Here is a 57,671-nt window from a genome sequence, read left to right as displayed (position 1 = left end):
AGGCATGAATCTGTGCCAGCTTCGCTGCAAACGATCCACCCTGCAGCGGAGTTTCCTTCGAAGCCGTCAACAGCACGATATCCGCATATTGCGTAATGGGGGAACGAGCATGACTGGTCAGACACACCGTTCCAGCTCCATTGCTCTTAGCCAGTCGGAATGCATCGACCAAATCTCTCGTACTCCCGGTTGTGGATATGCCCATTACGACATCACCCTTACCAACCAATGACGCAACCATGCGCATCGTATGGGTGTCGGTTTCCGCACTAACATGAAAGCCAAGTCGGAAGAACCTGTACTTCGCATCCAATGCCGTAATCCCGGATGAGCCTACCCCCATGAACGTGATTTTGCTAGCTTGACGGAACAGATTGATCGTATCCTGGAGCGCACGTTCACTGAGCAGCGCGGAGCTGTTGTGAATGTTCTGTGCGTTAAGAGCCGTCAGCTTATGGATTAAAGTCGCCATGCTGTCCGTTTCTTCGATGTCGCCTACCATCTGCTCTTCCGGAGTGGTCAAGTGTTGGGCAACCGACAGCTTGAACTCCTGATAGCCTTGGAAGCCGAGCTTACGGCAAAATCGGATTACAGACGTCTCTCCCACGCCAGCCTTCTCCGCCAAATCCGTGATCGAGGAGTAGACGGCAGCTTCGGGATCTTGAAGCACGGTCTCTGCTACTCGCTTCTCGGACTTCGTTAACGATGGAAGTAAGCTGGTAATAGACAATAAGGTGTGATTCAGTTCATGATTTCTCGGATTGACCGTCACGCTTCATCCCACAACCGTCGAATGTTGTTCAGACCGGTAGCGATCCCCCACTTGCACTCCTCTTTCCCTTCGAACTCCAGAGACAAGTATCCATCGTAACCGGAAGCCTTCACAACGCGGATCACTTCGACCATATCAATGTCCCCTTGACCGACAATGGCTCCTCGCAAGTAATTGCCGCTCGACGATTGGAACCATCCATCACCTGGATTGCGATACGAAGGGCGAACGTAGAAATCTTTGAAATGAACCATCGAAGCTTGGGAAATGCTCTTCTTCACGGCAGTTACGGAATTCTCATCCACGCATAAGAAATTGCCGATATCCATCGTTGTTCGGAAATTCGGCCGATCCACAGCATGCACGAGACGAAGCACGCGTTCGCTGGCTTGCACATAGAAGCCATGATTCTCGATACTAGTAACAATTCCGTACTGAGCGGCGTAGTCGGCGATCACACTGCATGCTTCCACCATGAGTGGGAAGTCCTGCTCGAAGTTGGCTGTTGTCGTCTCTGGAATCGGCCGGAATGCGATGTCATGACGCATGCGCTTGACACCAAGACCGTTTGCAACATCGACATGTTGCTTGACGCGAGCGATCTCAGCATCGAATTTGTCCCGACTGTCGGTGATGAAATTCGCTCCAATGGCGTAGTTCGATACTTCAATTCCGACGGAAGCCGCCTTCTCGCGAATCGCCTGAATCAACTCCGGGTTATCGATTAATGAGAACTCGATCGGAACGATCTCAATATGCTCCCCGCCATTACTCGCCACCCACTCGATAGCTCCGAGGATATCCATTTCCTTATTTCTCATTGCATTCAATAAGCTGTATGAGCTAACTCCCAATTTCATCGCATTCGTTTCCCCTTCTAAGTAAAGTTTGTCGCACAAGTTGTGTATGAATTACAACGAACGCTCGATCGCCGAGATGAGGGATTCATCCTCCGGGACAACCTTAGGACTGAATCGTTCTACAATTCGGCCTTCGCGATCAATCAGGAATTTCTCGAAATTCCACTGCACTTCTTCATCAGGACGGTCGGAGTTCGTAGTCAACCAAGTGTAGAGCGGATGACGCTCAGCTCCAATGGCATGTACTTTCTGAAACAATTCGAAGGTAACCCCATAGTTCAGCGAGCAGAACTGTTGAATTTCTTCCATCGTACCTGGCTCCTGCCCGGCAAAATCGTTCKAAGGAAAGCCTAAGATACGCAATCCTTGATCCTTGTACTTCTGATGGAGCTCCTCCAGGCCGGCATACTGCGGGGTCAGTCCGCACTGGGACGCGACATTCACAATCAAGAGCACGTCCCCTTTGTAGTCGGACATATTGCGGGATTGTCCACTTGCGGTTGCTACGTTGACTTCATATAAAGAACTCATAGCCTGTATCCCTCCAATCGGTTTAGCCTAAGTATAGCACCCGTCGGTTCGCAGGAAAAGGCAGAGCTCTCGTGGATATGAGACACACTTTGCTCAATAGCATACAGATAACATACAGGTTGCTGAGCAGTCACATTAATGGTATAATTATAATCTTTTCAAGCGGAAAGTACCTTCGAATGGATGGTGACGAATGAACGCGGAAACCGAGCTGCAGGACGCTTTTCAGGAAGAGCTGGAGAAGCTGGAACGAACTTCGAACTGGATCGATACGAAACTCAAACAATTGAGCGTCATCCCGCGTTATTATGGGCACGATTACACCGAACAGGCGCTTGACGCGATACGCGAGCAGGCCCAGCACCAGCTGAATAAGGCAACCGAGGAGCCTTATTTCGGACGCCTGGACTTCGAGGAAAGCGGGATGACACGGATTCAACCGCTGTATATCGGTAAGTTCGGTGTCGAGAATGACGAAACGAATGAACCTCTGGTCATCGATTGGCGGGCTCCGATTGCCAGTCTGTTCTACTCCTTCACAGGTGGAAATGAGCTGGCCGCCTACGACTCTCCGGACGGTGTCATCGACGGTCTCGTCTATTTGAAGCGGAACTTGGTCGTGCGGAAGCAAATGTTGCAGCGAGTCGTAGATACATATACTCGAGGCGGCGATCAGTTATCGGTCAACGATGAGTTTCTGCTCTACCGATTGGGCGAGAACAAGGATAACAAGCTGCGGGATATCGTCTCGACAATTCAGGCGGAACAGGACCGCATCATCCGGTCGGCACGCCATACGGCGATGGTCATTCAAGGTGTTGCCGGAAGCGGTAAAACTACTGTAGCTCTACATCGATTGGCCTTCCTGCTATATCAGTACCGCGATCAAGTGAAGGCCGAGCGAATGATCATTTTTGCGCCAAACCAAATGTTCCTCGACTACATCTCATCCGTACTGCCTGAGCTCGGTGTCGGGAGCATTCAGCAAACGACGTTCACCGACTGGGCGTTCGACATATTGGACGATAAGCTGAAACTAGCGAATCCCACTGAGCGACTTGCTCATTGGTTCGCACCTGGACCTGACCGTCCGGAGATCGATGAGTATGCACCCGGTCGCTGGAAAGGCTGGATCGGATTTATGAGCATACTGGACGAAGCACTGAACCGATATGAAGCGAATTTCTTGCCGGAACAAGACTTTGAACCTTGGGATATCGCCAAGTTGGATGCCAAGACGATTCATAATTGGTTTAATGTCGAATATCAACATTATCCTGTATATAAGCGCAAAGAGCGCGTGAACGCTCGGATCAAACGCTGGATTGAGATGCAGCTTGATCTCGTACGCGACCCGGGGCGTCGCAAAGACTTCAAGAGCAAGGCGACACAGAAGCTTCGCTCCTATATGAAGTTATGGCCTGACCATTCCCCATTCGGCTTCTACTCCGAATGGCTTACCGGCAAGCTTGGCATACACGGCACTTCGGAGGGTGCGATGCCTTCGCCGCTCCCTCCTGCTCTTGCTGCCGCCTCCCAACGTGGACTGGCGAAGCGCGAAGTACAACCGGAGGATTTGGCCCCAATCCTGCACATCCATGATCGCTTCTTCGGCATCGACAGTGACCGGGTATTCGATCATATCGTGATCGATGAAGCGCAGGACTTCTCGCCATTCCAGGTAGCCTTGCTGAACCGCCATGTGAAGGGCGGCTCCTTCACCATCCTGGGTGACTTGTCCCAAGGAATACATGCCTATCAAGGCATACTCGACTGGAACGAGATGCTCGGGCTGTTCCCGGAAGGCACAACGGCCTTCCATCAGCTGGAGCGGAGCTACCGCTCGACGATGGAGATCATCCACTTCGCGAACGTCGTGCTGGCGCGCAGCGTCCCTTCGGCCGTGCCGGCCATCCCGGTGTTCCGCAGCGGCGACAAGGTCAAGCTGCTCGCGGCTCCCGCCGCGAAGCGCGTCGCGATGATCGCGACCGCGATCGCTCGCAGCCACGAGGGCGGCGCGACTACGGTCGCGGTCATCGGCCGCACCGAACGCGAATGCGCGGCGCTGCACCGCGAGCTCGGCCGCGCCGGTGTCGAGGCCACGCTGATCGACGCGGCGCAGCGCCGGTATGCCGGCGGCGTGTCCGTCCTGCCGGTGTATCTCGCCAAGGGGTTGGAGTTCGACTCGGTGATTCTCACCGATGTAGACGACACCCGCTATGGCGAGAATGCGCAGGACGGCAAGCTGCTGTATGTGGGTTGCACGCGCGCGCTGCATCAGCTGTGGATTCACTACGACAGCGCAGGGCGCTTGTCCCCGCTCATCGAGACGAGTGACGACGAGATCGTCACGATCGTGAACGAGTGACTAGCGGAACCAGGAGTCAAGAAGTCAAGGAGGTTGGAACTGCAATGACCTATTCGCTTCGAGAAGAAATTGCCAATGCAATCAGCCACGGCATTGGAGCACTGCTCAGTATCGCTGCGCTCGTCCTGCTCGTCGTCTATTCCAGCTTGTTCGGAGATGTATGGCATATCGTCAGCTTTACGATATTCGGGACCACGATGGTGCTGTTATATACATTCTCCACCCTGCTGCACGCCTTCCCACAGCATTGGAAGGCCAAGCGTGTATTCGAAATTCTCGATCACTCCGCGATATATTTGCTAATAGCCGGAACTTACACCCCGTTCCTACTCGTAGCCATTCGTGGGACGCTCGGATGGACGTTATTCGGCATCGTATGGGGATTGGCCCTATTCGGGATTGCCTTCAAAGCGTTCTTCGTGGATCGCTTCATCCTTTTGTCCACCTTGTTCTATCTCGCAATGGGGTGGCTGATCGTGATAGCGATCAAACCCTTAACTGCCAGCCTGCCATCAGGCGGCATGTTCTGGCTAGTGTTCGGTGGCGTGCTGTACTCATTAGGGACGGTGTTCTATGTGTGGCGTCGCGTTCCTTATCACCATGCGATCTGGCACACTTTCGTCATTGGCGGAACTGCCTCTCACTTTGTTGCTGTTCTGTTCTACTTGCTCCCGATTAGCCATACGGTTTAGTGCTCGGATTGCCTTCTCATGAGCTTGAGTTGAATACAACGACCAGAAACCTAGCCGATATACGATCGGTTAGGTTTTTCTTAATGAACTCTTATGAATATAGGATGCTCTCCTTTTTTTGAACGCGCCTAATGAAACACTTGCGTCGGACAGACGATCCTCTGGGACCGGACGGTTTAACTTTACTTAGGGAACGAGAGTCCGCTATATTAGCTAATTTGTGCAAGAATGTGGACAAGAGGAAACGTCATTCCACTATTTCGGCTTTTCACCCGCAATTCGACTGGAAACCAAGCACTTAGCGGAATCTCGTTCCTTCTCGGGGTTGAAATCGAATGAAATCGGGAGGATAACGGAACGACGTTCCCTACTGCTTGTGGAAAAAGAACAAAAAGCTGCTCAAAGACAAAGAACCACTGGTTATTTACCTCCAGTGGTCCTTTGATCCCTTTCATAGCTGTTCAACCGGCGTCCGATAATAGTCGACCAAATCTTGTGCAATCTCCGCCATACGATCCTTCAGGGACGAAGGTTCCAGCACTTGGATCGACTTGCCGAAGCTAATGAGCATGTAAGGCACAATATTCCTAATCGCATGAGCATCCAGCATAAGTGTCAAGTTCGCTGTGGAGCGTTCCACAACGGCTTGTCCGAATAGCCAGTGGTGGCCAAGATCTTGAATGGCCTGCGGTTTGCCTTGGAGTCGGATGCAAGTGAGCAGTTCATTATCCGACTTCTCCCCGACGAGGTTATTCAGAAAGTAACTTTTCGCTGAAAACTCCGCAGGTCTCTCGAAGCTGCGATCTGTGCGCGATAAAGCTTGAATCCGATCCACGCGGAAGCTACGAATTGCGTCTCGTAGATGACAGTGGCCGATGATGTACCACTTGCCCTTCCAATACACAAGACCGTATGGATTCAGAAAACGGGTTTCTGCTGTATTTTCATAACCTTTGGCATATTCCATGCACAGCGTGACTCCATCCGCCACCGACTGCTCCAACTGCTGCAGGAATGTAATCAATGGAGCGTTCGACGGAGGACTAATAACCTCGAAGCCTTTCAGATGGCGATTAATATCATCCAATTGCTCCTCATTCGTATACATCTTCAGCTTGGATACCGCACGATTCAGATCATCGCCGAACGGATATCCTGCCTCCTGAGCGAACAGTGCAGCGTGGATAAGCGCCTTCTGCTCATGCAAGTCGAATATCAACGGTGCATCGGTGAACGACTGGAGTAAGCTGTAACCGCCATTATGGCCAGAGTCGGATATGATCGGCACCCCACTTGCACATAAGGCGTCGATGTACCGATAGACGGTACGAATGTTCATTTCTAACGCTTCTGCAAGCTCTTTGGCCGTTCTCCGTCTGCTCGATTTCAGCATCCAAAGCACAGACAGCATATTGTCCGCTTTTGCCATCTTAGTCTTCGGACAAGCTGCTTTCTCTCAGAATGACGTCGTGCGCCCCACCCTCTACAAGACTGGTTGCGGATACGAGCGAAATTCTGGCTTTGCGCTGCAACTCCTCAATCGATTTCGCTCCGCAATTACACAAGGTAGATTTGATTTTGCTGATCGTCTTGTCCAGGTTTTCGCGCAATCCGCCTGCATACGGCACGTAGGAGTCTACGCCTTCTTCGAATATGAGGCCCTGCTTGCCTCCCATGTCATACCGCTCCCAGTTGCGGGCCCGATTAGACCCTTCAGCCCAATATTCCTTCACAAAGTTGTTGCCTACCTTCAGCTTCTTCGTCGGACTTTCATCGAATCGGGCGAAATAACGACCCATCATGATGAAATCCGCACCCATAGCCAACGCTAGCGTCATATGGTAATCGTGCACAATGCCTCCGTCGGAGCAGATCGGCACGTACACGCCCGTTTCCTTGAAGTATTGATCTCTTGCTTCCGCTACCTCGATGATTGAAGAAGCTTGACCACGACCAATCCCCTTTTGTTCCCTCGTGATACAGATCGAGCCTCCGCCTATCCCCACTTTGACGAAATCGGCACCGGACTCCACCAGATAGAGGAACCCTTCCCGATCAACTACGTTACCCGCGCCGATCTTCACATTATAGTTCGACTTGACGTATTGCACCGTTTCACGCTGCCACTCGCTAAAGCCATCCGATGAATCGATGACGAGTATATCTACGCCAGCGTCGACCAGGGCAGCTACCCGTTCTTTATAATCCTTCGTATTAATGCCCGCGCCTACGATATAGCTCTTGTTCCCATCCAGCAGCTCAAGCGGATTTTCCTTGTGAGCATCATAATCTTTGCGGAATACGAGATAGTCCAGGTTGTACTGGTCATCGACAACGGGCAAGCAATTCAGCTTGTGCTCCCAGATCAGATCGTTCGCTTCAGACAGTGTCATCCCCGACTTCCCATAGATCAGCGATGAGAACGGCGTCATGAATTCGGAAACCGGCTTCTCCATCGAATCCCGGCTCGTTCTGTAATCCCGGCTTGTAACGATACCGAGCAGCTTGCCCTTAGGTGTTCCATCATCGGTAATGGCTGCAGTAGAGTGGCCGGTCTTCTCTTTGAGTTCCAACACATCTCGAAGTGTATGCTGCGGCGTCAAATTCGATCTACTTACGACAAAACCAGCCTTGTAGCCTTTAACTTTACGCACCATATCGGCTTGATCACGTATTGACTGGGAACCGAATATGAAGGAAATGCCTCCACAGCGGGCTAGAGCTACGGCCATATTGTCATCGGAAACAGATTGCATAACAGCTGAGGAGAAAGGGATGTTGAGGGTGAGGTCTGGCTTGTCACCAGCTTTGAATTTGGAGATCGGGGTTTTCAAAGTAACATTAGAGGGTGTACAGTCCTTGGTAGTTAAATTCGGGACAAGTAAATACTCGCTAAACGTGCGGGACGGTTCTGTATAATAGTAAGCCACAATAGTGATCCTCCTTATCGGGTCGGGGGTAAATTTTTACAAGCATACCACCGATCCGAGCCGGAAGTCAATCCGTAGTTCGTATATTTGTTATAGATGAAGCTCGCTTAACCAGACATTGTACAAATAGGCAATCCCTGTGATCAGCACTCGCCAATGACGCGCTCCGTTCCTCCAGTATTAGACCGATGGAACAGATGGAGTTTCCTAATGTAGAATTGGTGAAGCAGCCCTGTTAAGCTAGGTATGGGAGTTGCTCCTCCACTGGTTTCAAAATTATTAGGCTAATTAAATGAAGAAAGCGAGTTGGACGCGATGAGCAGCTGCTGTTGGATGGCTGCAGGGTGCATAACGCTGCCCAGCTTGTCGGCTATAAGGACGACAAGCTGGGCAGCGTATTTCGCAAATTTCGGGGCGTCGCTCCGAGTGAAATCAAAGCTTAATCCACAATCCATCGGCATCGTTTCCGCAGCTACGGGGCAACCTATAGGGGAACATTTCCAGACTTTAATCAGAGGTGAAGATGTAAAGGACCTTCCAACATGCCTTGCCCGGGTATAAGATTTATGACCATACCGAGCGGTGACTTTATGACATGCAACACATAAGATGACAGATTTCCGTTATCATTCGTCGTATTTTTTGTCGTTATCGTGATTACACCGTCATTTATCCCAAGCTTCTTTTCTTAGTCCAAAGAGCAGAATCCATTGTTGCATTCACTCCTTTCTATCTAACCTGAATTTCAGCTCAAACAAGGACTCGGCCAGAATGCCTAATTCAAACGGAACGGCACCTTCATATTTTTGAGATACATCGTACGGCCATTGCTCCAAAGGGAAAAAATGCGAGCCGTCTTTATTTACCTGTTCCAGCAGCCGCCCCGCTATTGCACAGGCTTCTTCAAAGCTCTCATCTGTTTTTTCATTTATTAATATAGCGATTTGGTAGGCATTCGTATGTGATGCTCCTCTTCTCGAAGAGGAAATACAATAGAGCTGCTCTTTGGCAGAACCCGCGCTGTTAAAACCCATCCAGCCATATTGACCGGCATAAAGCTCATTGTTCATCCCCGCAAACGGAATACATTTGATGTATTCATTAAACGCAAATAAAGCGTAATGCAGATATTGGCAATGGCTGATGTTCGAATTGGTGCTGTCCGCAACGATTGTGTCCGAATAACGGTGGAATAATCTGAAATTGCTTTTATTCTGTATAAAGGCTATCCTCCAGCGTTCATTGTCAGGCTCAAGCGAAAGGCCCATCGCGAGCGCTCTCATGCCGGCTCCAATGGAATTGGATACAATATCGGGATGTGCATATTCCAGCCGCGTTGCTCCCTCTTCCTCTACAATAAGGCAGCTCATCTCCGCATATGCCCGCAAATAATCATTCATTCTTTCCACCGTTGCCAGTTCTCCCTTGCGCTGGCATATTTGGCTACATAACCAGGCTCCGGGAAAGATTCGTGAGGTGAATTGATAACCCAGCTCTCCCTGCTTGTACCGTTTTAGCATTTCTGCCCCGCCCAGATGGGCTCCATAAGCCATGCACATTTGATCCAGATCATGTACAGCTTGGGCAAAGCTAAGGTCTTCCGTCAATTGGGCCAACATTAGATTCCCGCAGTATGCTACTGAAAAAGGATTCTCCCCAGCACTTTTGGAGCCCCCATAGGCGCGGTAGTAGTGTCCGCCCACTTTTACGAGTAGTTCCCTCAACAGCAGCTCCAGTTTCTTTTTGCTGTTTGGATCTGTAACTACGCGGCTGACCAGGCCCACAACATTGGAGGCAACTTTTTCGCTGAGAGTTTTGTTATTCAATGATGCATCAAGATAAAAGGAGCCGGCAAAGACTTCTCCCTCGGAGATGGCAAAATGTTTACTTCCCGCCCCATATCGCCATCCACCCTGTATTGCTAAATCATCCTCTTCTTCTATAATTTCAGAAAACGATGGATAGTGGGGATTGCTGAAATCTGTTCTGGGTCTGTCGCCATGTACAGAATCGATGCCCGCACACAATAGTGAATCCCCCTGTTTCCAGTGCAAACAGGTATATTGATCCGTTTCCTTGCCGTGCAGCTTCCCCTTCGCCGGGATATGCCTCAAAACACCGTACATTCCCAATATTTCATCAGCCTTTAATTCTCTGAGCGCTCTGCTGTAAAAATAAATTTTCCTTTGACCATTGGCATAGTAGCGGTAACGCACAGTAACTTCCAGCGTGGATTCCATCTCATATACCTCTTCGGTTTCAGTAAAAATCGGGCCAGACTCTTTGATTGCACAGGTTTTTTTTATTGTGGCAACATCAAAAATACTGCATTCATGCTTATATTGATCCAGAAATACATATTCAAACCCAGTTGGATACATCGGATCATCCCCGGCAACTCTGGAGAAATTCTGCGTCTGCGCATGGTCTGATTTTGTTTTAACCCCAAGCTTGTATTGTTTGGAAGAAGCGGCTGGAATGCTGTCTATAAAGGAGATGACTCCATTCTTCAAACTGCCGTCCTCATATCTGCCAATATTTTTTTCATATCTAAAGTTAACCGTCCTGTCATCTTCCCATTGGGTAGGCAGTGCAGTCCCGAATTCATCAGCTAGATATATTTCTTCATCCTTTTTACATGTGCCCTGCTCAAGACTTACATGCAACGTGATGATCTCATTGCTGCAATCAATATTCCTTCTATTATAAACTGTACTATGCACTGTCTGCGCTCCTTCAATTAACTTCGCAATACCATGAGGGCGTGAACCCTATCAGTCCATATATTTAGACAAAATCCTCAGTGCGCCATTGATCCGCACTGAGGGGCATAAAGCGCCGGCACGGGCTGAGTTGCACCGAGCCGGCTTCTCTGCGAACGACGCTGTCCGCGGGTCACTTCAATTTGATATTCCCGTAATAAGTTGCATAAAAATGAAATGTTCCTGACGTCACGCCAACCGGAGTCGCTAAAATAGCATTTGCAGCAGTATCAACCGCAAAGGTAAAACTGGGCCAGCTTGCAGATAAGCCTTCCAACATGCCTTGCCCGGATATAAGATTTATGACCATACCGAGCGGTGACTTTAAGACATGCAACACATAAGATGACAGATTTCCGTTATCATTCGTCGTATTTTTTGCCGTTATCGTGATTATACCGTCATAAGAAGAGGTCGATCCTCTATACGAGGTACAAGTAAAAATTGACGTATTGACTCCGGTAACCGGCGCTTGCCTGTAGGTGCTGGAAAATCCGCTGCTGTAGTTGCTCCTCAGGCTGGAGATGAAAGCCCCTTTAATATTATTAAAAAATTTATCGCCCACACATTCATTTCCGCTTTCGATAACGGTCACCATCGAAGCAGCATCTTGGCAAATTCCGTAATGGGTAATGCCGGATAGCAACGGTGTTCCGTAATAAGTGGTATTGGAAGGATCGTAAGCGAACAAGTTGTCTTTTATGTTGATCGTTCCTGTTCCGGAAACATAGACGCCAATCGCATGCTTCGTAAATCTGGAGATCACATTATCTGTAATATTTCCATCAACGGCAGAAGACCCAGTCGTTTTAATACAGTCATACAAGTCTTTTTGCCCGGACCAAGCGAACAGATTATTCGCAATCGAGAATCGTTTTGGTTTATCCAAGACTATAGCTTCTTCTCCCGCTTCGAACATGTTATTTCCCGAAATAATCAGCCAATCCGATTGCCCGATATAAACATTGTTTCTCTTGGTTTGATTTTTGGTTGGAAATCCCGGGAAGAAAAACGTATTATCCTTGATAAGCAACCCATCGATAGATTCACAGTAAACGTGCTGTTTCCGGGCGACATTCACGATATTGTTCGTAAAATGGCAATCGTTTGTAATCTGCCATGATGCGTTTCCGTTCAACGATACGTACATTGCGTAATCGACATCATAAAAATGGTTATTGTCGATTATAATTTGCCCGATGGAATGATCCGACGCCCTGATCGAGGGATTGCAAAAAACCGATTTGGCCGTATTTTTGAAAATACATTTGGAGATAATTCCTCTTCTTGCCCGTCTTATTTCGATCGCATCTTGAGGCGATGCATGGTCGAACGTCACCCCTTCTATGTTAAAGATGACGTCTTTTACCGTTAATGGCGCATCGATAACAAGTTTCCCTTTCAAGACGCCTTTGCCCGTTATTTTGATTTCGGCTTGCCGTACAGTCAGTTCGGTAAAATGAAAAGTCGAGTCCGATGGGAAGTGGAACTCCCCGCCTTGCGGGACATTATCGAGCGCAGCTTGCAAAAGGGCTGTTTCGTCCGAACCGTCCCCGATTGCTCCCGAATCTTTGGCCGTCACAAAATATCGGGCGGATGTCTGCATTTGATGCAGTTCTGCAAGCTCAGCCGCAGTATTCGCCAAGCTTATCGTCCCATAGCGTCCTGAAGTAAAGTTTACGCGATCCCCGACAAAAGCAACGGAAGACGCGCCTGACAACGTTCCGGCATCGTGGTATGTCCCCCCTGGAAAAAAAACTTCCCGGTTGCCGGCGCTGATGGCAAGGTCAATTGCTCCTTGGATGGCTAGCGTATCATCTGTGGTACCGTCACCCTTTGCACCAAAATCTTTGACGCTGACAAGTTCGCGCAATTTGTCGCCGACCGTTCGCTCGGACCGACCGGGAGCAATGAGATAAGAAACCCGGTCGGCATCCGTATGCGGTCCGCGGCCCAGGTCTGGCTCCTTTTTCCCATAGACAGCTTCTGTGACGGAAGACTCCCTGCCCATGGCGCTAAGCAATCCTCCCGATACAACCGCAGCGCCCGCAAGTCCGATAGAGGCCACCAGCTTTCTCCGGCTGATCTTTACGTCCGGTTGAACTTCTGCTTGCGTTCTCGCCTCTTCCTTCCCGTATTGTTCGTCTCCATGCTCACTTCCGGCTTTTTTTGAAACCATCCGCAATCTCTCCCTTCGGCAGCATCGGCTGCTATTCAAACGCTGGACCGATTACGGGCAGCCCCGCTCGGCCCTTGCGCCTTCAATAGAGTAAGCGCTTTTCCCGCCATTTTTTTACTTCTTCATAGCTGCAATCGCCTTATTGGCCTCTTCCTCCGCCAATCGGAGAGCCGTGTTCAAATCTTCATCGCCAAGTATCGCTCTGTACGCATGGCTAAGCAGCTGTCCGTTCACTTTGCTGTCGTACTTGGTGCGAGAAATCGGCGACGCGTATTTGTTCGTAAATAACGCGTTGACTACGTTTTTGTTTTTGAATTTCGAGTCCTGGGCAAACGCTTTTTTAATGCTCTCGTTTTTCAAAACGGGAACGTGCCCTTTCTTGGACATCTCCATCTGGACTTCGTCGGATGTGAGGTATTTCAACACTTCCATCGCCTGTTCTTTGTACTTGCTTGTCTGCGTAATGAAATAGAAATCGGGGTAAGGCTGTGTTCCGATGCCCGGATTTTCCTTGAAGACCGGCAATGCCGCCATATCCCAATTGAACGTATCGAATTCCATATTGTTTTGAAGGCCGTAGTTCATGACGAACATGGCGATGTATTGATCTTTGCTATAGTCGTCGCTCATGAACGTTCTTTTTAATAACCGTACCTTTTCCTTATAGCCTGGATCTTGCGCAGGCGCCAAAACGAGCGTCTCGACAATTTTTTTATACTTGTCGTTGTTGACCGCCGCTTTGTCCGTCGTTTTATCCACGTATGGCAGCGAGTAAGCGTTCATGCTCAAAGCATGTTGGACCGAGGCCGCTAGGCCGATATATTGACGGCCGTTGTCGGAACGCGTCAGCTTCTTGCCGATCTCGATCGCCTCGTCCCACGTCATGCCGTCCTTCGGGTACGAAACGCCGAACTTGTCAAAAATGTCCTTGTTGTAATAGAGAACCAGCCCCCCGTTGTTGATCGGGAGACCGTACATCCCCCCGAACTGCTTCATTGCCTCGATCGTGGCCGGTTCGAACCGATTCAAATCGATCCCGTGTTTTTGAGCCAGCTCGGATATGTCGAACATCAGACCGGAAGGTATGGTCGAATTCACCGAGTTCCCGACGGAATCGAGTACGAAATCGACTTGCGTCCCGGTGGTAACAAAATTTTCGAGCGTATTGTTGCCGCCTCTCGGGATATAAGTAAATTTATAACTCGGAAATCTTTTGCGTAAAGCGTCACCGAATTTTTCATTCCAACCCTCTTCCAGCCCCCCCGACATGCCGAAAAAGACCAGTTCCGCAGGCTCCTTCGTCCAATCCTTCTGCCCCTCCGTCTTTAACCCGTCTGCTGGCGCTTTGTTTTGGTTACTGCATGCCGCAATCAAAACAACCAGCAGCGTAACGATTAGCAACATCGACCCTTTTTTCATCATTCGCCATTCCCCCCCGCACCTCAGTGCCTTATGTTTGCTGATGCTTTGCATCAATACTCTATAAGTCTACTGAAACCGATCAGGGAATTCTTGGATTTTTCACCATATAATTTGGTTGAAATAACAATTGTCGTCCGCATTTCATTCGTTGTCATTGTATTCATCCATTTTCTCTTCTATAATGTAAACGGAGGTGCTGTACGATGCGTTTTTACTCAAATGATGAATTTTTGGAGAGCGCCGAATTCCCATTCTGCGGGTTCCTGTTTGCAACTTTGCCGGAAAGGCCGAGGATGCCGCACTGTCACGATTTCATCGAGCTGGTGTACGTTTCCGAAGGACGCGGCGAGCACTTTTACAAAGGATCCTCCTACCCGATTTCGAAAGGCGACATATTCGTCATCCCTCCATACGTCGAACACGATTACTCCGTGATCGGGAACGTACCTCTGGACGTATACAACGTTATTTTTCTCCCTTCGTTCCTAACGACCGAATTGCAAGCGCTGTCAAATGTGACGTCCTTCTTCAATTTTTTTTATGTCGAACCGTTTTTCCGACAAACTTTCGATTTCGAATCCCATATGAAGCTGTCGATTCTCGAAGGCCAGGAGATCAAGCAGCGTCTGGAACGCATCATCGAGGAGTTCGACCGTAAATCGCTTGGTTACCGGATATCCATTAAAGCGCTGCTGATCGAAATGCTCGTATGGCTAAGCCGCCGATACGAGGAACGGATCATCGCCCCCTTGCTCCTTACGAACCAATCCAAGGCGATCCAATCCATATGCACGTTTCTCGACCACCATTACGCCCAGGACATCAGTCTGGAGCAAGTTTGCCAAATGTACGGGATGAGTCAATCGAGCTTTACGTTCAAATTCAAACAGACGATGGGGAAAACGTTTACCGAATACCGCAACGAAGTGCGGATTCATTCCTCGCTAAAGCTTCTTCGCGAAACCGATAATAAAATTATCGCGATAGCCGAGGACGTCGGAATTAGCGATCTGAGCTATTACAATAAGCTGTTCAAGAAGCATACCGGGCTCACTCCCCGTGGATATCGGGTCAAATACAGGAGCGAACTAAGCCAAACTTGACCMTGAATCGTTGTAAAGCGAAGCAGTCCAGATAATGAGAAAAACAAGAAAGCCCAGCGCCGTGTAACTCGACGCTGGGCCGGACTCGATTATACCTAGAAACCGTTAACCATACTTATACGTAATGCCATAACCGCCCTTCGGATACACCCAATCGATATTATCGGAAGGGCAGGCGATGYGGCACGTGCCGCATTCGATACAATTCTCGAAGGCCACTGTCGTGATCTTCAGCTTCTTCTCCCACTCGTACACATCTGAGGGGCAGAAGTAATTGCAATCCTTCGTCGTACACTTGACGCAAGTATCGGATTCCTTAATGATCAGGTGAGACTTATCATCACACTTGTAGCGGATCGTAAACAGCCTGTCGGAAACACCGCACTGGCTCATCCGTTCATCGCCCTCCATCCTTTGTAACCTAACTTGAGCAAACTCATCGTCCCGCCGGCCGCATCCTTCAGCATCCGAATGCCGTTGCGCTGCTTCTCGGCCTTCGAGATGCCGTCTACGGTCAGGAATTGCAAGGCCGCTGCGTTCAACGCTCTAGGCAGCTTATCGAACAGCAGTTCGGGGTCTTCATGTTTCAACAGTTCGTGCATGCCTTTGTATTTCTTCAAATCCTTATGCACGAACGAGGCGCGGATCTTCGTATCGTAACGTTTCATTGACGCCGCCGAGCAATCTTCTCCTGCCAGCTTCGCTTCGACGATCGCTTCCCCGGCCAAGCGACCTGACGTCATAGCCAGATTCGTTCCTTCGCGATGAACGAAGTTCACAAGCTGTGCCGCGTCGCCCGCCACACACCAGCCACTGCCGGACAAGGCTGGAATCGAATTGTATCCGCCTTCTGGGATGAGATGGCCGGAATATTCCTTCATCTCCCCGCCTTGAATGAGCTTGCGGATCATCGGATGCTGCTTGACCGCATCGAGCAATGCATAGGGCTTCACCCTTTTGTCACGCAGATGGTTGACCATGACCCCAACGCCGAGTGAGATTGTATCCTTGTTCGTGTACAAGAAGCCCATCCCAGCCATGCCGAGCGAGGTCTCGCCCATGAACTCAATCGTAACGCCTTCGTCCCCCTCCACCCCGAAGCGATCCTCGATCTTCTCCTTCGGCAGCGAGATAATCTCCTTCACCGCCAGCGACACTTCATCTGGCTTCCATTCACGGTGAATGCCCATCGCCTTGCCTAGCAAAGAATTCACGCCATCGGCGATAATGACAACGTCGGCGTACAAATCGCCGTGTTCGCGATCGGTGCGGACGCCAACAACCCGGTCGCCTTCGCGAATGACCTCGGTTGCTACCGTCTCATAGATCGGTAAGGCCCCCGCTTGAACCGCCTTGTCCGCGAACCAAGGATCGAACTTCACCCGGAGGCCGGTGAAGCAGTTGTACGGCTCCTTGAACGCCTCATTACGATGTCCGAGTGTAACCATCGAATCTTTGCCCATCATCCACAGACGCTGCTCGACGACGTGCCGCTCCACAGGCGCATTCTTCTCCTTCCAGAATTCCGGCACGAGCTCTTCGATCTGCTTCCGATATAATACGCCGCCGAACAAGTTTTTGGCACCGGGAAATTCCCCACGCTCCAGCAGGACGACAGACAAGCCTGCCCGCGCCATCGTAAGTGCTGCCGCCGCACCGGCGGGGCCCGCCCCAACTACAATCGCATCGAATTTTTCATTCACCTTCGGTTCGCTCCTCTTTATCCCGTCTTCGACGACTTCGTATCAGCTGCTATGCCGAACAGGCCTCTTCGCTTGCGCACCTCTGCGGTAATGGCCGGAACGATCTGGAATAAATCCCCCACGATGCCGTAGTGCGCGAATTGAAAGATCGGGGCATCCGCATCCCGATTGATCGCCACTACGACGTCCGAGTTACTCATGCCTACTGTATGCTGCACCGCACCAGATATGCCGATCGCGAAATACAGCTTCGGCCGGACCGTTGTACCTGTCTGGCCTACCTGATGCTCGTGCTTGATCCACCCGGCATCTACGGCTGCGCGTGAAGCGCCTACCTTACCGCCTAGGGCATCGGCCAGTTCCTTCAACAAGGCGAACGGCTCAGGTCCGCCAAGACCGCGTCCGCCTGCGATAATGACATCCGCCTCTTCTAGATTGACATGCCCGGTTTCTTCGATAAAGTCCAGCACCTGCGCGGCAATGTCTTCTTCCTTCAATTCGCACTCCAATGAAACAACAGTCGCTTCACGTGAATCGTCCCGAGGCAGCGCTTCGAATACCCCGGCTCGAGCCGTTGCCATCTGTGGTCGATACTGCTTACATAATATGGTGGCCATCATCTTCTCCGAGAAGGCCGGACGGCTCGCCAGCAGCAGACGGGACGGCGGCGGCTCCACATCAAGCTCCGTCGTATCCGCCGTCAATCCCGTCGGCAGGTGAGTACCAATCGCACCGGCCAAGTCCCGGCCTGTCGCCGTGGCGCCGAATAGCACGATCTCGGGTTTCTCCTCCTCGATCAACTTCAACACAACCCGGCTGTATGGCCTTGTCCGGTATGTCTTCAGCACCGGATCGTCGCAGACGAATACTTTATCTGCGCCATAAGCGGCGGCTTCTCGGGCCAGATGCTCAATCTCGCTGCCCATAATGAGGGCGAGCAGCGGAACTTCCAGCTTCGTAGCCAACTTACGGCCCTCTCCGAGCAGTTGCCAGGATACCGCCTTCGCTTGGCCCGCCCGCTGCTCCACTACGATCAGTACACCGCGATAGGCTGACCAATCCGGCATTTGCTCTTCCGTTCGTTCTGCAGACATTTCATTCCCTCCTTGTCTCAGCAGCAGCTTCATTCGACGTAGGTACGTTCCAACCGAGGCGATCAGGTAGCGTGCCGCCCCACAGCTGGCTAATGAGCTGTTCCGCCTTGTCTTCGTTCGTCGTCCCTTCAATACGGATCGACTTCACGGATCTTGCTTCCGGAACCCACGTCTTCGATACGATCGTCGGGGAGCCTTTCAAGCCGATCTTCGCCTTATCCAGATGCGGGAAATCGGCTGTCGTCCACACGACGGGCTTGTACCGAGCAGCGCGAATCATTCCCGGAAGTGAGGCGCGTCTGACTTTGTTCAGCTCCTTCAACGCTGTAATGAGCACAGGCATCGATGTCTCCACCACTTCCACGCCATCCTCAAGATGCCGCTGTACCGTCACGCGCCTCGCATCTTCATCTACTCGCAGCACTTGATTCACGTACGTGAGTTGCTCCAGATCGAGCCGGCAGGCGACGCCTGGACCTACTTGACCGGTATCCCCATCCAACGTTTGCTTGCCGCAGAATACGATGTCAACCTTTCCCCACTTCTCTTCAACCTTACGGATCGTCTCCGCCACTACATAAGACGTGGCAAGCGTATCAGCACCAGCAAACCCGCGGTCTGTCACAAGAACCGCCTCATCTGCGCCCAGCGAGATGCATTCCTTCAACCCTTTCTCAGCCGGTGGGGGCCCCATCGTGACGACCGTCACACGCGCTCCCTGCTCGTCCTTGATACGAAGTGCCTCTTCCAGTCCATGCATATCGTAGAAATTCACGATACTCGGAACACCTTGACGAATCAGTGTGTTCGTCTTCGGATCGATGCGAATTTCCCGGCTGTCCGGCACTTGCTTAACGCATACGATAATGTGCAGCATGCCAAACTCCTCCCAAGCGATCATTCAGCTTATTTGAATTCCATATCCTTCCGAGTTACCTTGATGTCCAGCCACATGTGCTGAAAGTCGTAATCTGTAGTATCTTTGCGAATACCGAGATAGATGAGATAAATGACAAGGCCAAAAAAAGCTAGCATAATTAGCATGAGCACAAGAAACACGACAATCATGCACCGTTTCTCCTTTCCCTTGCAGCTAATTTGCTATCATATATATGTCCGGGAATGAAAAAAAGCACCTTCTCAGGTGCTCTTTTTACTAGACAACAACAATACCGATTCAGTGTACGCTTGCGGCTTGCAGCTTCGCTTTGATCCGTTCCCGTTCCTCCGGCTTCAGCTTGGGGCATGTATAACAATATTGTTCCTCACCTGTCTTGTAGTATAAGCAGCAGACGTTCTTCATACGTACTTGTTCGTTCGGATTACGTGCATCTTCGAGGTAACGAATTTTGACTTGCAATGGATTATGACTACAGCCGAATACGGACCCCTCCAGCTCTTGCAGCATCGCTTCATAATCACTCTTCAGGCGTGTTGAGCAGGTTTCTTGTTGTTGGGTTGCCATGAAGTAGTTGAATCGGGTAGGGAATTGACCCCACAATTGACTTATATGCAGACCTGAGTCTGCAGACAGACGTTCGAAAAGTGGACGCACCGTTTCTCCGTAGAAGCGGGTCCATGCTTGTAAGCGCCAAAGGGATCGCTCCGGTTCTTCGACGGGGCCTTCTAACACGGTCCAATCTTTGAGAACGAAAGCATACCTGTAACGCGATTGTTCCGGATAGATCTGAATCGTTTCATTCGATAACGACATATTCAGCGTACTGTTCCAAGTTGATACTGAATACAGCATGGCCAACGCCACTCCGCAAAAATTCCCAGCGAAATAAGCGGCCGCAGCTGTAGTGTCGGTCGCCCTAAGTATAGTCGCATATTCGTTCAGGAACGTTGTCGCCTGATTAGGCAGTAACAAATCCTTCGCCGCTATCGTTATTACCGCATCATCTAGTTGTGTAGTCCGTATGTTAAACTTTTGCTCCAGCAAATGAAAGTCCAAGTCGCCCATCTACGCGTCATCCTCACTTATAACGATTCCTTTATTCTCCAACATCATACTGATGATAGTGAGAATCATTTTCATTATATGGCGTAGGAACATTTTTGTAAATGGTGGTCTTGGTGAGATCTATGTCAACCTGCAGTTTTCAATCCGAATAGTCGGATCGCATTACCGGCATAGATCAGATGGCGTTGTTCATCTGTGAGGTCCGCCTCTTCCACTTGGCCAAGGTTCGTAATGTACGAACAGCCCGGCATGTCGGAACCAAATAGTACACGTTCGGCCCCTAGCAGTCTAACTGCGTAATCAACCTCTTCTCGTCTGTATAAGGAGCCAGAGATGTCCGTTACCACATTCGGGAATTCTCGAATTGCTTTGATTCCATGGTAATGGTTGCCTCCGAAATGGGCCATGATCAGCTTAGCTTGCGGATAACGGGTTGCCAACTGGGCCACATGGAATCCAACTGATTCATCTGGATATTGCCCGACAGCTTTGTGGAATGCATGCAGCAGAATCGGAATGTTATACTCGATACACTTCTCAACTAGCGGAAATACGGTCGGATCGTCGCAGTACGTGGCAATCCATAGCTTCATTCCGATCATGCCGTCCGATTCAACACCACGCCTGAGCACTTCAACTGCATTCTCGTGGCGCGGGTTAATATACACATAACCTTCCGCAACATCAGGATTCTCACGTCTGAAGCGCACGATATCGGCATTATGGGAAGCAACTTCTTCTTCTGTGGAATATTGTCTGGCGATGCCGGATACGAACACTTTATCTATACCGTAACGGTCGCAATTCGTAAGCAATGCATTCGCATGCAGATCATAACGTCCTCCCCAGATGTGGGTGTGCATATCGATAATCATGAGGGACCCTCCAACTCGATCAGTTTTTCTGAAAATAATGCTTGATGCTGAGCTCCTTTGCCCCTTGCCGGACCGCGTTCACGGCCAAATTCCACGTATCCTCTTCGACCCGTGATACGGGAATCGAGACACTCATCGCCGCGACCACTTGGCCCGTAGCATTCGTGATAGGAGCGGCAACACAGCGGATCCCTTGTACCGCTTCTCCGCTGCTGAACGCGACACCTTCCTGACGAATATGTCGAAGCTGAGCGAGCAGCTCCGGCATATCCGCCAACGTATGTTCGGTTAACTTACCGAGCTCGTTGTTCGGATACAGCCGGAGCACCTCATCGTCAGACAAACCGCTAAGCAGTACTTTGCCCATCGCCGTGGCGTGTAGAGGAAGCTGCATCCCCAGGTGTGAAACGAACCGGACCGGATGGGTGCTCTGCTTCTCGGCGATATACAACACTTTGTCACCATTGCGGATCGACAGAAACACAGATTCATTAATGTCATTAATGATTCGCGAAGCCACATGCTGGAATTCGGTGGCATAGTCGCTATTACGCGACACTTTACTCCCGATCTCGAACAGCTTGTACCCGAGGCGGAACGTCTTGCCATGCTTATCGGTTTCCAGGTAACCCCGGTTCAATAAGTTCTGCAGCAGCTTGTAAGCGCTGGAAGTCGGCATGCCCAGCTTGCGGGAAATGTCCGTCAAGCTAAGCGTATCTTGTTCCTCCGCGAACAGCTCGAATATGTCCAGCACGCGGTCGGCTGATTTGACCGTCGGGTTCGGACGCTCCGTCCCTTGTTCTTCGAAATCATCATTCATCATGGCTTGTGTTCCTTTCTGTTGCATAAGTGCATAAGTACTTAGGATAACTTAATGAGCTGACCGCCATCGATGACAAGCGTCTGTCCTGTCATATACCGAGAATCGTCGGAAGCCAGGAAGATAGCAGCTGATGCGATCTCGTCCGGTTGTCCCACTCGATTCATCGGAATGGTCTTCAAGTATTGGGATATGACTGGGCCATTCTGAATCATTGGCTTGGTCAGTCGGGTCTCGATGAAGCCTGGGCATAAGGTATTGACCCGGATCCCGATTGGAGCTAACTCCAACGCCATGGACATGCCCATGCTGATCATGGCGCCCTTGGTCGAATTGTAGTGAACCTGATCCGCTTCGGCGGCCATACCATTCACGCTGGACATATGGATGATCGAGCCCTGAATGCCTCGATTCACCATCGAGCGGACAACGCCCTGACTGACCAGGAACGTTCCCTTCAGGTTAATCTCCATATGTCGGTCCCACTGCTCCTCTGTAATGTCGAGGAATGGAGCAGGGTCACATATGCCCGCATTGTTGACAAGAATGTCAATCGAACCCCACTCACCAAGAAGGCTCTCGACCATACCGTCTACTTGCTGCTTGTTACAAACGTCGACCGAATATGCGACAGCAGTACCGCCAGCTTCCGTAATCAGTTGGATCGTCTCATCCAGGGCGGCTTTCCCGCGTCCGCAGATGGCTACCTTAGCGCCTTCACGCGCATATTGGATCGCAATCGCTTGCCCTATGCCGTGCGAACCTCCAGTTACAAGCGCGACTTTGTCCAATAGTCTCATTGCGTTGTTCCCCCAAGCGTTGACTTAAGCTTGCCCAATACGTTATCGATCGCCGCAATCGTCGCATCGATATGCTCCTGCTCATGAACAGTGGACAAGTACCATAAGCCGTTCGGGCGGACGAGCACACCCTCTTCCAGCATCAATTCGGCGAACTTCGCATACAGACCGGCATTGCGCTGCTGGAACTCGTCGAAGTGCTTAACCTCGTCGCGATCGATGAACATCATATTGAACACAGGACCGATCTGATTCACAACGCCGCGGAAGCCGTGCTTGACGAACAATGAACGAATCGAAGCGACTAGGAATTCAGTCAATGCTTCCATCTTACCATAAACTGAAGCATTATCCCGCTCTAAAATATCTATGATGGCCAAAGCAGCAGCGGTGGATACTGTATTCCCGTTCAATGTGCCAAGATGACTTACTTCTTCACGATCGATCAACGCCATAATATCCTTGTTACCTGCCACTCCGCTGATGGCAATTCCGCCGCCTAGTGCTTTACCGACCGTTACGAGGTCAGGACGAATGCCGAACCGGCCGTGCGCGCCGCTAATTCCAAGACGGAATCCGGTAATGACTTCATCGAGTATGAGCACAACGTTGTGCTTCTCCGTCAACTCCCGCATTTTCTCCAGATAGCCTGGCAATGGCAGGATACAACCGGAATTGCACAGAACTGGCTCGGAGATGACTGCGGCGATGTCGCTACCATGCTGCTCCAGTGTGGCCAGCAGGACCGCAGGGTCGTTCCATGGAAGCAGAATAACGTCGGCCAAGCTGTTCTCGCTCTGCCCCTTCGTGCCAGGAGGAATGAGGCTGCTGCCGCTGTCGGTCGCCTTCTGCATCATATCCGGGCTCGGGAACGAGGTGAAGATCGAGTCCGACCAGCCATGGTAATGCCCGTGGAAGCGGATTACTTTAGTCTTACCCGTGTAGGCGCGGGACAGACGAAGGGCGAGCATAACAGCTTCGGTTCCAGTCCCGCTTAATACGACTTTATCGGCGCAAGGCAGCACGGATACTAGCTTGCTTGCCAGCTCAATCTCGCCGTCATGCTGCAGCCCGTATGTGAAGCCGCGTTTCATTGCGCTGTGAATGCGTTCTGTTAATTCCGGATGAGCATGGCCCAGAATCGAAGGACCGTAGGCAAGCAAATAATCGATGTATTCGTTGCCGTCCACATCGCGTAACATGACGCCTGATGCGGATTCCGCATACAGCGGAGTCGGTTTCATAGAGCCACGCAGCGTGCTCGCCACTCCACCGGCCAATACTTGCCTGGATTTCGCAATTCTTTCTTTGGATCCGGAATAGTTTCTCATGGATTAGTCCTCCTGTGAATGTGTATGTGGTAGTTGTATAGAGTCCTGCGGATCAAGCGGATACAAAGGACGCTTCAGTTGCTTGTAAGGGAACAGCTGCAGATTCGCGCCGCAGCAACCGGGTGTGTCAACGTCGATGGCCAGCTTCGCTATGTCACCGAAAGCGGTTTTCCAAGCGATCGCGGACTTGACCACGATCATATGGAATGCGCTCGGCTGCAGGCCAACCGATAGCACATGGCCCGGGTCCCACGGCGCGACTCGCTTCTCAGTCAGCACGATCGTGACCAGACCGGCCTCGACGACGGCGGTCCGCCCCATCTTGGCTCGTTGGCCGGTCATGTAGCGGCCGACGTGAACATAATCGCCGTCGAACAACGTGCGGACGCGGCCTTCAATTGGCACCGGCGCGCCATGCCAGCCGTCGGACTTGCCGCCGACGGCGCAGCGCAGCGTGCCGCCCACGCCGATCTCGGCAGCCTGCCGAACGGCCTCAGCGTCGCACAGCACCAGGAGGCTCGACTTGCTCGCCTCGAGCAAGTGAGGCAGCATGTGCGTGCCATCCGCTGGTGAACCGCCTCCGACGTTGTCGGAGCCTTCCACCAGGATGACCGGCCCTTCCGGCTGCCGCACCGCGAGCGCGACGGCATCCGCCGGTGCGGTAAGCCGCACCGCGAATTCGTCGCGGATCGACCAAGCGAACGATGCGAGCTCATGCGCGCATCGCTCCGCCAGAGCCAGGTCATCGTCGGCTGTGACGATGAACGACATCCCGGCGTCCGGGACGTCGCTGAACGGGAAGCCGCCGATGACCGTCACGTTCAGGATGGCCGGATTCTCCTCCCATCGAAACGCAAGATCCATGACGCGCTTGAACGGTCCCGCGTCAGTCAACATCCCCTGCGGGGCTACGAGAAGCCCGGTGTGACGGAATACGCGCACCGGCTTCACTTGCTCGGTCAAAACGCGGTTCAGCAGGTGTACCGCTTCCACCGCACGATCATACACATCGACATGCGGATACGTGTCGTAGCCGACGATCAGGTCCGATAACGCGACGATCTCATCGGTCACATTCGCATGCAGATCGAGTGTCACAGCTAGTGGGAAGTCCCGTCCCAATCGAGCACGGAGGCGACGCAGGATCGCTCCTTCTGCATCCGGCTCCGACTCGCTGACCATCGCGCCGTGCAGAATGATGACAGCGCCATCAGCCGATGGATCGATGGAATTGGCAATACCGTCGGCAATCGCTTCGAATGCTTCGTCTGTCACGATTCCGCTCGGTGTAGCCTGGGTATAGAAACCAGGAACCAAGCCGAGGCCCAACTCGCGAGCTCCGTCAATGACACCCCCCATCGAGGTGCGTGTGCCGGTATATCGCTCCAAGTAGGCTTGCTCCCCTTCAATCCATTCATAGGAGAACGGTTGAAGGCCCGTCTGACCTGGCGCGAACGTATTCGTCTCGTGAATGCATCCCGCGACTGCGATTGTAATCGCCTTGTTGCCAGATGAACTGGATGAGCTCATCGACCAGCACCTCCGTCTAATCCACGATCTTCAGCTACACCGCACCAGTCGGCGATTATGCCGGCATACCAACGAATGAGTTCCGAATAGCTGGCGAGATCCATATATTCATCAGCTGCATGCGCATTCGCCCCCGATGGTCCAAGTACTAACGCCGGAGTCGAGCTGTATATATTGAACATGAAACCGTCGCAAGCGAATGGTGTTCCTTGTCTAGGCCCCGGATCGCGACCTAGAGCCAGTTGTCCGGATTGATTAACGACATTAAGGAATTCCTCGACAGCCGAACTATCTCCCATCTCACTGCCGAGCAAATAACGGATCTTCGGTGTGATCACCGGTTGGCAGACGGCTAGTTCCGGATAGTCAGCCAGGTTCGTTTCATAGAAGTTCCATAATAGATCAATAATTTGTTGACCGGTCATACCGGGAAATCCTTCAATCCAGAAGTTCATCTCCGCCGTTTCCGGCAGCTTTTCCTGGAATTGGCGTGTTGTATCACCAGATAACATCGTAAGCGACACAACATCGAGCGTCCTGCCTGATGTTTCCCACCAAGTTGGTGCGGGGAACTGTTCATTCAGATGCTTACTGAATTTGCGCAGCAATAGGGCGAAGGACACCATAGCCTCAAGCGCACTGATCAGCACTTCTCCGTTGAATCCGATTCCGCTCTTCCCAGTGAAAGCAGCTTTCCAGATCCCACCCCCTAGATGGGCTGGACTAATGCGCAGATTCGTAGGTTCCGGTATAATCGCCATATCGGCATGAGGGCCGTACAATCGTCCGGCTAATGTACCGTTCGCGCCTCCATGTTCTTCATCGATGACACTTTCAATATGAACGTCACCGTTCAGCTCAATCCCGAGCTCCTGCAAGCAGCGAACCGCACTGATGGCAGCAGCCATACCGCCCTTCATATCATAGGAACCACGGCCATACAGCTTGCCGTCTGTTACTTCGCCGGAGAACGGTGCATATGTCCATTTCTCCGTGCCTTGATATACAGTATCGGCATGCCCCGAGAAGACAAGCGAGCGACCGCCGCCCTTCCCTGCGAAGCTGCCGCATACGTTAGGACGTCCCTCATAGTTTCTTCCGGCCATGTAGGACTCGTGCGCCGTTAACCCTTCTACTTCGCTAAGCTCATAAGATTGTACGTCTGCTCCCATGTCGGTCATATACTTTACATAGAAGGACTGTACCTCTGCTTCATAACCTAAAGGCGGATGATTCTCGCTCGGAATCTGAACCAGTTGCTGGGCCAACAATATTGTCTCTCGCTCGTGCTTAACTGTCCAGGCATGAATACGCTCTGCTAACGAATTCACAGTCATAAGTTCCTCCAAGGTTTAGGCTTCGCCACGCTTGCTCTTGACGTAGGCGATCGCTTCGATTTCGATCAAATAACTTCCGATTCCGACTTGTACGCTGGAACGAGTTGGGTACGGAGCGGTAAACACCGACTCGTACGCCTTGTTGTAGGCAGGGAAATCGTGCAGGTGGGTCACGAACGAAGTGATCTTGATGACGTGATCCAGGGTCAATCCGTCTGCGGCAAGTATCGTTTCGATATTGCGCAAGCATTGAACCGTTTGTTCTTCAACCGTGTTACCCACAACTTCGCGAGTTTCCGGATTAACTCCAACTTGGCCGGATATGTAGACGAAATCCCCGGCTCTGATACCTTGCGAGAACGGTAATGGGAATTCTGGTGCTATGTTCGAATGAATAGGAGTAGACATGGTGTAACATCCTCTCTTAGTGGAATCATATGGTAATGCAAGTTGCTATTACAGGCTTATCGATTCATTGTTGATTGAGGCAAAAACGGCCGTTCCAAGTGAAAAAGGACCCCGACGCTTTAACCCCACAAAGTGAAGACTAGCTCTGGAGATAACGCCGAGTACTTTGCGGGGACCCCGTGAGCTCAAACATCTTGTTTGAACCTCCTATGATTGTATAAGGGATTTCGCGGTATAGAGGTTCAAGCCAAAACTCGCCGGGGTCCTCTTTTTCACTTTCCACTCCTGTGTCCACTATGAATCGACAGCCTCTATCATTGAATCTGACCTCTGGCATCAACTTGAATGTATTTCTCAAATACACCGTTACGAACGCCAGTTAGCTTATTATGAAGATTGGTAACTGTACAGCAATGGTTCGGCACAATGAACAACGCATCCCCGATTTGAACATCCGTGCCATCCGGTATAGCAATCGAGCCATGCTCTTCACTCAGTCGGTCGATTACGGCTGTATCCATGCCTCTTACGAGGCCATATCCTTTGCGCAAGGGATTCACATCGGTCGTAAGCGTCTTCGACCCAGCATCTACGAGAATCGTGCCCTCGCGCGGCTTGCTGACGACCGTCGCCTTCACCTGCATGGCGAATTCTGATTCATCAATCAACCCAATGACATACTGGCTAATGTCTCCGAACACATATGCACCTGGACGCATTTCTGTTATGCCAATACCACCCAGCTCGGTTATGAACTTGGAAGTCGGAGTCGAACCTACACTTACTTCCTCAATCATAATTCCTTCTTGCCTCAGCATCTGCTTCGTCATTGCTAGACTTTCCGCCTCATGCCGAGCAACGGCAAGCAGTTCCTCACGACTCGTCTTCCCATAGGCATGACCGGCATGCGTCATAACACCGATGATGTTTATTCCCGGCAAGTCGGCCATTCGCTTCACCAGCTCTACCGTCTCCGCACCAGGTTCCTTGCCGCAACGGTTCAGCCCTGTATTCACATCGATGTACAGTCTAACAGGCTGTCCAAGACGAACACCAAGCTCAGACAAGCCACGAGCTACATCGACATTGTCGGTACTTACGGTAATCTTCGCTTTGTTCATAACTCGAGCGAGCCGTTCCAGCTTCGTCTGCCCCACGATCGGGTAGGCGATCAGAATATCTTCGATGCCTCCATCCGCCATGACTTCGGCTTCCCCGAGCTTGGCGACTGTTATCCCGCAGGCCCCATAGCGGATTTGTTCCTTGGCAATCCAAATGCTCTTGTGTGTCTTCGTATGCGGACGGAGCTTCACACCCGCTTGTTTGGCTAATTCTGCCGTTGTCCGCAAATTACGGTCCAATATGTCCAGATCGATGAGGACGGCAGGTGTGTCAAGTTGTTCAATCGTAGTCATTCGAGTCCCTCCTAGAGGAGTAGTTTAGATCGTCAATCAATCGCTTACTAAGAATGTATCACGGGATGTTTTTTCTATCAAGAAATTATTTTTATAAATAGAAAAAAGAGAAGAGCTTGTTCGCCCTTCTCTCTCGATACAGGAAAGGAGGAGCCAGCGCCCCTCCCAACCTTACTTTTCTTAACCTTTTACCGATCCGATCAACATCCCTTTAACAAAATACTTTTGCAGGAATGGATAAATCGCCATAATCGGAATAATCGCTACTACAACCGTTGCCATCTTCACCGTCTCTGGAGGCAGTTGCTGCAACTCTTGAGATGTTACGCCCAACTCCTGACTGACGCTCGGTGACACAATCATGTTCCTCAGTACGACCTGAATCGGCATGAGTGCTTTATCAGTCAAATACATAATACCACCGAAGTAGGAGTTCCAGTGACCTACCCCGTAGAACAATCCGAGTGTAGCAACGATCGGCATGGACAATGGAATTACGATCTTCCATAACGTCTGCATGTCGCTGCAACCGTCTACCTTAGCTGCTTCCTCAATCTCAGCAGGTAGATTCTCGAAGTACGTCTTCATAATTAGCATGTTGAATGCAGATACTAGACCTGGAATCATCAGGGCCCACAACGTATTCAGCATATGGGTTGCTCGAACGACCAAGTATAGAGGAATAAGTCCGCCGGAGAACAACATGGTGAACACGATTCCCATTAGCACATAGTTGCGGCCTGGCAAAAACTTCTTGGAGAGCGGGTACGCTAGCAACATCGTAACTACAACGTTCAGGAATGTTCCGACTGCTGTAACAATAATCGTAATCTTCAATGCCTGTGGGACCCGGTTACTGGAGAAAATGTACTTGTACGCCTCGAACGTCACTTTCTCAGGAAGAATGACGAAGCCACCATTTCTTAATACTTCCGTAATTGGCGTTAATGACATCACAACAACGTAGTAGAGCGGGAATAAAGTAGCGAGACCGAACAATGTCAATCCTAAATACAATATAAAGTCAACGACGCGATCTGATTTTGTTTTCTGCAATATAAATGACATGGTTTACCTCCCTTACCAAATTCCCGATCCGCCGAGTTTTTTGGCTATCTTATTTGCTGTGATGACTAGGACGAATCCGATGACTGACTTAAAGAAATTGACGGCTGAAGCTACGCTGAAATCCAGCTGCTCGATCCCTCGTCGGAATACCCATGTGTCAATAATATCTCCGACCTCATAGACGCGCGCATTCAAGAAGATATAAATCTGCTCGAACCCTGCATCGAGAATGTGACCAATCCGCAAAATAAGCAGCAGAACGAATACTTCACGAATACCTGGGAGCGTAATATGCCAGATTTGACGCCATCTTCCTGCGCCATCGACAACAGCCGCTTCATACAATTCCTGATTGATCGTCGCTAGGGCAGCCAAATAAATAATGGCACCGAAGCCTGTACTTTTCCAAATATCCGTCAAAATAATGATAGGACGGAACCAATCCTTGTCCGTTAGGAGGTTAAGCGTCTCACCTGTGTGATCCCTCCACCATGTGCTGATTAACCCAGCGTCCGGTGCCAAGAATGAGAATGTGAGTCCGTATACGATAACCCAAGATAAGAAATAAGGACCGTATGTGACCGTTTGAATCGCTTTCTTAAACCATTTGAGACGAATTTCGTTCAGAATAAGGGCAAGCAATACGTCGGGCAGCATGTTGAATGCGATCCGATATACGCTGATTAGGAGCGTGTTCCGAATTAGCTTCGGAAAGTCCGGTGAACTGAATACGGTTCGGAAGTTGTCGAAGCCAGCCCATTCACTACCCCAAATCCCTTTCACCAGGTTGTACTTCTTGAAGGCAATCAAGAGCCCGCCCATTGGGACGTAATGGAATACGATGTAATACACTATTCCAGGCACCATCATTAAGTAAAGCCACTTGTAACGTACAATCGCTTTCCATAATGACACTTTTTCCTTGCCTTGAGGAGATTTCGTCTTGTTCGTTGTCGTTGCCGCAACAGCATTTTGCGTACTCACTGTAGCACTCCTCCATCTTGTAATTATTTCTGTCTCGGTTCGATTTCCCCTAAAAAACGCTTACATATTGTACAGATTACGTTTTTGTTGATGGAATTTAAAAAGACAGTAAAGCGTTTTCACACTTGCTCTACTTCCATCATAATTCAAAAACATAGACTAATACAAGTATTACAAACGTCCACAAGGTGTCTTTAAATAGTCTCTTTATTTGATCCTTGTTGTTCTGTTACCTCCTCTTCACTGCTAAGCTTCTACACATATCGACTCTCCATGATAATACCTGTATGGTTACATGTATAGGGGGTGCATTTGAAAAAATCGTATCATAACACCCCAAGACGCGCAATGGTAATACACGAGTACCCGGAAATGAAAAAAACGCCCTCAAGGAGCGCTTTGTTCGTTCGTAAATGACTTGAAGATCGAGTTATCTTGACAATCGGAGCAGAGCGTTTCATAACATTCAGTCTGTTCCTCCATCGCGCAACCGCACTTGCAGCACATCTTCACAGGCAGATTCTCGAAAAAATCTTTGGCTGGAATTAACATAAAATGACTCCTTTCGGCTCCATATTTTGCTTCTAAAAAAATCGCTCATTGTATTAATACAGTTTTAATAATATGTTATTATTATATAACACAAGTCAAAAATTAGCTATCCTAAAAATTTAGACATTGACAGTCGGTTAGCTTTGAAGGACAATGTGGAATTATGTATTTAAGGGAGAAATGACATCATGAACGGACAAACGAGAAGTAATATCGTTCCAGGAGTGGAAGTGAATATTGTGTTGAAGCAAGATCAGAGGACAGGCAAGTTGACACGTGGTTTTGTGAAGGATTTGCTGACCAATTCCCCTACCCACCCGCATGGCATCAAGGTCAGGTTAACAGATGGGCAGGTTGGTCGGGTTAAGGAAATATTGAAGTAACGATGAATTATGCTGTGTGGAGTTAAGGCTCAAGCTTAATTGCTCTGCCACTCACTGGACTGACAACATATTCGATGGTTTCACCATTCTCTACGAGTCGAAACAAATACGCTTTGTTAATGAGCCAGTTGCCTGAATCTTCTAACAGGATCCCGGATCTAGTTGTGTCCCACTCATATGAGGTCGAGTCATTTAGTTGGGCCATAACGGCTGATCTTGCTTCCTCGTACGAGTATTTCGGGTAAAATCCCCATGCCATGAGCGGCACTAACAAGAAGACCAGCAATTGGTAGACATAAAACAACTTGACCCTGATGGGCGTAGCCCTTCGAAAAGTGAGACAAGTCACGATTCCCAGTAGCGGTAAAGTAACCAGGAAGCCGACGTCCATGACACCATTGTAGTGCTTGTTCAGGTTAATCATGGTGTAAATGCCCGCAATTAATTCCGCTGCAAATAAAATCGTTAACAGGATACGCATGGATCGGTTGAAATAGGTGGGAGTTGTAAGCATGGTTATGCTCCTTTCCCACCTATATTACCATATTTCTGGATTTTGTTGCGTCTAAATGCGAGGATTCTGTTATAGCACACGATACGATGCACTGCACCAAGAGCCAAGTCGTCCGGCTTCATCATGAATTTCACCTTGCGTGGTAATGATTTTGCGAGTTTGGTGTACGATCGTGCCGGTGACCGTAACGACTCCCTTGGAGAGCGGCGACAAATAATGTAAATTCAGATTCGTCGTGACCACCTTCTCTTCCGGCCTCGCCATCATAGCGGCAATGCCCATCGTATTGTCCAATAAGGAAGCATGAACACCACCATGAAGAATACCGATCGTATTCAGATGGTGGTCTTCCACGTGCAACGAAACCTTCACAATTCCTTGCTCTACCGATTCCACTCTGCAGCCGAGCAACTCCCAGAAAGTCCCCTTCGCTAGTTGTTGGAGCCGTTGCATAAAATCACTAGTAAGCCCCATATCTCGAATGTCGCTCCTATTCTTGTTGTCTTCGTTCATCGGATGGAACCTCCAACTTCATTACAATGTATGGCTCCCGCACGAGGATCTTCCAATCTGGATTCACACGATTGTGTAACACTCAGCGGGTATAACGCGGGACGCAATGTTGCGTTTCAGCAGGATCGTATTCTCAGGCGTACTGCGCGTCAGCTTCTTCAAGATCGATAGTTGAATGCGCTGCATATCGCCGCTTTGCATAGAAGCAATTACCGTTTCCGCCCAGCTGGCTACCTGAGTGAACGCTTCTTGTACGAAGCTGCGGGTCATAGCAACAGGCAGTTCTGTCTTACTGGCACCGCGGTCGGCAAGCAGCTTGCGGGTACGCAGCAGCGCGCTTTCCATCGCATAGATCTGAATCATCATGTCGGCCAACAAGGCAAGTGTCTCCTGCTCTTTTTCCAATTTCGTTCCATATTTCTGTACCGCTAGCCCTCCGACCATAAGAAAAATTTTCTTCGCATTGTCGATCAAGTACGATTCCTTATCCAGATCCGCTTCAAACTGCTGTGTCGGAACGAACGCGATGAGCTGCTCCTGCAGCGCCTCGGCTTGCTCCATCAGCGGCAGCTCGCCCTTGAGCGCTTTCTTGAGCAAGGTACCTGGGATGAGCATACGGTTGATTTCATTCGTTCCTTCGAAGATGCGGTTGATCCTGGAATCGCGGTATATCCGCTCGATTTTGTAGTCTTGAATATACCCGTAACCACCGTGGATTTGAACGCCTTCATCAGCGATGAAATCAAGCGCTTCTGTTCCGAAAACCTTGATGATGGAGCATTCCAGTGCATACTCGGCAATGCCTTTGGCAGATTCAGTCCCCGCTTGCTCCCCAGAATTGTCGATGCTCTGAAGTATAGTATCGACTAAACCAGCGGTACGATAAACCATACTTTCCAACACGAATGTTACGATGTTCATCTCGGCGATCTTCTGGGCGATTAGCGGGAAGGATGAGATTGGCTGGCCGAACTGTGTGCGCTGATTGGCATAACGGACACTTAGGGCGAGTGCTTCTTTGGCCCCGCCCAAGCAACCCGCGCCTAGCTTGAAACGGCCAATGTTCAGTATATTAAAAGCTATGATATGACCTTTCCCCTGCTCCCCCAACATGTTGCCGACCGGGACATGCACGTTGTCCAGAATAACCGKCCGCGTGGAAGAACCCTTGATCCCCATCTTCTTCTCTTCCGGACCGAAGCTGACACCCTCCATCAACCGTTCCACGATGAACGCGGTGAAGTGCTGGCCGTCTATCTTCGCATACACGATGAAGATGTCGGCGAAGCCAGCGTTCGTAATATATTGCTTCGCCCCATTCAATAAATAGTGATTTCCGTCAGCGGATAGGCGAGCCGTCGTCTTGGCACCCAGCGCGTCAGAGCCCGATGAAGGCTCCGTCAAGCAATAGGCCGCAATTCGCTCACCAGTCGCCAAATCGGGCAAATAACGCTCCTTCTGGTCGCGTGTACCGAAGAATACGATCGGCAATGTGCCGATCCCGACATGTGCGCCGACGGACAGCGCGAATGAGGATGCTTTGGACAGCTTCTCGCTGATCACAGTTGAGCTGACCTTGTCGAGGCCAAGTCCTCCGAACGCCTCCGGCACATCAACGCCCAGCAATCCGAGCTCCCCAGCCTGGCGCATCAACTTCACAGTAAGCTCGTAGTCCAGTTTCTCGATCTGTTCGTCGTGCGGCAGCACTTCCCCTTCGACRAAATCGGCCGTCGTCTCGCCGATCATGCGTTGTTCTTCCGTGAGGTCTTCGGGCGTCATGATCGTTCGTGGATCGGTATCCGACAGAACGAAGCTTCCGCCAATTACATGGTTAGCCATCCGATTCGAACCTCCTTCACTTGGGACTTCCTAGTTAGGGAACACCTCAATAACGGCTGCCGCCCCCATCCCGCCTCCGATGCACATGGAGACGACACCGCGTCCACCCCCTCTTCTACGCAATTCCTGGATGAGCGAGATACTCAGCTTGGCGCCGGTGCAGCCAAGCGGATGACCGAGCGCGATTGCACCTCCATTCACATTGACCCGGTCTTCCGATAGTCCAAGCTGACGGATGATCGCGATACATTGAGAAGCGAATGCTTCATTGATTTCGAACAGATCGATATCCTCGAGCTGCAATCCAGCCATTCGTAGTGCTTTCGGGATCGCTTCGACGGGCCCGATGCCCATCACTTCAGGCGCGACACCAGCAAGCGCGAACGACCGGAACACCGCGAGCGGCTGCAAACCTCGCCGTTCGGCTTCCTCACGGCTCATTACGACCAAGGCGGCAGCCCCATCACTGATCGGCGAGGCATTGCCTGCCGTCACTGTCCCATTCGCCGCGAACGAGGGACCCAGCTTCGCCAATGCTTCGAGAGACGTGTCCTCACGAACACACTCATCTGTATCGAACAGCCCAGGCTTGCGCTGGACGTTGCCGTTGGACATGATTCGCGTCTGGAACGTCTGTACTGGGACGATCTCATCGACGAAGCGCCCGGCGCGCACAGCTTCCGCCGCTTTCATATGGGAAGCTAGCGCATAGCGGTCCTGATCCGCTCTGCTGATGCTGTAGCGCTTCGCTACATTCTCGGCCGTGTGGCCCATCCCGATATACACTTCGGGCATCTGTTCCACGATGCCGGGATGCGGCGCCAGCTTGAAGCCAGTCATCGGCACATGGCTCATGCTCTCCACGCCACCGGCAACAATCGCATCTGCGAACCCCAGCATAATACGTTCGGCCGCGAATGCGATCGCCTGCAGGCCAGACGAGCAGAAGCGGTTCACCGTAATCGCCGGCACGGTTACAGGATAACCCGCATACAGCGTCATGATGCGGGCGAAGTTCAGTCCCTGCTCACCTTCCGGCATCGCACAGCCGATGATCACATCATCGACGTCTTCCATCGCGAAGCCGGCTGTCCGAGCGATGACCGCCTGAAGCACGGTCTTGCCCAGATCTTCCGCGCGCGTATCTGCGAGCGAACCTTTCCTTCCCCGTCCGACAGCGGTTCTCGCCATCGATACCAGTACGGCCTCGTGGGTACGCATGACCTGATTCCCTCCCTTGTCTAACACACGATTCCATCGTTCCTTCTCAATTGCGTAATGGCTTGCCGGTCGACAACATGTGCTGCATACGCTGCTGTGTCTTAAGCTCGCCGCACAAGCTCAAGAACGCTTCACGTTCCAAGTCGAGCATGTAGCTTTCACTTACTATAGTGCCGAATGGCAAATCTCCCCCTGCCAATACATGTGCAAGCTTGTTCGCGATCTTGTAATCATGATCGCTGATGTAATTGCCCTGATGGAGCGTATAAGCGCCCAACTGCAGCACGGCCTTGCCCCCGGCTCCCGCAACCCGGATGCTCTTCGATTCCGAATTCTTGCGATAGCCTTCGGCGTCAAACTGCAGCACTGCCTGTTTCGCTTCATAGATGCGCCGTTCCGGCTGCATGACGACTCGATCTGTCGGCCTCATAAGGCCGAGACGAATAGCGTCATGTGCACTGCCTGATACCTTCGCCATGCCGATCGTCTCGAACGCTCGGTTCAGCAGCGGTTGAACGTCCAGCTCCGGTGCGTTCCATGCCTGCCAGGCGTCGCTAACACGCAGCGCCATCTCTTTGCAGCCGCCGCCAGCCGGAATGAGTCCGACACCGACCTCGACCAGGCCATAGTAAGTCTCAGCGGACGCGCACACCCGGTCGGCAGGCAGGCAGGCCTCTACTCCACCGCCCAGCGTCATACGGTGTGGTGCAGCCACGACTGGCTTCTCCAATCGCTTCAGCTTCATCATCGCATTCTGGAACATGCGGATGATCCGGTCGACCTCGTCCCAAGCCTCATCCTGCGCCTCCATCAAGAGCAGCATCAGGTTCGCCCCGACGCAGAAATTACGCCCTTCGTTAGCGATGACCAACCCGCGAAAATGACGCCGAACTTCATCGACGCTTTTATCAATCATTGTCAAGATGTCGGCCCCGATCGCATTACTCGGAGAGTGGAACTCCAGGCAGGCCACATTGTCTCCGAGATCAATCAGGCTCGCTCCTGCGTTGTGCAGCACCACTCGGTTAGATGCCTTCAGTTGCTTAAGCGAGATATGCTCTGGCCTTTCCTCTAGTTCCCGGAAGCTCCAAGTCGGAATTGATGCGCTTGCAACAGATGAACGGCCTTCCGAGGATTGTTCATAAAAGCTCGTATGACCTGCTCGAATCCAGTCCTGCACCCAGCCAGGAATCGTTAAGCCCTCTTGTTCCATTCTGGCTACGGTTGCAGGCAAGCCCACAGCATCCCAAGCTTCGAACGGGCCCAAATCCCAATTGAACCCCCACTTCATCGCTTGATCGATGTCCGGAATCGTGTCGGCGATTTCCCCCAGCTTGGCGGCTGCATACAACCAGACTTGCTTCATAATGTTCCACGCCAACAACGCATAGCGGTCGTTCCCGCTCAGAAGGGCTTTCGTCTTGGCGGCAGCTCCCTTGGCCGCCTTCGCAGCTTCCAGCGCAGGCGAAGTAATCTTGCCAGCCGTTTGCTCTCGATATTCCAGCTTCGCTAAATCAAGCGATACGATTTGTTTGCTTGCAGCGCTTACTGTTTTGCGGTAAAAGCCTTGCCCACCCTTCTCCCCGATCCACCCTCGCGCGACCATCTCCTTCAAGACCGGTGGAGCCTGGAAGGAAGCTTTCTCTTCTTCCGATTCCGTCCGCGAATACACATTGTCCGCCACATGCAGAAACGTATCGAGCCCGACCAGGTCCAGCGTACGGAACGTGGCGCTCTTCGGTCGCCCCATGGCTGGTCCTGTAACTGCGTCCGCTTCTTCTATGGTGAACCCTCCGCGAAGCATCTCCTCTAGAGTAACAAGGAGGCCATATGTGCCGATGCGGTTAGCGATGAAGTTCGGGGTGTCTTTGGCCACGACCACACCCTTGCCTAACGTCTGCTCCGCAAACCGGACCATCCGCTCGACAACTTCTGGCTTCGTACTTCGACCAGGAATGACTTCGAGGAGCGGCATATAGCGGGGCGGGTTGAAGAAATGCGTGCCCAGAAAATGTCCCCTGAACTCCTCCGTACACCCCTCGACGATGGCATCGATGGAGATACCCGACGTGTTCGTACTGACTATTGTGCCTGGCCGCCATACACTTTCGATGCGTGCCATCACGCTCCGTTTCACATCGAGTCTTTCCACGACGACTTCAATAATCCAGTCCATGTCCGCCAGCTTCGCCAAATCATCCTCAAGGTTCCCAGCTGTAATCCGCTCGGCGAACTTATCCACGTATAGGAGAGCCGGGTTCGTCTTCTTCAGCTTAGCGATCGATTCCACAGCCAGCCTGTTGCGAACGACAGGGTCCTGGAGCGTGAGCGCTGCGGCAGCTTCGAGTGGAGTCAGACGGTCAGGTGGTACGTCCAGCAACAAGCATGTTAATCCCGCATTCGCCATATGAGCGGCAATCCCGGCCCCCATCACACCTGAACCTATGACGGCAACTTTGTTGATGCTGTTCATCGAGCATTCACCTCATTTGCACTATATTTCTCCTACTTCACTTACAAGGGTCGATTAGCGTTTGGTGCGGAGAACAGAAGAAGTGGTGGAGGACAGAAGAAGGAGTGGAGAAGCTTGCGTCCGCCTTTGAAATCCCATCGCCTCCACTAAAATCTAATCCTGCGATGGGATTTCAACAGCGGTCGGAACCCTTCTTCTGTTCGGAACCCTTCTTCTGTTCGGAGCATGCGTTGCGTTAATCGGCCTTTTCATCCAATCACCGATTCAGCCAGCAGCTCCGCAACATCTTTCGTCTTCACCCGTTCATCGGCATTCAGTTGCTTCGTCCCATCCTCCATCATCGTTAGACAATAAGGGCAAGCGCTTCCGATTACGGTTGGCTGCAGCGCAAGTGCCTGATTCGTTCTAGCAACATTGACCCTGGAACCGGACTCATCCTCCATCCACATCCGTCCACCCCCAGCTCCACAGCATAGACCATGTTCTCTCGACATCGCCATCTCCACTATTTCCATTCCAGGGATCGCACGCAATATGTCCCGCGGTGCTTCGTAGGTCCCGTTATACCGGCCCAAGTAGCAGGAATCGTGGAATGTGACACGCTCAGTCACCTGATGCCTCGCCTTCAATCGCCCCTCCCGCAGTAACGAAGCGAGCAGCTCCGTGTGGTGCAGCACTTCAGCTGTCAACCCGAAGATTGGGTATTCATGCTTCAGCACGTTGTACGTATGCGGACAGGCGGTGACGATCTGCTTCACACCATATTTGAGAAAAGTCGCGATGTTGTCCGTGCACAACTGCTGGAACAGCATCTCGTTCCCCATACGCCTCGGCGTATCCCCTGAGTTGCGCTCCTCATTGCCGAGCACGGCTGCGTTCACTCCAGCTACCTTCAACAACTTAACGAGCGAACGCATCACCTTTTGGGTGCGCCGATCGTAGGAACCCATCGAACCGACGAACAGCAGGATGTCGAACGCCGGATTGTCCCGTACGGTGGGCAGCCTTTCGGCTTCATCCAAGCCCTCCATCCATTTGGCCCGATCTTGTCGGTTCAGTCCCCAGGGGTTGCCTTGACGCTCGATGTTCTGCATCGCCCGTTGGCCATCTGCCGGCATGCTGCCTTCCATCAGCATCAGATGGCGGCGCATATCCACGATCTTGTCGACGTGGCCGTTGCCGACGGGGCAATGCTCCTCGCAACTGCGGCATGTCGTGCAAGCCCACAGCTCTTGCTCGGAGATCACATCCCCAATCAACGCGGCATCCGTAGCTGCGAATCCGGCTGAACGAGCCCATCCTTCCTTCTGCCGCTGCATCGTCCGTCCAATGTCCAGCAAGCTGGTCTCGGTTTCCGTGGCTATCGCGCCATTCTCAGATGCAAGCTCTCTAAATCGATGGCCTCCCGCATCAGCTCCTCCACCTGCGAAAGCGATATACGGCATCCAGGGTGAGCGCGATGTAATGGCCGCACCCTTCTCTGTCAGATGATCACGCAGCTTCACAATCAGATGCATGGGAGATAACAATTTCCCTGTCGACGCAGCAGGGCAAACGTTCGTGCAACGCCCACACTCGACGCAGGCGTATAGATCGAGCAGCTGTTCGCGCGTGAAATCCTCAACCTTGCCGACACCATAGGTCTCGACGTCTTCCGCTTCCAGATCGATCGGCTGAAGCTGTCCGCCACGTTTGTTTTTTTTCAGCCAAAGATTAAAGGGAGCCGTCAACAGATGAAAATGCTTCGATTGCGGCACATACACCAGAAAACCAAGCAAAATTAGCAGATGCAGCCACCATGCCAACGCATACAAAACGGTTGAAACAGAATCCGATACACCTGCGAATATCCAGGCGACTGATGAAGCCAATGGTGAACTTCCCATCCAAGGCTCGCCACTCTGCAATCGGTCGAATCCCGATGTCAACACCACCATCAGCATGAGCGATCCGATCCAGATAAGCACTAGACTCGGCTTCCAGCCTCGCTTCAGACGCTTCAACTGTTCGATATATCGTCGGTATGCCGCATATCCAATCGAGAGCAGGACAACAAAGACAACGACTTCCTGAACGAATAAGAACCATCGATACCAAGGAAATGGCAAACTGCTGCCGAATAGACCTTTCCAGATCATATCCAGTGCCCCGAGCTGCAACATTAAGAAGCCGTAAAATAGTAAAAGATGCATCGTTCCGCTTCGCCAATCGTGCAACAGCTTCCGGTGGCCGAGAATTTGCTGAATCCAGTCTGTTGAGGCGGTTGTGGCGGTTGTGGAATCTGGGCTTGTGCCTCCTGTAGATCGTCCCAATCGCATGTACAACACCCGGTGATAAACTGCTTTCGCGAACCACGCAACCGCTATTCCCGTCACTCCAAGAAACAACAGCCCGTTCAACCACTCCCAGAGCATTGTCGTCGCCTCCTCCCGAATGCGATCATCGAATCCTGTGTCAATTGATCTATTCCGCTTCCTCAGGTCATACAATGAAACCGTAAACGACTGAATGAGCACTCATTCATCGTATTAGAAATTTATGAAGTGTAAGGGTGGTCCCATGACTGGAAAAATCAAGGACAAATCCGAGCTCATTCTTGAAGCCGCATTGAAAGTGTTCGCCGAGTTCGGGTTTCACYGCTCGCAAGTGTCGAGGATTGCCAAATCGGCAGGCGTGGCGGACGGAACGATCTATTTGTATTTCAAAAGCAAGGAGGACATTCTCGTCTGCCTGTTTCGCGCCAAACTCGGACAATTGGTGGATAAATTCAAGGAAAGCGTCATGCAGTCGGACCACCCGCGGGACGCCATCCGCACCATATGCACCATCCATTATTCCGAGCTGGAGCGTAATCGGGACTTGGCCAAAGTCACCCAGATTGAACTAAGGCAAAGCAATCTTGAGCTGCGCCGAGAGATTGGTCATGCGGTGAAGCCGTATATCCGATTGATAGAACAAGTGTTGCGACAAGGCGTTGAGCAGCAGCAATTCCGCGCTGATCTAGACGTCAAGCTCACTCGACACTTGCTGTTCGGGGCGATGGATGAGGTTGTCACCACATGGCTAGTCGCCGATCGTCCCTATTCCCTTACCGCTCAGGTTGATGGGACCGTTGATTTCATTCTGCGTGGTATTCAAAGTTAATCTCATTGTCGAAGGAGAATGGAAATGAACATTGCGGTGTTGTTGAAAATGACTTTCGATACGGAGGAGAAGCTCAAGCTGAAGGATGGCGCGATCGATGAAGAAGGTGTCAAATTCATCATCAACCCCTATGATGAATATGCCATTGAAGAGGCGATCCGTCTACGTGACCAACACGGGGGCCTTGTGACGGTCCTATCCGTTGGGCCGGAGCGGACAGGCGAAGCACTGCGCACGGCACTCGCGATGGGCGCGGACGAGGCGATCCGCATCGAGCCGCCTGAGACAGCTTGCGATGAAGCCGTCATCGCTGCTCTGTTGAGCGCTTGTCTCCAGCTTCAGCCGCCTGATCTGATACTCGGCGGTTACTTCTCCGTCGATCAAGCCGCAGGTCAGGTCGCTATCCGCGTGGCGGCTCGGCTCGGATGGCCGCATGTGTCGGCGGTGACGAAGCTCGAGATCACACCCGGTTCTTCACTTACCGCGATTGCCCATCGCGATGTGGAAGGCGTAACAGAGACCATTGAGGTCCGTCTTCCAGCTCTGTTTACGGCCCAACAAGGCTTGAATGAGCCGCGATACCCGTCGCTGCCGGGAATTATGAAGGCGAAGAAGAAGCCGTTCCGCGTGATGAGTACCGCAGAGCTTGGGAATGAGGCTGCTCGATGGATGGCTCCCACTCTTGTCCATACGATCACTCTGCCTCCTGCGAGGAAGGAAGGTACTATATTGCGCGGCGAGCCTGACGAGCAAATTCGCCAGCTCGCGAATCTACTGCGGCAACATGCCAGACCGCAACAATCGTAATATGAACACACTCCAGAATTGAGGTGTATTCCGAATGTGGAATCGATTGTTAATCGTAGCGGAGCTGCGTGACGGCAAGCTTCGCAAGGTGGCCTTGGAGACACTAAGTGCCGCCCGTCGTTGTGCAGACGAGCAATCCCAGGTGATGGCGGTCATCACCGGGAGCGAAGATCAGCTCATGGATGTTGAGACCGCCGCAGCTGAGCTTGCAGCCGGAGGAGCTGAGCAGATATACGCCATATTAGATGCAAGCTTGCATCACCCGACTACAGAATGTTATGCCCAGGCGCTCAAGACCGTGATCGACGTCAGTCAGCCGGATTCCGTCTGGTTCGGTCATACTGCTGCCGGCAAAGATACCGCCCCTGTCATTGCAGAATATATGCAGGCAGGGCAACTATCTGATGTTGTCGCAATCGAATACAAGGAAGGGGACATTCGCTTTATTCGGCCCATCTATGCCGGCAAAGCTTATGAAGCCCGTTCCTTCCTCTCCACACCGAGTGTAGTCACAATCCGGCCGAATAACTTTGCAGTTGATTCGGTTGAACCGGGTGATTCGGTTACATCAGTCGTAACGATCAACCCGCCCGACCATGCACCCTTACACCAGCTAGTGCTTGTCCCCTATACACCCATCGCTTCCCCTCGCACCCGATTGCTTAACTTGGAGCAGAAATCAACTGGGGCCGCCGACTTATCGGAAGCGAGCGTAATCGTCTCCGGCGGTCGAGGCGTGAAGAGCGCTGATGGCTTCAAACCGTTGGGCGATCTGGCCGACACCTTGAATGGCGCCGTGGGGGCGTCTCGGGGGGCGTGCGATGCGGGGTATTGTGATTATGCGCTGCAAATTGGTCAGACCGGTAAAGTAGTCACACCGGACGTCTATATCGCCTGCGGCATAAGCGGCGCGATTCAGCACTTGGCTGGAATGAGCGCTTCGAAAATGATTGTAGCGATCAACAAAGATCCAGAAGCCCCCATATTCCAAATAGCCGATTACGGTATAATTGGCGATCTGTTCGAAGTCGTACCCAAACTTACGCAACTGCTGAAGCAGTCCTAGCCTAGCGGGAAAGACTACCGGGGTGTCTTGGTCATCAGTGAGCCATAACCGAGCTTATGGGTTTGTTCTGCGATCAACCTGTACCCATCGGCATTCGGGTGGAACCGGTCATCGGAGAGCAAGTCGTCCCCTCTTCCCTCGAAGGCTTCATACACATCTACAGCCCGGATATGATCCTTCTCCAGCCGGTATAGATGGGAATTAAATCGCTTTATCCAGAATACCGTCTCACTGAACTCGGGCAGCGGATTGTAGATGCCGATGAGCCGAATCAGATAGGGACGGTTTTTGTTCATCTTCAGCTTCTTCAATTCCTTCATGAGCTGACGCATATGGCCCGCATATTGGACAAGCGCCGCCTTCAATATGGCTGTGTCCCGGTCGTTGTAGTACGATTTCGCAGCCTGGATCAGATCGTTCCCACCTGCCGTAACCGAGATGATGTCTGCCTTCTGCAAGTACGATCGAACGTCAGCTTCCTGCCTGATCTTAATCAAGATTTCACCTGCGGTCGCCCCGATCTTCCCGTAATTATGTAACACTACCTTCTTACCGATCGCTTGCTCTGCCAATGCCCGGTAGCGGGCAGGAAAGCTATAATCTGACGGAGCACCATATCCGGCCGTCAGTGAATCTCCAATCGCCGTATAATGCATCACTTGCTGCTTCATGCCTCCATCCTCCCTGTCGCTATGTCTCCTATAGTTTATTCACGATCGCGACATTTGGGCATTCGTCCAGACAAATTATATCGTTTACTCGTCGGGACAAGTGGCTCATGACTTCTGTTTGGTATACAATAGGAAGTAAGAATCCGATACCAGATGGCGAGGAGTGCGGCCGATGTCCAACAGCAACGAGAACAAACAAATTATAATTAACCGCATTAACAATCAAGCCGATACTTTCATACAAATATCCCAGTTTATCGGGAACAATCCCGAGCTGGGGCATCAAGAATATTTGGCATTCGACAAGTTGACCGCGGAACTGCGCAAGCAAGGCTTTCAGGTACAGACTGCCGTTCTCGACATCCCCACATCGTTTCTTGGCACATATACATCCGGTAAGCCGGGACCCACTATCGCTTTCCTATGCGAGTATGACGCTCTACCTGAACTGGGACACGCTTGCGGTCACCACATCATCTGCTCGATGAGCATGCTCGCCGCAGTCGGATTGAAAGCCGTCGCAGACGAACTTGGCGGAGAAATCCGCGTATACGGCACGCCAGCAGAAGAAACAAAGGGCGCCAAAGTACCGATGGCGGACGCCGGATTGTTCGACGACGTCGACTTCGCCTTGATGGCCCACCCGTATTACCAACACGAGAAATCCGGTGACTCGCTCGCTATGGATGCGATCCGTTTCGAATATTTCGGCAAACCCGCCCATGCTGCGGCGAGTCCGCATGAAGGGATCAATGCACTGGACGCCATGCTGCAGCTGTTCAACTCGATCAATGCCTTGCGTCAGCAGATGGCCAAGCATGTGCGTATTCACGGAGTCATCACCGACGGTGGCAAAGCCCCTAACATCATCCCTGACTATACGTCGGCTGACTTCTATATTCGCTCCGCGAATCGCCCTCATACTGACGAAGTCGTACGCAAGGTGTTGCGATGCGCAGAAGGAGCGGCTATGGCCACCGGCTGTACGCTGCGAACGTCCAACTATGAGTATTCCTACGATGAGTTGAATACGAACGAGACGTTATCCGGTCTATTCACAAGCAATTTGCTCCAACTCGGTGTCAAGCCTGACGATATTCATACCGGACAAGATAACGGCTCTCTCGATCTTGGTAACGTATCCCGGCGCTGTCCGGCTATACACCCTTATGTGCAGATCATCGACGAACGCCATTTGCTGCACTCGAAGGAGTTCCGCGATTTGGCAATGACTGATCGTGCGATGCAGGGTATGATACTCGGGGCCCAGGCATTGGCAACAACCGCCTATGAAGCGGCATCGAATCCGGAATTGTTGCAGCGTATTCGAGATGAATTCATACAGTCCGCCCATTAGATGATCGGATGATTCCATAGTATGACAGAAAAGAGCCGCCAACCGGAGATGCGACCGGTTGGCGGCTTCATTACTTCTACCTAGTTATTTAACTTCACTTGACCGAGGTGTACCACTTGTTAATAGCGTCTACCGACTCGGTTCCACCCATACTCTTCCATTTCTTCAAGTAGTCGTCGTAGGCATCGATTGGTAATGCACCCGTAATGATTTTGATAAAATACTCATTGGTCAAATCCGTCAGCTCCTGGTTCTTCTTCTCGATGACATCAATAGGTGGAGCGAGACTCAGCATATTTTCTACCTTAGCATGCTTGATAATCGGATCATAATAAGTGGAGAAACCCTTGAGCTTAACTCGATTTTGGAAGTCTTGCAACGTGTCCCAGAGTGTGTAATATATACGGTAACGAATTTGCTCCGCTTCCGGCGTAGCTACAATTGCCCCGTCCTTGCGTTCGAAATGTTTGCCTTCCCAGCCATACGAAACGACAGTCAGTACTTCCGGATTCATGTATTTGTTCACGAAATCTACGACTTCCTTCGGGTGCTTGCTGCTCGCAGGAACCATCAGGTACGTACGAACAGGAGAATTCTTGGATACACCTGACATCCCATTCTTGCCAACAGGCGGATCGACATAGACGAATTTGGCGTTAGGCTCCTTCTGGATGAGCGATTCGGTGATGCCCTTGGCGTCAGCCCAGCCTAATGTCGTCATAGCTGCTTTACCACCGACAAGCTTCTCGGTCACGTTCGCCTTCTTGTTAACCGGATATTCCTTATCCAACAGCCCTTCGTTGTACAGCTTGTTCATATAGGCTAGAAACTCCTTGGCTTCCGGTTCCGCCCGCGTATGCACGATCTTGCCATCCTTCAATGCATATGGAACCGCGAGCCCGAATGCTCCCGCGAACGCATCCAAATAACCGAACGCATTGCCGTTACCATCCGCCGCCCCGGCTACGAGAGGGATCGTTTTGCCGGCTTGCTTGAACGCCTTAAGCACCTGGTAGTAGTCCTCCAGTGTCTTGGGAACTTGCAGCCCCAGAGCATCCAGCCAATCCTTTCGCATAATCAGCCCTGAAGTGGCTTCCTGGTTCTGCGGTACGGCAATTGCATACTTCTTGCCATCGAACGTTACCGCTTTCCACGTATCATTCGGCACCAGCTTCTTAATCTCGGGAGCGACTTGATCGATGTACGAATCCAGCGGGGCAAGCAGCCCTTGCTGTGCGAAGTTGGCGAATATCGTCTTGTCCGTCGTCATAATCAGATCCGGTGCTTCTCCGGAGGCCATCATGATGTTCAGCTTCTCCTTGACGTTCTCCTTGGGTTGGATGTCCCACTGCAGCGAATAGCCGGTCTTTTCTTCAACAAACGATTTGATTTCATTGTTATTGACGGTTTTGCCTGCCGGGAACTCTTCCACATTGGAAGGCACATAAATCTTAAGCGGTACTTTGGCCTTCACTTCGTTCGAAGCAGCTGGCTTGCTGGCTTCCTCCCCCTTGCTGCAGCCCGCTGCAGCTACCGCCAGCAGAACCGCCATCATGGTGGCGGTTGTTGTCTTTAACCCCTTGAACCGTGTACGCATTTGCGTCCTCCTCTTTTCCCATCCCTATGTCATTCTTTTACTGCGCCGAGCATGACTCCCTTTACAAAATGACGCTGCAGCAGTGGATACACGAGCAGAATTGGCAACGTCGCGGCCACTACAGCTGCGCCTCTCACGGATTCCTGGGCGACATCCATCATCAAATCCATATTGTTCAAATTCGTATCACTCGCATTGATTAATGTGTCGCGCAGATACACTTGCAACGGAAACAAATCTCGGTTGCTGATGTACATCAACGCATCAAAATAACTGTTCCAATACTCCACCGCATAGAACAACGAAATGGTTGCAATGGCCGGCATCGAGAGCGGGATCATTATGAGGAGTAAGATTCGGATGTTAGACGCTCCGTCAATCTTGGCCGATTCTTCCATGCTGTCCGGTATGTTGTAGAAATACAAGCGCATGATGATCATCTGGAACGGGGAAACGAGTCCCGGTATGATGAGGGCCCATATGGAATTGAGTAATCCCACCTGCTTGACTACCAGATATGTCGGAATGAGCCCCCCGCTGAACAGCATCGTGAAGATGAACAGGAACATGAACAGTTTCTGGCCCTTCAACCGTTTCCTCGATAACGCATAACCGGCTAATACGGTAAGCATTACGTTCAATACGGTCCCTGCGATCGTCACAAACAGCGATACTGAAAACGCATTCAAGAAACGACGACTACCCAAGATGACCTCATATGCCTTTACATCAAACCCGATTGGCCACAGAAACACGTCACCCGCCAATACACTTGCTTCGTTGCTTAACGATTTGGCGACAATATTGATGTATGGAATGACACACAACAGAATCAGACCCGCTAACAGACTATAATTGACAGCAGCGAACAGTTTCTCTCCTCTCGTTCTTAACCCGCCCATACGAACCCCTCTCTGATCGCTTCTACCATAGACCGCGTTCTCCGATTTTTTTGCTGATCGTATTGGCAATTAAGATCAGAATGAAGCCGATAACAGATTGGAACAAACCTACCGCTGTCGTGAAGCTGTACTTCAACTGTCCGATTCCTATCCGGTACACATAGGTGCCGAGCACATCTCCGACGTTGTACACCATAGGGCTGTAGAACATAAGAACTTGCTCGATATCGTTTGAAAGCGCGTGACCGAGTCTTAGCATAATGATGAACACGATGACGCTTCGTATGCCGGGCAACGTGATGTGCCATATTTGCCGTAACTTGCCAGCTCCGTCTATCTTGGCTGCTTCATATAGCTGAGTATCGATCGACAGAATCGCAGCCAAATAAATAATGGAGCTCCACCCGCTCTCTCGCCATGCTGCCGAGATGACGAGTATTGCGCGGAAGAATCGCTCATCCGTCATGAACATGATCGTGTTGCCGTCCAGCCAACTGGCCAACCTGCCAATTATGCCAGTTGTCGGGGAAAGCAGATTGATGAAGATGGCGCTCACCACGACCCACGACAAGAAATGAGGCAAATACGTAATACTTTGGCTAATACGTTTGAAGGCTACATTCCGAACCTCATTAATCATTAGGGCAAGCATGATCGGCAGCGGAAATTGAAACACTAGCTTATAGAAATTGATCAGCAACGTATTAGTAAATACGCTGTAAAACTTGTCGGACTGGAACAACTCGCGGAAATGGTCCAACCCTACCCAATCGCTCTCCCATATTCCCTTGAGAATGTTGTAATCCTTGAATGCAATGATCGCCCCGTAAATYGGCACATATTTGAACACTAGCAGCACCGCGAGCGCCGGCAGAAGCATCACGTACAAATCGTAATCTCTTCTGGAGTAGCTCCACCATCTTCGCGCCCGTTTCACCTGTCCACCCCTCCTTAAATACCCCGATATATGATTCCGCTTACAAAATAAGCTTACAAAAATATATCCTCCTGTTGAACTGGAGAAAACAACGATTTTCAGGGGATTTCTACTCAGTCTGCTCTACTCCACCTTCATTCCTCTCATGTACAACTTTCCGGCCCAATACTACGGTAACGCAAGTCCCGATCCCAAGACGGCTCCAGACAGATAGTCCGTATTCTGCACCGTAGTAAAGCTGGATTCTCTGATTCACATTCCGCAGACCGTAGCTCTGGCCTTCGCGTGAGAGCAGTCCCTCGGCTTGCTGAGCCCTCATCCCGACCCCGTCATCGATAACTCGGAAACGTATGGACGTCTCATCGCAACTGCCCTGAATGAGTATCGTGCCCTTCTTATCGGATTTATTGTGGATACCATGGACGATCGAGTTTTCTATTAACGGCTGCAGCACCAGCTTAATCATTTCACAATTGTACAGCTCCGGATCCACTTGAATGTGGCAATTGATCAGATTTTTGAACCTGACATTCTGAATGTCGATATATGTCTGCACATGCATCAGTTCGTTCTCGACCGTAATGATGTCCTTCCCCCGGTTCAGCCCGAAGCGGAAAAACTTGGACAAGGCATCGACTACTTTCACAATATCGGACGCATTCCATTTGAACGCCATCCACTTAATCGTATCCAATGTGTTGTACAGGAAGTGTGAATTGATCTGCCCGCCCAGTACCTTCAACTCCGCTTCCTGCTTACTGATCTGGGTCGTATACACTTCCTCGATCAGACTCTTGATCTCCACCGACATCTTGTTGAACCTTCTCTGGAGCAACGAGATTTCATCATACCCTTGAACATCGACAGACGTATCGTAATGACCTTGCTCGATTCGCCTCATGGAGTCGGACAAGGTCCGAATCCGACCTGTAATGCGTCTGGACAAAATGAAGGACAATACGATAGCTAGGAAAGTGAAGGTGGCGACCAGCAAGAAAGTGAAAAACCGGATTGATTCGCTGCTGCCTGTAATGGTCTTCATAGGTGTGAGCAAAGCAATCGTCCATCCCATATCTTTCACGGATCGTAGAACGGTCAAATATTCGATCTCTCCCACACGAACAACACCGGTATCATTCGTACCCAGCTTCTGCAGTTGGCTAGCGTACTGCCCGAAGTCTGTCTGCGGCATATGAATGGATGGATTAGGGTACGAAGCAATCAGGTCAGTATTCTGGTAGACGAACAGCATGTTCTCATCTGTCCAGCTCATATCCTGAAACACTTCCTGAAAAATCCGCTCGTCCATATCGATTGCTGCGATTCCGAGCGGAGAGCGTAAGTTCTCGAAATCCATAATGCTGCGAAACAAGGTAATCACTTTGTGATTGCCTGTATCGAGATAAGCGTTCTCATACGTATTGCGCCATTTCATCTGAAATCGCTGCTGCGGCAATTCATTCACGATCGGATCACCATCAAGACTGGTTAGAGGAAATAAGCTCTGTCTCTCTTGGGCATACAGGGGATCTCCGGCGACGAACAAACGGATTCGATAAATGTTACGGCTTTTCTTGAGGTTGTTAATTGTCGTCTGGATGCTCTTGAAGTCGTCCAGGATTTGCTCCTTAGTTGCTTGTCCGCTGGCCGCGCGGCGCAGTATCTTCTGAAGCTCCTCATTCGTGTACAGCAGCTCGGATATATTCTCGATTTCCTTCAATCTGTAAGTGATATTGACGGCCGTTTGACGCAAGGCTTCGCCGTAGGCTCGGCTCGTCTGTTCCTCGATTGTCGACGAAGATCTCTTGTAGGAGAGATAGCCGATGCAGACCGCTGGAATGAGAACGACTAGGATATAGGAAATAAGCAGCTTATGACTAAGACGGAGCCTCGAATCGATGGCAACAAGCGCTGACCATCTATTCCTCATCGCGCATACTCCCGGAATTCCTTCGGAGATGAACCGGTTGCTTTCTTGAACAGCTTGGCGAAGTAAGTGCTGTCCTTATAGCCCACGGCTTCCGAGATGTCGGCCACAAGCCTGTGAGGTTCGTGCAGCAGCTCCTTCGCCTTCTCGATTCGCAGTCTCGTTACGTATTCGTTCACGGTATCTCCCGTTTCTCTCTTGAACAACACGGCCAAATAATTAGGTGATAAGTACACCTCATCGGCGATTTGCTGAAGTGTCAGATCTTCCGTGAAGCGGCGTTGGATGACATCCAATACCATTCGTATGATTTTGCGCATGGACGTAATGTCCACCTGACCTTCCGCCTTCTCATCCTGCTCATTCTTCTTATCCGCCATATTGTAGTATGCACGCTCTTCTTCGCACCGTGCCACGACTTTCCGGATCACTTGCTCCAGCTCCATAATATCGAACGGCTTCAGCAAATAATCGATTGCTTCCAGCTTGAAAGCGGCTTTCATATACCCGACGTTCTCGTGGGCGCTGATCATTACTACTTTGGCCATTTCTTCTGACTCTTCTTCCCTCAGCTTCGTCACGAAATCAATTCCGTTCATCCCAGACATTACTACATCAGTCAGGATAATATCCGGCTTCCACCGTCTTGCCTTCTCCAGCGCTTCTGCACCGTCTTCCGCTTCAGCCACGATCTCACACCCTAGGTACTTCCAATCCAGACATTCTCGCAGCCCCTCACGAATAATTTCCTCATCCTCGACGATCATGAGCTTCAACATCTAATACCCCTCCCCGTTCTGTTAACGCTTTCATTTTTTTTGACTCTATTATACATCTCATTGTTGATTGTAGTAATCCTTAACCTATTTCTTGGAGCGGATAAGAAAAACTCGGCCAGCGCAAGTGGCCGGGTCCTTGGTGGTGGCTTTCAGTTTGGCGCATGGGGAGGGGCAGGCAGAGGGGTTACGACCGCTGTTGAAATCTTGTGCTTTGGATTGGAATGGGTTAAGGGTAGCACAATCTTTCAAAGGCGGACACTTCGCTTCTCCACTCCCTCTACCTGCCCCTCTTTTGAGCTACTATCGATCAAGACGTTACTTTTTTCGTACGCTCCGCGTCCAGTTTTTCCAAGTGGAATCTTCTAATACCGGTCCCAAGACGATCCCACGTAATCACAGGACATCCAGTATGTTGTAATCAGAATCAGTAATTTGAAACATTCAGGCTGTTTGTCGATTTTATCGACTAACTCGAGCTTAACTTCCCTCTTTCCCGAGAGTTAGTCGATTCTATCGACGAGTTAACCCATCCAACCTACCGTTTCTGACTCCTTCCCAGCCAAGATAATCGAACTCCCTGCTCCCAGGYCATATCAGTTGAAAGAGGATAAATCCCAAAAACTTATAAATTCTTATTTTGTATATCAAGTTGCCTCAGCAAATTCTTCCAACGCGAACGTTTGTTTGATATACTAAATACAAACGAATGTTCGGGAGGTTGACATGGCTCAACAAGAAGTGATGACACTGAAGAGATTTCAAGAGAAGTTTCACTCTGATGATGCATACCGCGAGCATCTGTTCCAAATGCGATGGGCGAACGGCTACTCTTGCCCTAAATGCGGGCACAGTACATTCTATTTTTTAGAAAGCCGAAAGCTGTATCAATGCATGCGCTGCAAGCATCAGGCGTCTGTAACTGCCGGCACGATTATGCATAAATCGCATACTCGCTGCTGACCTGGTTTTGGGCGATCTCCCTTGTAGCGCACGATAAACGCGGTGTTTCCGCCGTCTTTCTTGCGCTTGAGTTGGAAATCTCCTACCCAACCGCATGGTTGATGCTTCACAAGATACGCAAAGCAATGAGTGATCGAGATGCCCACTACCAACTGGCTGGTTTGGTTGAGTTGGATGACGCATTCTTCGGAGCGCCAACAGAAGGCGGCAAACGTGGGCGTGGCACGGATCAAACGCCAGTGCTTGTTGGGGTTTCACTCAATAAACAAGGAGCACCGCAATACGTCAAGATGCAAGTGATTCCAGACGTGAAAGGTAAGACGCTTGTTGAGTTTGCGAAACTGCACATCGAGCCAGGTTCAACGATTAGTAGCGACGCATATCGGTCTTATAACGCACTCGCTGAAGAGTATGACCACCAACCAATCAAGTTCAATGTAAAGGATAATCCTGATCACTTGAAGTGGCTGCACACGATGATTTCCAACGCCAAAGCCTTTATTGGGGGCACATTTCACGGATTAGATTCCAAGCATCTGCAATCCTATTTGAATGAATTCTGCTTTCGAACCAATCGTCGGCAGTTTGGAGGTCAGATGTTTAACTGTTTGCTAACTGCTTGTATCTCCACCGATACCATCACCTACGGCGATCTGACCGCAAAGGTTTAGTAGCGGTGCTAACTTGATATTCAAAAAAGAAAGAAATGTTTAAATATCCAATCTTTTTTTGCGCAATCCATGAGAAATCTGTTCACATGTCTCATGTTAAAATATAGTTCGTGAACAACGAAAAATGCAACTGCGCGGAAGGAGTAACCAAGTCGTGGAAATGAAGAAAAATAATTTGGGCATATCGTCGGGGACTAATGCTAGGCTTGTTTATTGCGTCCGACGACAATACCTGGTACATGTCAGCACTACACGCGCTAACATCAGACAGACGGATAGTATTGAAAAAAACTAAAGGAGAATGAAAATGAGAAAAGTAGTTGTATCTGAGTTTGTATCGCTGGATGGCGTCATGGAGAATCCGCAGTGGACGATCCAATTCCGTAGTGAGGAAACAAAGCAATTCAAGTTCGATGAACTGAAAGCAAGCGACGCTCTTCTGCTTGGACGCGAAACGTATGTTAATTTTGCAGCGGCTTGGCCTAATATGATCGAGCAAGAAGGGGAATATGGCCGGATGATGAACGGTTACCCCAAGCACGTGATTTCAACAACCCTGGAAAAAGTGGAATGGAACAATTCATCGCTGATCAAGGGCAATATCACGGAGGAAATATCCAAGCTGAAGCAGCAGCCTGGTAAGGATATCTTGGTATTTGGCAGCTGCGCGCTCGTTCAAACGCTGATGCAGCTTGACCTCATCGACGAATATCGGCTCATGGTTTTCCCAGTTGTGCTTGGAAACGGAAAAYGTCTCTTTGGAGAAGGGATCGATAAGAAAGTGCTGAAACTGGCGGAAACAAAGACATTCGGTTCAGGCGTCGTTGTTCTGACTTATCTTCCGGAAAGATAAGATTGATCAGGAAATCAACTACGAGCTTGCGGGAAAACCGTCTTTCGGCAACATGGCGTGATGCTGACGGACTGAAGACTAATTACCAGTTACTGACTTGAACTGCATAGGTCATGATAAGAAAAACCGTCAGGGAAGTTCGCCCTGACGGTCCTTTTGAGTTTGGAGGATATCCGAAACACTGTATTTGTACCCATGCACTCCTTTATAATACTCCGGGTACATCTCTCCTCCACACTGTTCACATGCGAATTTAGGCGGGACACTTGGGTCTCCTCCATCCATACGGTCAAAATCCTGCTTATATCTCCACCGATACCATCACCTACGGCGATCTGACCGCAAAGGTTTAGCAGCGGAGCTAACTTGATATTCAAAATTCTTATATGTTAACAAAAAGCCTGACCTTAGTAATAACAGGTCAGGCTTCTAGCGAATACAACCTACGATCTCATGCATCCATCAAATATGCCGCTAATAAAGCAGCGGTACCTTCAACCGCATCCGCGTGTGTTCGCTCCATGCCGTGCGAGGCATGGACACCGGGACCGATCAACGCAGCGCGAATGTTACTGCCGCCCCGTAAGGCTGCCGTCGCATCCGAGCTATATTGCGGGTAAATATCGACGGCATAGCGGAGATTCTCCCGCTTAGCCAGCTCGATTAATCGGGACGTCATCGAATAATCGTACGGCCCGGAAGAGTCTTTGGCGCATATCGAGACATCCAGTTCGGTGGCCGACAGATCATCGCCCAATGCACCCATATCCACCGCTATCATCTCCGTGATGTCGGGCGGAATGTAGGAGGAGCCGTGTCCCACTTCTTCATACGTGGACAAGATCAGTTTCACAGTGCGACGCGGCGTCTTCCCTTCACGTTTCAACCATTCCAATACGCCGAACAGCGCAGCCACGCTCGCTTTATCGTCCAAGTGGCGTGACTTGATCCAGCCGTTGGGCAGTATCCGTGTTCGTGGATCCCAGGAGATGAAGTCGCCCACGGAAATGCCCAGCTCCAGGACCGCTTCCTTCGAGTTGACTACTTCGTCGATCCGTATTTCCATATTCGCTTCTTCCCGCTTCCAATCGCGAGCGTCCGCATACACGTGGACGGATGGCTTCGTTGACAACACCGTGCCCTCGAACTTGGCGCCGCCTCTAGTATGCACCGTGCAATATTCGCCTTCCACTGTCTGCATCGCATAACCGCCAATAGGCGTGAATCGGATCATGCCGTTCGATTTGATCGATCGTACCATGGCGCCAAGTGTGTCGACATGTGCAGAGAGTCCGATCGTACCTTCGTTTCCATTACCAACTTCAAGTCCTGTAATAGTAATGATCCCATTGCCCTTAGGCGTGAGCTCAATCGGAAAGCCAAGTTTGCCGGCTTCTTCCTGAATGATCTTCATGATATCCATGCAATATCCACTGGGACTCGGCGTAAGCAGCAGGCGTTCCAGCAGTTCAAGCATATAGGCCCGATTCAGGGCAGGCTGTAACGGAGTATTCATGGGTACAAGCTCCTTCGGATTAATGTGATGCATCGAGTTGATTTAATAATTCCTAATAGGCAACCATAATGCCGCCTTCACCCGCGTACGTGCCGATAACGGGCCCCATATCCGATACGATGTACTCGTCGAGACCAGTTGCGTGCCGGATGCGTTCGATCAACTCTTGGGCTTTCTTCTCGCAATTGCTGTGAGCTATGGCGAGAATTCGACCTTTGTTCACTTTGGCATCCTCCACTACTTTGTCCACGAGTCGCTGAAGGGCAGCTTTGGAGCCTCTTACTTTCTCCAGCACTTCTAATCCACCCTCTTCATTCGCTTTCATTAGCAGCTTAATGTTCAGCAAAGATGCTACCGTCCCTCTAACGCGGTCTAGACGCCCGCCCTTGATGACATTTTCAAGCGTTTCCAGGAAAAAATAAGTACGTGTATCGCTAGACCACCTCTGCACCGAATCGACCAACTGTTCAAACTCGATTCCTTCGCGAATGGCTTTGGCCGCTTTAATAACCGTAAGTCCTAGTCCCATCGAGGCAGTCTTGGAATCGACAACTTCAATTTTACGTGAAAATCCTTCCTCCAACAGCATTTGCTTAGCACAAAGGGCATGCTGGTACGTGCTGCTTAAGGGTGTTGATATCGTTACGATTAAGATGTCTGCCTCAGGATCGGCTTGCATTACTTTTTCATAAAAATCATGCGGTGAAGGACTTGCAGTCTTGGGCAGCGTCTTATTGTCTCTCATTTTCTCGTAAAAATGCTGAGGAGTCATATCCGGCTCCATTAGCTCCTCATCGAAATGTACAGATAACGGAACCACTAGGATGTTCAATGCGGTTAGGATACTGGACGGAAGATCAGCACTGCTGTCAGTAATAATCTGTATGGACATCCGGTCCCACTCTCTTCTGTCGAATTTAGGTCTGCACTATCAATACGGGACATCCGCATGTATGTTTCAGCAAGTTAATGGAAACCGCTATAAAGAGATGGAGGTGAGAATACATGACAGGTAGAAACAACCGCCCCGATAATGATGGAGTGACAGGACATCCATCGCGTATCGATCAATATCGCAGCGAGTTCTCGACCGATATGCAACAATCGTTAGGGGAAAAACGTGATGAGGAAGATTTGGATGAAATCCTCGAAGATGGTGTGCAGTAACACGTACTACGCATAAAGAAGAACACTAGTACTTTGTAGAAGAACCTCAATTCTTTTACAGAGTACTAATGTTCGCCCAATCAGCCTACACTACTACCGCTTGCGAATCGGCAGCCACTGCAACACTCGTTGAATGGTCATATCCCAATAGCCCCATTCATGGGCCCCGGGCCCTTCCTCATAGTCCACACCTAACCCAACTGCCCGCGCATGATTCAAAAATTGCTGATTGTCCTCATACAAGAAATCTTCTGTCCCGCAGGCTTGAAACAACAGAGGCTTCGGACCGTCAGAGGCGCTGACATTCGAGGCTAACTGGAATAAGTCATGTTCACTCCCAGAGATCGTTGCGCCTTCTCCGAATATGTTCGTGAAATCTTGTTGAAATCGCTCCTGCCGGGCTGCGATGTCCAACGCCCCAGATAAACTGGCCGCCGCCGCATAACGTTCCGGACAACGAAGCGCCAGCTTGAATGCGCCATACCCGCCCATGGAAAGTCCCGCCGCGAAGTTATCCTCCCTCTTATCCGATAATCGGAAGTACGAACGGGCCGCACGTGGAAGCTCCTCGCTCACGAACGTCCAGTACGCAGCACCATAGGCCATATCCGTATAAAAGCTGCGATTCACAGCCGGCATTACGATTGCTATGTTGTAGGCTGATGCATAACGTTCAATCGACGTTCGACGAACCCATGTAGTATGATCGTCCGATAGACCATGCAGCAAAGTTAATGTTGGATACTCGTAGTCAGCTTGGCCCGGTTTGGGGTCGGGAAGAATGACATTCATGGAGGCTTGCACACCTAGTGCAGCAGATGGAAAGTGAACATGCAACAACGCCATCTTGGAATCAGTCCTTTCTAATCTTA

Annotated in this window: 51 protein-coding genes and 1 pseudogene (1 of these 52 running past the window's edge); 11 read left to right on the top strand and 41 right to left on the bottom strand. The window is 50.8% G+C overall.

Translation table 11 applies throughout. The features are described 5' to 3' along the window. The 3 genes in view from AC1DWB_RS10205 to AC1DWB_RS10195 are tightly spaced (at most 51 nt apart) and all read right to left on the bottom strand, a layout consistent with a single transcriptional unit that may run on beyond the window. Positions 1 to 772: the 5' portion of a MurR/RpiR family transcriptional regulator gene (locus AC1DWB_RS10205; RefSeq protein ID WP_477540947.1), read on the bottom strand. Its footprint begins 98 nt before the window's first position; 772 of the gene's 870 nt are visible here — the first part of the coding sequence; it begins with the start codon at positions 770 to 772; the stop codon falls past the left edge of the window. Continuing rightward, entirely contained in the window at positions 769 to 1,632 is an 864-nt protein-coding gene (locus AC1DWB_RS10200; protein WP_477540946.1) for a sugar phosphate isomerase/epimerase family protein, read from the bottom strand. The genes AC1DWB_RS10205 and AC1DWB_RS10200 overlap by 4 nt, the downstream gene beginning before the upstream one ends. Positions 1,633 to 1,683: 51 nt before the next feature. Then, positions 1,684 to 2,163 carry a glutathione peroxidase gene (locus tag AC1DWB_RS10195; RefSeq protein WP_477540945.1) on the bottom strand — a complete coding sequence of 160 codons (480 nt, stop codon included), beginning with the start codon at positions 2,161 to 2,163 and terminating at the stop codon, positions 1,684 to 1,686. 193 nt (positions 2,164 to 2,356) lie between these two features. Here AC1DWB_RS10195 and AC1DWB_RS10190 point away from each other — a divergent pair, with 193 nt between their 5' ends. Together AC1DWB_RS10190 and trhA are read left to right on the top strand one after the other, a co-directional pair. Next, positions 2,357 to 4,531, top strand: coding sequence for a HelD family protein (locus AC1DWB_RS10190; protein WP_477540944.1), 2,175 nt, complete (start codon positions 2,357 to 2,359; stop codon positions 4,529 to 4,531). 44 nt (positions 4,532 to 4,575) lie between these two features. After that, complete coding sequence (gene trhA, locus AC1DWB_RS10185) at positions 4,576 to 5,223, top strand: PAQR family membrane homeostasis protein TrhA (RefSeq protein ID WP_477540943.1); 648 nt, start codon at positions 4,576 to 4,578, stop codon at positions 5,221 to 5,223. 451 nt (positions 5,224 to 5,674) lie between these two features. Here trhA and AC1DWB_RS10180 read toward each other — a convergent pair whose 3' ends face one another. The 6 genes from AC1DWB_RS10180 to AC1DWB_RS10155 all read right to left on the bottom strand — a co-directional run bounded on the left by AC1DWB_RS10180 (position 5,675) and on the right by AC1DWB_RS10155 (position 14,516). Continuing rightward, positions 5,675 to 6,652, bottom strand: coding sequence for a helix-turn-helix transcriptional regulator (locus tag AC1DWB_RS10180; RefSeq protein ID WP_477540942.1), 978 nt, complete (start codon positions 6,650 to 6,652; stop codon positions 5,675 to 5,677). Position 6,653: 1 nt separating this feature from the next. Beyond that, complete coding sequence (locus tag AC1DWB_RS10175) at positions 6,654 to 8,153, bottom strand: IMP dehydrogenase (RefSeq protein WP_477540941.1); 1,500 nt, start codon at positions 8,151 to 8,153, stop codon at positions 6,654 to 6,656. A gap of 284 nt (positions 8,154 to 8,437) precedes the next feature. Next, positions 8,438 to 8,608 (bottom strand): hypothetical protein, encoded by a 171-nt coding sequence (locus AC1DWB_RS10170; RefSeq protein WP_477540940.1) that lies wholly within the window; start codon positions 8,606 to 8,608, stop codon positions 8,438 to 8,440. Between the two features lie 264 nt (positions 8,609 to 8,872). After that, entirely contained in the window at positions 8,873 to 10,876 is a 2,004-nt protein-coding gene (locus tag AC1DWB_RS10165; RefSeq protein WP_477540939.1) for a hypothetical protein, read from the bottom strand. A 172-nt stretch (positions 10,877 to 11,048) separates the two neighbouring features. Further along, positions 11,049 to 13,094 carry a glycosyl hydrolase family 28-related protein gene (locus AC1DWB_RS10160; protein WP_477540938.1) on the bottom strand — a complete coding sequence of 682 codons (2,046 nt, stop codon included), beginning with the start codon at positions 13,092 to 13,094 and terminating at the stop codon, positions 11,049 to 11,051. A gap of 114 nt (positions 13,095 to 13,208) precedes the next feature. After that, positions 13,209 to 14,516, bottom strand: coding sequence for an ABC transporter substrate-binding protein (locus AC1DWB_RS10155; RefSeq protein ID WP_477540937.1), 1,308 nt, complete (start codon positions 14,514 to 14,516; stop codon positions 13,209 to 13,211). Between the two features lie 203 nt (positions 14,517 to 14,719). Between AC1DWB_RS10155 and AC1DWB_RS10150 the strand changes: the two genes are divergently transcribed. Next, positions 14,720 to 15,619, top strand: a complete 900-nt coding sequence (locus AC1DWB_RS10150) for an AraC family transcriptional regulator (protein WP_477540936.1) — start codon at positions 14,720 to 14,722, stop codon at positions 15,617 to 15,619. Between the two features lie 105 nt (positions 15,620 to 15,724). Here the strand turns inward: AC1DWB_RS10150 and AC1DWB_RS10145 are convergent, their stop codons facing one another. The 17 genes from AC1DWB_RS10145 to yhfH form a co-directional block, all read right to left on the bottom strand. After that, positions 15,725 to 16,012: a ferredoxin family protein gene (locus AC1DWB_RS10145; RefSeq protein ID WP_477540935.1), complete on the bottom strand. Its 288-nt coding sequence runs from the start codon at positions 16,010 to 16,012 to the stop codon at positions 15,725 to 15,727. Beyond that, complete coding sequence (locus AC1DWB_RS10140; protein WP_477540934.1) at positions 16,009 to 17,322, bottom strand: FAD-dependent oxidoreductase; 1,314 nt, start codon at positions 17,320 to 17,322, stop codon at positions 16,009 to 16,011. Before AC1DWB_RS10140 ends, AC1DWB_RS10145 begins: the two co-directional genes overlap by 4 nt. Before the next feature lie 17 nt (positions 17,323 to 17,339). Further along, complete coding sequence (locus AC1DWB_RS10135) at positions 17,340 to 18,416, bottom strand: electron transfer flavoprotein subunit alpha/FixB family protein (protein WP_477540933.1); 1,077 nt, start codon at positions 18,414 to 18,416, stop codon at positions 17,340 to 17,342. A gap of 1 nt (position 18,417) precedes the next feature. Then, positions 18,418 to 19,293: an electron transfer flavoprotein subunit beta/FixA family protein gene (locus AC1DWB_RS10130; RefSeq protein WP_477540932.1), complete on the bottom strand. Its 876-nt coding sequence runs from the start codon at positions 19,291 to 19,293 to the stop codon at positions 18,418 to 18,420. Between the two features lie 29 nt (positions 19,294 to 19,322). Beyond that, positions 19,323 to 19,484 (bottom strand): hypothetical protein, encoded by a 162-nt coding sequence (locus AC1DWB_RS10125; RefSeq protein WP_477540931.1) that lies wholly within the window; start codon positions 19,482 to 19,484, stop codon positions 19,323 to 19,325. 109 nt (positions 19,485 to 19,593) lie between these two features. Then, positions 19,594 to 20,382, bottom strand: a complete 789-nt coding sequence (locus tag AC1DWB_RS10120) for a Fe-S oxidoreductase (protein ID WP_477540930.1) — start codon at positions 20,380 to 20,382, stop codon at positions 19,594 to 19,596. 125 nt (positions 20,383 to 20,507) lie between these two features. Then, the gene (locus AC1DWB_RS10115; protein ID WP_477540929.1) at positions 20,508 to 21,257 is read right to left on the bottom strand and encodes an amidohydrolase family protein; all 750 of its coding nucleotides are present in this window, start codon (positions 21,255 to 21,257) and stop codon (positions 20,508 to 20,510) included. 19 nt (positions 21,258 to 21,276) lie between these two features. Then, entirely contained in the window at positions 21,277 to 22,080 is an 804-nt protein-coding gene (locus AC1DWB_RS10110) for an IclR family transcriptional regulator (protein WP_477540928.1), read from the bottom strand. A 38-nt stretch (positions 22,081 to 22,118) separates the two neighbouring features. Continuing rightward, the gene (locus AC1DWB_RS10105) at positions 22,119 to 22,877 is read right to left on the bottom strand and encodes an SDR family NAD(P)-dependent oxidoreductase (protein WP_477540927.1); all 759 of its coding nucleotides are present in this window, start codon (positions 22,875 to 22,877) and stop codon (positions 22,119 to 22,121) included. Continuing rightward, on the bottom strand, positions 22,874 to 24,208 hold the full coding sequence (locus AC1DWB_RS10100; protein ID WP_477540926.1) for an aspartate aminotransferase family protein: 1,335 nt from the start codon (positions 24,206 to 24,208) through the stop codon (positions 22,874 to 22,876). The genes AC1DWB_RS10105 and AC1DWB_RS10100 overlap by 4 nt, the downstream gene beginning before the upstream one ends. Positions 24,209 to 24,211: 3 nt before the next feature. Next, complete coding sequence (locus tag AC1DWB_RS10095; protein WP_477540925.1) at positions 24,212 to 25,738, bottom strand: M81 family metallopeptidase; 1,527 nt, start codon at positions 25,736 to 25,738, stop codon at positions 24,212 to 24,214. Continuing rightward, positions 25,735 to 27,075: a M20 family metallopeptidase gene (locus tag AC1DWB_RS10090; protein ID WP_477540924.1), complete on the bottom strand. Its 1,341-nt coding sequence runs from the start codon at positions 27,073 to 27,075 to the stop codon at positions 25,735 to 25,737. Before AC1DWB_RS10090 ends, AC1DWB_RS10095 begins: the two co-directional genes overlap by 4 nt. 15 nt (positions 27,076 to 27,090) lie before the next feature. Next, the gene (locus AC1DWB_RS10085; RefSeq protein ID WP_477540923.1) at positions 27,091 to 27,483 is read right to left on the bottom strand and encodes a RidA family protein; all 393 of its coding nucleotides are present in this window, start codon (positions 27,481 to 27,483) and stop codon (positions 27,091 to 27,093) included. A 314-nt stretch (positions 27,484 to 27,797) separates the two neighbouring features. Continuing rightward, positions 27,798 to 28,898: an alanine racemase gene (locus tag AC1DWB_RS10080; RefSeq protein WP_477540922.1), complete on the bottom strand. Its 1,101-nt coding sequence runs from the start codon at positions 28,896 to 28,898 to the stop codon at positions 27,798 to 27,800. Between the two features lie 180 nt (positions 28,899 to 29,078). Next, positions 29,079 to 29,966: a carbohydrate ABC transporter permease gene (locus AC1DWB_RS10075; protein WP_477540921.1), complete on the bottom strand. Its 888-nt coding sequence runs from the start codon at positions 29,964 to 29,966 to the stop codon at positions 29,079 to 29,081. A 12-nt stretch (positions 29,967 to 29,978) separates the two neighbouring features. Further along, positions 29,979 to 30,950 (bottom strand): ABC transporter permease, encoded by a 972-nt coding sequence (locus AC1DWB_RS10070; RefSeq protein WP_477540920.1) that lies wholly within the window; start codon positions 30,948 to 30,950, stop codon positions 29,979 to 29,981. Between the two features lie 387 nt (positions 30,951 to 31,337). Then, on the bottom strand, positions 31,338 to 31,502 hold the full coding sequence (gene yhfH / locus AC1DWB_RS10065; RefSeq protein ID WP_477540919.1) for a protein YhfH: 165 nt from the start codon (positions 31,500 to 31,502) through the stop codon (positions 31,338 to 31,340). A gap of 188 nt (positions 31,503 to 31,690) precedes the next feature. Between yhfH and AC1DWB_RS10060 the strand changes: the two genes are divergently transcribed. Then, a complete protein-coding gene (locus AC1DWB_RS10060) occupies positions 31,691 to 31,885 on the top strand; it encodes a YwbE family protein (RefSeq protein WP_477540918.1) in 195 nt (64 codons plus the stop codon). 22 nt (positions 31,886 to 31,907) lie between these two features. On the opposite strand, the gene AC1DWB_RS10055 is transcribed toward AC1DWB_RS10060, so the two are convergent. The 6 genes from AC1DWB_RS10055 to AC1DWB_RS10030 all read right to left on the bottom strand — a co-directional run bounded on the left by AC1DWB_RS10055 (position 31,908) and on the right by AC1DWB_RS10030 (position 40,859). Further along, positions 31,908 to 32,399 (bottom strand): hypothetical protein, encoded by a 492-nt coding sequence (locus tag AC1DWB_RS10055; RefSeq protein WP_477540917.1) that lies wholly within the window; start codon positions 32,397 to 32,399, stop codon positions 31,908 to 31,910. Positions 32,400 to 32,468: 69 nt separating this feature from the next. Further along, positions 32,469 to 32,912: a PaaI family thioesterase gene (locus AC1DWB_RS10050; RefSeq protein ID WP_477540916.1), complete on the bottom strand. Its 444-nt coding sequence runs from the start codon at positions 32,910 to 32,912 to the stop codon at positions 32,469 to 32,471. A gap of 63 nt (positions 32,913 to 32,975) precedes the next feature. Next, complete coding sequence (locus AC1DWB_RS10045; RefSeq protein WP_477540915.1) at positions 32,976 to 34,751, bottom strand: acyl-CoA dehydrogenase family protein; 1,776 nt, start codon at positions 34,749 to 34,751, stop codon at positions 32,976 to 32,978. Between the two features lie 30 nt (positions 34,752 to 34,781). Then, positions 34,782 to 35,972, bottom strand: coding sequence for an acetyl-CoA C-acyltransferase (locus AC1DWB_RS10040; RefSeq protein ID WP_477540914.1), 1,191 nt, complete (start codon positions 35,970 to 35,972; stop codon positions 34,782 to 34,784). A 46-nt stretch (positions 35,973 to 36,018) separates the two neighbouring features. Further along, positions 36,019 to 38,445: a 3-hydroxyacyl-CoA dehydrogenase/enoyl-CoA hydratase family protein gene (locus AC1DWB_RS10035; protein WP_477540913.1), complete on the bottom strand. Its 2,427-nt coding sequence runs from the start codon at positions 38,443 to 38,445 to the stop codon at positions 36,019 to 36,021. Between the two features lie 248 nt (positions 38,446 to 38,693). Next, entirely contained in the window at positions 38,694 to 40,859 is a 2,166-nt protein-coding gene (locus AC1DWB_RS10030) for a (Fe-S)-binding protein (RefSeq protein WP_477540912.1), read from the bottom strand. A 145-nt stretch (positions 40,860 to 41,004) separates the two neighbouring features. Between AC1DWB_RS10030 and AC1DWB_RS10025 the strand changes: the two genes are divergently transcribed. The 3 genes from AC1DWB_RS10025 to AC1DWB_RS10015 are packed head-to-tail and all read left to right on the top strand — an operon-like array spanning position 41,005 to position 43,462. Further along, positions 41,005 to 41,589: a TetR/AcrR family transcriptional regulator gene (locus AC1DWB_RS10025; RefSeq protein ID WP_477540911.1), complete on the top strand. Its 585-nt coding sequence runs from the start codon at positions 41,005 to 41,007 to the stop codon at positions 41,587 to 41,589. A gap of 24 nt (positions 41,590 to 41,613) precedes the next feature. Continuing rightward, a complete protein-coding gene (locus AC1DWB_RS10020; protein WP_477540910.1) occupies positions 41,614 to 42,396 on the top strand; it encodes an electron transfer flavoprotein subunit beta/FixA family protein in 783 nt (260 codons plus the stop codon). A 34-nt stretch (positions 42,397 to 42,430) separates the two neighbouring features. Then, positions 42,431 to 43,462 carry an electron transfer flavoprotein subunit alpha/FixB family protein gene (locus AC1DWB_RS10015; protein WP_477540909.1) on the top strand — a complete coding sequence of 344 codons (1,032 nt, stop codon included), beginning with the start codon at positions 42,431 to 42,433 and terminating at the stop codon, positions 43,460 to 43,462. 14 nt (positions 43,463 to 43,476) lie between these two features. Here the strand turns inward: AC1DWB_RS10015 and AC1DWB_RS10010 are convergent, their stop codons facing one another. Then, on the bottom strand, positions 43,477 to 44,133 hold the full coding sequence (locus AC1DWB_RS10010) for a GDSL-type esterase/lipase family protein (protein ID WP_477540908.1): 657 nt from the start codon (positions 44,131 to 44,133) through the stop codon (positions 43,477 to 43,479). Between the two features lie 172 nt (positions 44,134 to 44,305). On the opposite strand from AC1DWB_RS10010, the gene AC1DWB_RS10005 reads away from it, so the two are divergent. After that, on the top strand, positions 44,306 to 45,490 hold the full coding sequence (locus AC1DWB_RS10005) for a M20 family metallopeptidase (RefSeq protein ID WP_477540907.1): 1,185 nt from the start codon (positions 44,306 to 44,308) through the stop codon (positions 45,488 to 45,490). A gap of 94 nt (positions 45,491 to 45,584) precedes the next feature. Here AC1DWB_RS10005 and AC1DWB_RS10000 read toward each other — a convergent pair whose 3' ends face one another. The 5 genes from AC1DWB_RS10000 to AC1DWB_RS09980 all read right to left on the bottom strand — a co-directional run bounded on the left by AC1DWB_RS10000 (position 45,585) and on the right by AC1DWB_RS09980 (position 51,632). Next, positions 45,585 to 47,087: an extracellular solute-binding protein gene (locus AC1DWB_RS10000; protein ID WP_477540906.1), complete on the bottom strand. Its 1,503-nt coding sequence runs from the start codon at positions 47,085 to 47,087 to the stop codon at positions 45,585 to 45,587. 29 nt (positions 47,088 to 47,116) lie between these two features. Further along, positions 47,117 to 47,989 (bottom strand): carbohydrate ABC transporter permease, encoded by an 873-nt coding sequence (locus AC1DWB_RS09995; protein ID WP_477540905.1) that lies wholly within the window; start codon positions 47,987 to 47,989, stop codon positions 47,117 to 47,119. 22 nt (positions 47,990 to 48,011) lie between these two features. Continuing rightward, the gene (locus tag AC1DWB_RS09990) at positions 48,012 to 48,926 is read right to left on the bottom strand and encodes an ABC transporter permease (RefSeq protein ID WP_477540904.1); all 915 of its coding nucleotides are present in this window, start codon (positions 48,924 to 48,926) and stop codon (positions 48,012 to 48,014) included. A 109-nt stretch (positions 48,927 to 49,035) separates the two neighbouring features. Then, on the bottom strand, positions 49,036 to 50,856 hold the full coding sequence (locus AC1DWB_RS09985; RefSeq protein WP_477540903.1) for a sensor histidine kinase: 1,821 nt from the start codon (positions 50,854 to 50,856) through the stop codon (positions 49,036 to 49,038). Then, on the bottom strand, positions 50,853 to 51,632 hold the full coding sequence (locus AC1DWB_RS09980) for a response regulator transcription factor (protein WP_477540902.1): 780 nt from the start codon (positions 51,630 to 51,632) through the stop codon (positions 50,853 to 50,855). The genes AC1DWB_RS09985 and AC1DWB_RS09980 overlap by 4 nt, the downstream gene beginning before the upstream one ends. A gap of 723 nt (positions 51,633 to 52,355) precedes the next feature. Between AC1DWB_RS09980 and AC1DWB_RS09975 the strand changes: the two are divergent. Both AC1DWB_RS09975 and AC1DWB_RS09970 read left to right on the top strand, forming a co-directional pair. After that, positions 52,356 to 53,263: pseudogene (locus AC1DWB_RS09975) on the top strand (IS1595 family transposase). Between the two features lie 307 nt (positions 53,264 to 53,570). After that, entirely contained in the window at positions 53,571 to 54,116 is a 546-nt protein-coding gene (locus tag AC1DWB_RS09970; RefSeq protein ID WP_477540901.1) for a dihydrofolate reductase family protein, read from the top strand. Positions 54,117 to 54,567: 451 nt separating this feature from the next. Here AC1DWB_RS09970 and AC1DWB_RS09965 read toward each other — a convergent pair whose 3' ends face one another. Both AC1DWB_RS09965 and AC1DWB_RS09960 read right to left on the bottom strand, forming a co-directional pair. Next, positions 54,568 to 55,632, bottom strand: coding sequence for a M42 family metallopeptidase (locus AC1DWB_RS09965; RefSeq protein WP_477540900.1), 1,065 nt, complete (start codon positions 55,630 to 55,632; stop codon positions 54,568 to 54,570). Between the two features lie 52 nt (positions 55,633 to 55,684). Continuing rightward, positions 55,685 to 56,524 (bottom strand): DegV family protein, encoded by an 840-nt coding sequence (locus AC1DWB_RS09960; protein WP_477540899.1) that lies wholly within the window; start codon positions 56,522 to 56,524, stop codon positions 55,685 to 55,687. Between the two features lie 113 nt (positions 56,525 to 56,637). Between AC1DWB_RS09960 and AC1DWB_RS09955 the strand changes: the two genes are divergently transcribed. Then, positions 56,638 to 56,799, top strand: a complete 162-nt coding sequence (locus tag AC1DWB_RS09955) for a hypothetical protein (protein WP_477540898.1) — start codon at positions 56,638 to 56,640, stop codon at positions 56,797 to 56,799. Positions 56,800 to 56,892: 93 nt separating this feature from the next. Here AC1DWB_RS09955 and AC1DWB_RS09950 read toward each other — a convergent pair whose 3' ends face one another. Further along, positions 56,893 to 57,645, bottom strand: a complete 753-nt coding sequence (locus AC1DWB_RS09950; RefSeq protein ID WP_477540964.1) for an alpha/beta hydrolase — start codon at positions 57,643 to 57,645, stop codon at positions 56,893 to 56,895. Positions 57,646 to 57,671 lie beyond the last annotated feature (26 nt).

The sequence above is a fragment of the Paenibacillus sp. P4_E11 genome (genome assembly GCF_056401635.1).
Note: the sequence above shows the minus strand (reverse complement) of the source record. Positions and strands in the feature narration are given on the sequence as shown.

Excerpts from the sequence above, each read along its gene's own strand:
- AC1DWB_RS10020 (WP_477540910.1), top strand. The coding sequence starts at position 41,614 with ATGAACATTGCGGTGTTGTTGAAAATGACTTTCGATACGGAGGAGAAG.
- trhA (WP_477540943.1), top strand. The coding sequence starts at position 4,576 with ATGACCTATTCGCTTCGAGAAGAAATTGCCAATGCAATCAGCCACGGC.
- AC1DWB_RS10035 (WP_477540913.1), bottom strand. The coding sequence starts at position 38,445 with ATGAACAGCATCAACAAAGTTGCCGTCATAGGTTCAGGTGTGATGGGG.
- AC1DWB_RS10005 (WP_477540907.1), top strand. The coding sequence starts at position 44,306 with ATGTCCAACAGCAACGAGAACAAACAAATTATAATTAACCGCATTAAC.
- AC1DWB_RS10125 (WP_477540931.1), bottom strand. The coding sequence starts at position 19,484 with ATGATTGTCGTGTTTCTTGTGCTCATGCTAATTATGCTAGCTTTTTTT.
- AC1DWB_RS10080 (WP_477540922.1), bottom strand. The coding sequence starts at position 28,898 with ATGACTACGATTGAACAACTTGACACACCTGCCGTCCTCATCGATCTG.
- AC1DWB_RS09965 (WP_477540900.1), bottom strand. The coding sequence starts at position 55,632 with ATGAATACTCCGTTACAGCCTGCCCTGAATCGGGCCTATATGCTTGAA.
- AC1DWB_RS09960 (WP_477540899.1), bottom strand. The coding sequence starts at position 56,524 with ATGTCCATACAGATTATTACTGACAGCAGTGCTGATCTTCCGTCCAGT.
- AC1DWB_RS09985 (WP_477540903.1), bottom strand. The coding sequence starts at position 50,856 with ATGAGGAATAGATGGTCAGCGCTTGTTGCCATCGATTCGAGGCTCCGT.
- AC1DWB_RS10030 (WP_477540912.1), bottom strand. The coding sequence starts at position 40,859 with ATGCTCTGGGAGTGGTTGAACGGGCTGTTGTTTCTTGGAGTGACGGGA.
- AC1DWB_RS10135 (WP_477540933.1), bottom strand. The coding sequence starts at position 18,416 with ATGTCTGCAGAACGAACGGAAGAGCAAATGCCGGATTGGTCAGCCTAT.
- AC1DWB_RS10130 (WP_477540932.1), bottom strand. The coding sequence starts at position 19,293 with ATGCTGCACATTATCGTATGCGTTAAGCAAGTGCCGGACAGCCGGGAA.
- AC1DWB_RS10190 (WP_477540944.1), top strand. The coding sequence starts at position 2,357 with ATGAACGCGGAAACCGAGCTGCAGGACGCTTTTCAGGAAGAGCTGGAG.
- AC1DWB_RS10155 (WP_477540937.1), bottom strand. The coding sequence starts at position 14,516 with ATGATGAAAAAAGGGTCGATGTTGCTAATCGTTACGCTGCTGGTTGTT.
- AC1DWB_RS10200 (WP_477540946.1), bottom strand. The coding sequence starts at position 1,632 with ATGAAATTGGGAGTTAGCTCATACAGCTTATTGAATGCAATGAGAAAT.
- AC1DWB_RS10055 (WP_477540917.1), bottom strand. The coding sequence starts at position 32,399 with ATGCTTACAACTCCCACCTATTTCAACCGATCCATGCGTATCCTGTTA.
- AC1DWB_RS10000 (WP_477540906.1), bottom strand. The coding sequence starts at position 47,087 with ATGCGTACACGGTTCAAGGGGTTAAAGACAACAACCGCCACCATGATG.
- AC1DWB_RS10085 (WP_477540923.1), bottom strand. The coding sequence starts at position 27,483 with ATGTCTACTCCTATTCATTCGAACATAGCACCAGAATTCCCATTACCG.
- AC1DWB_RS10120 (WP_477540930.1), bottom strand. The coding sequence starts at position 20,382 with ATGGGCGACTTGGACTTTCATTTGCTGGAGCAAAAGTTTAACATACGG.
- AC1DWB_RS09980 (WP_477540902.1), bottom strand. The coding sequence starts at position 51,632 with ATGTTGAAGCTCATGATCGTCGAGGATGAGGAAATTATTCGTGAGGGG.
- AC1DWB_RS10075 (WP_477540921.1), bottom strand. The coding sequence starts at position 29,966 with ATGTCATTTATATTGCAGAAAACAAAATCAGATCGCGTCGTTGACTTT.
- AC1DWB_RS10060 (WP_477540918.1), top strand. The coding sequence starts at position 31,691 with ATGAACGGACAAACGAGAAGTAATATCGTTCCAGGAGTGGAAGTGAAT.
- AC1DWB_RS10095 (WP_477540925.1), bottom strand. The coding sequence starts at position 25,738 with ATGAGCTCATCCAGTTCATCTGGCAACAAGGCGATTACAATCGCAGTC.
- AC1DWB_RS10015 (WP_477540909.1), top strand. The coding sequence starts at position 42,431 with ATGTGGAATCGATTGTTAATCGTAGCGGAGCTGCGTGACGGCAAGCTT.
- AC1DWB_RS10105 (WP_477540927.1), bottom strand. The coding sequence starts at position 22,877 with ATGAGACTATTGGACAAAGTCGCGCTTGTAACTGGAGGTTCGCACGGC.
- yhfH (WP_477540919.1), bottom strand. The coding sequence starts at position 31,502 with ATGTTAATTCCAGCCAAAGATTTTTTCGAGAATCTGCCTGTGAAGATG.
- AC1DWB_RS09950 (WP_477540964.1), bottom strand. The coding sequence starts at position 57,645 with ATGGCGTTGTTGCATGTTCACTTTCCATCTGCTGCACTAGGTGTGCAA.
- AC1DWB_RS10090 (WP_477540924.1), bottom strand. The coding sequence starts at position 27,075 with ATGACTGTGAATTCGTTAGCAGAGCGTATTCATGCCTGGACAGTTAAG.
- AC1DWB_RS10150 (WP_477540936.1), top strand. The coding sequence starts at position 14,720 with ATGCGTTTTTACTCAAATGATGAATTTTTGGAGAGCGCCGAATTCCCA.
- AC1DWB_RS09955 (WP_477540898.1), top strand. The coding sequence starts at position 56,638 with ATGACAGGTAGAAACAACCGCCCCGATAATGATGGAGTGACAGGACAT.
- AC1DWB_RS10010 (WP_477540908.1), bottom strand. The coding sequence starts at position 44,133 with ATGAAGCAGCAAGTGATGCATTATACGGCGATTGGAGATTCACTGACG.
- AC1DWB_RS10100 (WP_477540926.1), bottom strand. The coding sequence starts at position 24,208 with ATGAGAAACTATTCCGGATCCAAAGAAAGAATTGCGAAATCCAGGCAA.
- AC1DWB_RS10115 (WP_477540929.1), bottom strand. The coding sequence starts at position 21,257 with ATGATTATCGATATGCACACCCACATCTGGGGAGGACGTTATGATCTG.
- AC1DWB_RS10160 (WP_477540938.1), bottom strand. The coding sequence starts at position 13,094 with ATGGTTTCAAAAAAAGCCGGAAGTGAGCATGGAGACGAACAATACGGG.
- AC1DWB_RS10170 (WP_477540940.1), bottom strand. The coding sequence starts at position 8,608 with ATGGATTGTGGATTAAGCTTTGATTTCACTCGGAGCGACGCCCCGAAA.
- AC1DWB_RS09995 (WP_477540905.1), bottom strand. The coding sequence starts at position 47,989 with ATGGGCGGGTTAAGAACGAGAGGAGAGAAACTGTTCGCTGCTGTCAAT.
- AC1DWB_RS10110 (WP_477540928.1), bottom strand. The coding sequence starts at position 22,080 with ATGATGAATGATGATTTCGAAGAACAAGGGACGGAGCGTCCGAACCCG.
- AC1DWB_RS10050 (WP_477540916.1), bottom strand. The coding sequence starts at position 32,912 with ATGAACGAAGACAACAAGAATAGGAGCGACATTCGAGATATGGGGCTT.
- AC1DWB_RS10040 (WP_477540914.1), bottom strand. The coding sequence starts at position 35,972 with ATGCGTACCCACGAGGCCGTACTGGTATCGATGGCGAGAACCGCTGTC.
- AC1DWB_RS10180 (WP_477540942.1), bottom strand. The coding sequence starts at position 6,652 with ATGGCAAAAGCGGACAATATGCTGTCTGTGCTTTGGATGCTGAAATCG.